Origin of the sequence: Novosphingobium sp. ST904, from assembly GCF_001298105.1 — a bacterium.
GTDB lineage: Bacteria > Pseudomonadota > Alphaproteobacteria > Sphingomonadales > Sphingomonadaceae > Novosphingobium.
Genome location: NZ_LGJH01000164.1, coordinates 56428 through 113940, shown reverse-complemented (window position 1 = coordinate 113940; position 57513 = coordinate 56428). Strand labels below are relative to the sequence as shown.

At 66.0% G+C, this 57513-nt stretch carries 48 protein-coding genes, 1 tRNA gene and 8 pseudogenes (2 of these 57 cut by a window edge); 43 read left to right on the top strand and 14 right to left on the bottom strand.

The annotated features are described in order from the left end of the window. On the bottom strand, window positions 1-828 hold the 5' portion of the coding sequence (locus tag ADT71_RS25895; RefSeq protein WP_054441552.1) for a cysteine desulfurase family protein. It extends 216 nt beyond the left edge of the window; the window shows 828 of its 1044 coding nt (coding positions 1-828); it begins with the start codon at window positions 826-828; the stop codon falls past the left edge of the window. A gap of 128 nt (window positions 829-956) precedes the next feature. Here ADT71_RS25895 and ADT71_RS25890 point away from each other — a divergent pair, with 128 nt between their 5' ends. After that, window positions 957-1613 (top strand): alpha/beta hydrolase, encoded by a 657-nt coding sequence (locus ADT71_RS25890; RefSeq protein WP_054441549.1) that lies wholly within the window; start codon window positions 957-959, stop codon window positions 1611-1613. 51 nt (window positions 1614-1664) lie between these two features. On the opposite strand, the gene ADT71_RS25885 is transcribed toward ADT71_RS25890, so the two are convergent. Further along, a complete protein-coding gene (locus tag ADT71_RS25885; protein ID WP_054441546.1) occupies window positions 1665-1877 on the bottom strand; it encodes a hypothetical protein in 213 nt (70 codons plus the stop codon). A gap of 77 nt (window positions 1878-1954) precedes the next feature. On the opposite strand from ADT71_RS25885, the gene ADT71_RS25880 reads away from it, so the two are divergent. Continuing rightward, window positions 1955-3820: a DUF885 family protein gene (locus ADT71_RS25880; RefSeq protein ID WP_054441544.1), complete on the top strand. Its 1866-nt coding sequence runs from the start codon at window positions 1955-1957 to the stop codon at window positions 3818-3820. A gap of 49 nt (window positions 3821-3869) precedes the next feature. On the opposite strand, the gene ADT71_RS25875 is transcribed toward ADT71_RS25880, so the two are convergent. Beyond that, window positions 3870-4223: a hypothetical protein gene (locus ADT71_RS25875; RefSeq protein WP_054441542.1), complete on the bottom strand. Its 354-nt coding sequence runs from the start codon at window positions 4221-4223 to the stop codon at window positions 3870-3872. 212 nt (window positions 4224-4435) lie between these two features. After that, window positions 4436-5956 (bottom strand): phosphoenolpyruvate carboxykinase, encoded by a 1521-nt coding sequence (locus ADT71_RS25870; protein WP_231636201.1) that lies wholly within the window; start codon window positions 5954-5956, stop codon window positions 4436-4438. A 257-nt stretch (window positions 5957-6213) separates the two neighbouring features. On the opposite strand from ADT71_RS25870, the gene ADT71_RS25865 reads away from it, so the two are divergent. The 8 genes and pseudogenes from ADT71_RS25865 to ADT71_RS25830 all read left to right on the top strand — a co-directional run bounded on the left by ADT71_RS25865 (window position 6214) and on the right by ADT71_RS25830 (window position 12063). Then, window positions 6214-7008, top strand: coding sequence for a response regulator transcription factor (locus ADT71_RS25865; protein ID WP_231636200.1), 795 nt, complete (start codon window positions 6214-6216; stop codon window positions 7006-7008). Beyond that, a pseudogene (locus tag ADT71_RS25860) lies at window positions 7001-8577 on the top strand (stimulus-sensing domain-containing protein). The gene ADT71_RS25865 and the pseudogene ADT71_RS25860 overlap by 8 nt, the downstream one beginning before the upstream one ends. A 62-nt stretch (window positions 8578-8639) precedes the next feature. Beyond that, entirely contained in the window at window positions 8640-9014 is a 375-nt protein-coding gene (locus tag ADT71_RS25855) for an HPr kinase/phosphorylase (protein ID WP_369818344.1), read from the top strand. 56 nt (window positions 9015-9070) lie between these two features. Then, complete coding sequence (gene rapZ, locus ADT71_RS25850) at window positions 9071-10018, top strand: RNase adapter RapZ (RefSeq protein ID WP_054441540.1); 948 nt, start codon at window positions 9071-9073, stop codon at window positions 10016-10018. 55 nt (window positions 10019-10073) lie between these two features. Next, window positions 10074-10480: pseudogene (locus ADT71_RS25845) on the top strand (PTS sugar transporter subunit IIA). Continuing rightward, window positions 10477-10755 (top strand): HPr family phosphocarrier protein, encoded by a 279-nt coding sequence (locus ADT71_RS25840; RefSeq protein WP_054441538.1) that lies wholly within the window; start codon window positions 10477-10479, stop codon window positions 10753-10755. Before ADT71_RS25845 ends, ADT71_RS25840 begins: the two are co-directional and overlap by 4 nt. Then, entirely contained in the window at window positions 10752-11582 is an 831-nt protein-coding gene (locus ADT71_RS25835) for an RNA methyltransferase (protein WP_197283123.1), read from the top strand. The genes ADT71_RS25840 and ADT71_RS25835 overlap by 4 nt, the downstream gene beginning before the upstream one ends. A gap of 49 nt (window positions 11583-11631) precedes the next feature. Next, window positions 11632-12063, top strand: coding sequence for an META domain-containing protein (locus tag ADT71_RS25830; protein WP_082370559.1), 432 nt, complete (start codon window positions 11632-11634; stop codon window positions 12061-12063). A 3-nt stretch (window positions 12064-12066) separates the two neighbouring features. Here ADT71_RS25830 and rmuC read toward each other — a convergent pair whose 3' ends face one another. From rmuC to recR, 3 genes are all read right to left on the bottom strand, one after another. Then, on the bottom strand, window positions 12067-13659 hold the full coding sequence (gene rmuC, locus ADT71_RS25825; RefSeq protein ID WP_054441536.1) for a DNA recombination protein RmuC: 1593 nt from the start codon (window positions 13657-13659) through the stop codon (window positions 12067-12069). Window positions 13660-13727: 68 nt separating this feature from the next. After that, a complete protein-coding gene (gene def / locus ADT71_RS25820) occupies window positions 13728-14297 on the bottom strand; it encodes a peptide deformylase (RefSeq protein ID WP_054441733.1) in 570 nt (189 codons plus the stop codon). 62 nt (window positions 14298-14359) lie between these two features. Further along, entirely contained in the window at window positions 14360-14956 is a 597-nt protein-coding gene (gene recR, locus ADT71_RS25815) for a recombination mediator RecR (RefSeq protein ID WP_054441534.1), read from the bottom strand. A 102-nt stretch (window positions 14957-15058) separates the two neighbouring features. Between recR and fmt the strand changes: the two genes are divergently transcribed. Continuing rightward, entirely contained in the window at window positions 15059-15967 is a 909-nt protein-coding gene (gene fmt / locus ADT71_RS25810; RefSeq protein ID WP_054441532.1) for a methionyl-tRNA formyltransferase, read from the top strand. 27 nt (window positions 15968-15994) lie between these two features. On the opposite strand, the gene ADT71_RS25805 is transcribed toward fmt, so the two are convergent. Next, a complete protein-coding gene (locus tag ADT71_RS25805) occupies window positions 15995-16507 on the bottom strand; it encodes a cupin domain-containing protein (RefSeq protein ID WP_054441530.1) in 513 nt (170 codons plus the stop codon). Between the two features lie 96 nt (window positions 16508-16603). Here ADT71_RS25805 and truA point away from each other — a divergent pair, with 96 nt between their 5' ends. Then, the gene (gene truA, locus ADT71_RS25800; RefSeq protein WP_054441732.1) at window positions 16604-17350 is read left to right on the top strand and encodes a tRNA pseudouridine(38-40) synthase TruA; all 747 of its coding nucleotides are present in this window, start codon (window positions 16604-16606) and stop codon (window positions 17348-17350) included. A gap of 108 nt (window positions 17351-17458) precedes the next feature. Here truA and cobS read toward each other — a convergent pair whose 3' ends face one another. Further along, the gene (cobS, locus tag ADT71_RS25795) at window positions 17459-18463 is read right to left on the bottom strand and encodes a cobaltochelatase subunit CobS (protein ID WP_054441731.1); all 1005 of its coding nucleotides are present in this window, start codon (window positions 18461-18463) and stop codon (window positions 17459-17461) included. Between the two features lie 110 nt (window positions 18464-18573). After that, a complete protein-coding gene (locus tag ADT71_RS25790) occupies window positions 18574-19302 on the bottom strand; it encodes a helix-turn-helix domain-containing protein (protein ID WP_054441528.1) in 729 nt (242 codons plus the stop codon). A 133-nt stretch (window positions 19303-19435) separates the two neighbouring features. Between ADT71_RS25790 and ADT71_RS25785 the strand changes: the two genes are divergently transcribed. The 7 genes from ADT71_RS25785 to ADT71_RS25755 all read left to right on the top strand — a co-directional run bounded on the left by ADT71_RS25785 (window position 19436) and on the right by ADT71_RS25755 (window position 23641). Next, complete coding sequence (locus ADT71_RS25785) at window positions 19436-20194, top strand: glutathione S-transferase family protein (protein WP_054441525.1); 759 nt, start codon at window positions 19436-19438, stop codon at window positions 20192-20194. Further along, entirely contained in the window at window positions 20112-20498 is a 387-nt protein-coding gene (locus ADT71_RS25780; RefSeq protein ID WP_054441523.1) for a DUF1428 domain-containing protein, read from the top strand. Before ADT71_RS25785 ends, ADT71_RS25780 begins: the two co-directional genes overlap by 83 nt. Before the next feature lie 2 nt (window positions 20499-20500). Continuing rightward, window positions 20501-21301: a VOC family protein gene (locus ADT71_RS25775; RefSeq protein ID WP_054441730.1), complete on the top strand. Its 801-nt coding sequence runs from the start codon at window positions 20501-20503 to the stop codon at window positions 21299-21301. Between the two features lie 85 nt (window positions 21302-21386). Beyond that, a complete protein-coding gene (locus tag ADT71_RS25770; protein ID WP_054441521.1) occupies window positions 21387-22013 on the top strand; it encodes a glutathione S-transferase family protein in 627 nt (208 codons plus the stop codon). Further along, window positions 22010-22510 (top strand): VOC family protein, encoded by a 501-nt coding sequence (locus ADT71_RS25765; protein ID WP_054441518.1) that lies wholly within the window; start codon window positions 22010-22012, stop codon window positions 22508-22510. The genes ADT71_RS25770 and ADT71_RS25765 overlap by 4 nt, the downstream gene beginning before the upstream one ends. Beyond that, entirely contained in the window at window positions 22507-23172 is a 666-nt protein-coding gene (locus tag ADT71_RS25760) for a glutathione S-transferase family protein (RefSeq protein WP_054441516.1), read from the top strand. The genes ADT71_RS25765 and ADT71_RS25760 overlap by 4 nt, the downstream gene beginning before the upstream one ends. Window positions 23173-23182: 10 nt before the next feature. Further along, a complete protein-coding gene (locus ADT71_RS25755) occupies window positions 23183-23641 on the top strand; it encodes an SRPBCC family protein (protein WP_054441513.1) in 459 nt (152 codons plus the stop codon). Window positions 23642-23685: 44 nt separating this feature from the next. Here the strand turns inward: ADT71_RS25755 and ADT71_RS25750 are convergent, their stop codons facing one another. Continuing rightward, complete coding sequence (locus ADT71_RS25750) at window positions 23686-24279, bottom strand: DnaJ domain-containing protein (protein WP_082370557.1); 594 nt, start codon at window positions 24277-24279, stop codon at window positions 23686-23688. Window positions 24280-24318: 39 nt separating this feature from the next. Between ADT71_RS25750 and ADT71_RS25745 the strand changes: the two genes are divergently transcribed. The 9 genes and pseudogenes from ADT71_RS25745 to ADT71_RS25710 all read left to right on the top strand — a co-directional run bounded on the left by ADT71_RS25745 (window position 24319) and on the right by ADT71_RS25710 (window position 32549). After that, a complete protein-coding gene (locus ADT71_RS25745) occupies window positions 24319-24591 on the top strand; it encodes a BolA family transcriptional regulator (RefSeq protein WP_185998801.1) in 273 nt (90 codons plus the stop codon). Between the two features lie 102 nt (window positions 24592-24693). Further along, complete coding sequence (gene hisG, locus ADT71_RS25740) at window positions 24694-25350, top strand: ATP phosphoribosyltransferase (protein ID WP_054441505.1); 657 nt, start codon at window positions 24694-24696, stop codon at window positions 25348-25350. After that, window positions 25350-26638: pseudogene (gene hisD / locus ADT71_RS25735) on the top strand (histidinol dehydrogenase). Before hisG ends, hisD begins: the two are co-directional and overlap by 1 nt. After that, window positions 26635-27093, top strand: coding sequence for a transcription antitermination factor NusB (gene nusB / locus ADT71_RS25730; RefSeq protein WP_054441504.1), 459 nt, complete (start codon window positions 26635-26637; stop codon window positions 27091-27093). Before hisD ends, nusB begins: the two are co-directional and overlap by 4 nt. Window positions 27094-27175: 82 nt before the next feature. Beyond that, window positions 27176-28134, top strand: a pseudogene (thiL, locus tag ADT71_RS25725) (thiamine-phosphate kinase). 161 nt (window positions 28135-28295) lie between these two features. Further along, window positions 28296-30388: pseudogene (locus tag ADT71_RS25720) on the top strand (sodium-translocating pyrophosphatase). Window positions 30389-30565: 177 nt separating this feature from the next. Next, window positions 30566-31321 carry a GNAT family N-acetyltransferase gene (locus tag ADT71_RS34515; protein WP_231636199.1) on the top strand — a complete coding sequence of 252 codons (756 nt, stop codon included), beginning with the start codon at window positions 30566-30568 and terminating at the stop codon, window positions 31319-31321. Beyond that, window positions 31207-31692, top strand: a complete 486-nt coding sequence (locus tag ADT71_RS34510) for a GNAT family N-acetyltransferase (protein ID WP_231636210.1) — start codon at window positions 31207-31209, stop codon at window positions 31690-31692. The genes ADT71_RS34515 and ADT71_RS34510 overlap by 115 nt, the downstream gene beginning before the upstream one ends. Continuing rightward, window positions 31689-32549, top strand: coding sequence for a JmjC domain-containing protein (locus tag ADT71_RS25710; RefSeq protein WP_054441502.1), 861 nt, complete (start codon window positions 31689-31691; stop codon window positions 32547-32549). The genes ADT71_RS34510 and ADT71_RS25710 overlap by 4 nt, the downstream gene beginning before the upstream one ends. Before the next feature lie 36 nt (window positions 32550-32585). Here ADT71_RS25710 and ADT71_RS25705 read toward each other — a convergent pair whose 3' ends face one another. The 3 genes from ADT71_RS25705 to ADT71_RS30785 all read right to left on the bottom strand — a co-directional run bounded on the left by ADT71_RS25705 (window position 32586) and on the right by ADT71_RS30785 (window position 39001). Next, window positions 32586-35387 carry a M1 family metallopeptidase gene (locus tag ADT71_RS25705; protein ID WP_231636198.1) on the bottom strand — a complete coding sequence of 934 codons (2802 nt, stop codon included), beginning with the start codon at window positions 35385-35387 and terminating at the stop codon, window positions 32586-32588. A 40-nt stretch (window positions 35388-35427) separates the two neighbouring features. Beyond that, complete coding sequence (gene uvrC, locus ADT71_RS25700; RefSeq protein WP_054441501.1) at window positions 35428-37371, bottom strand: excinuclease ABC subunit UvrC; 1944 nt, start codon at window positions 37369-37371, stop codon at window positions 35428-35430. A gap of 82 nt (window positions 37372-37453) precedes the next feature. Continuing rightward, a complete protein-coding gene (locus tag ADT71_RS30785) occupies window positions 37454-39001 on the bottom strand; it encodes a hypothetical protein (protein WP_156336825.1) in 1548 nt (515 codons plus the stop codon). 1245 nt (window positions 39002-40246) lie between these two features. Between ADT71_RS30785 and infA the strand changes: the two genes are divergently transcribed. The 15 genes and pseudogenes from infA to ADT71_RS25630 form a co-directional block, all read left to right on the top strand. Continuing rightward, complete coding sequence (gene infA / locus ADT71_RS25685) at window positions 40247-40492, top strand: translation initiation factor IF-1 (RefSeq protein ID WP_054441495.1); 246 nt, start codon at window positions 40247-40249, stop codon at window positions 40490-40492. A gap of 4 nt (window positions 40493-40496) precedes the next feature. Next, a complete protein-coding gene (locus ADT71_RS25680; RefSeq protein ID WP_231636197.1) occupies window positions 40497-41120 on the top strand; it encodes a nucleoside triphosphate pyrophosphatase in 624 nt (207 codons plus the stop codon). 20 nt (window positions 41121-41140) lie between these two features. Next, a complete protein-coding gene (locus ADT71_RS25675) occupies window positions 41141-41830 on the top strand; it encodes a hypothetical protein (protein WP_369818340.1) in 690 nt (229 codons plus the stop codon). Further along, a complete protein-coding gene (locus tag ADT71_RS36030; protein ID WP_369818339.1) occupies window positions 41773-42114 on the top strand; it encodes a hypothetical protein in 342 nt (113 codons plus the stop codon). The genes ADT71_RS25675 and ADT71_RS36030 overlap by 58 nt, the downstream gene beginning before the upstream one ends. Then, window positions 42111-42278 (top strand): DNA gyrase inhibitor YacG, encoded by a 168-nt coding sequence (locus tag ADT71_RS30780; protein ID WP_082370555.1) that lies wholly within the window; start codon window positions 42111-42113, stop codon window positions 42276-42278. Before ADT71_RS36030 ends, ADT71_RS30780 begins: the two co-directional genes overlap by 4 nt. Before the next feature lie 100 nt (window positions 42279-42378). After that, window positions 42379-42454 (top strand) — tRNA-Phe (locus ADT71_RS25670). A 257-nt stretch (window positions 42455-42711) separates the two neighbouring features. Continuing rightward, entirely contained in the window at window positions 42712-43056 is a 345-nt protein-coding gene (locus ADT71_RS25665) for a hypothetical protein (protein ID WP_054441491.1), read from the top strand. Continuing rightward, window positions 43056-43790: a cellulose synthase operon protein YhjQ/BcsQ gene (locus ADT71_RS25660; RefSeq protein ID WP_054441489.1), complete on the top strand. Its 735-nt coding sequence runs from the start codon at window positions 43056-43058 to the stop codon at window positions 43788-43790. The genes ADT71_RS25665 and ADT71_RS25660 overlap by 1 nt, the downstream gene beginning before the upstream one ends. Beyond that, window positions 43787-48242: pseudogene (bcsA, locus tag ADT71_RS25655) on the top strand (UDP-forming cellulose synthase catalytic subunit). The gene ADT71_RS25660 and the pseudogene bcsA overlap by 4 nt, the downstream one beginning before the upstream one ends. Continuing rightward, window positions 48239-51340 (top strand): annotated as a pseudogene (locus ADT71_RS25650) (cellulose synthase subunit BcsC-related outer membrane protein); the annotation flags it as partial. The pseudogenes bcsA and ADT71_RS25650, both read left to right, overlap by 4 nt. Before the next feature lie 65 nt (window positions 51341-51405). Then, window positions 51406-51708 (top strand): cellulose synthase subunit BcsC-related outer membrane protein, encoded by a 303-nt coding sequence (locus ADT71_RS35205; RefSeq protein ID WP_255351698.1) that lies wholly within the window; start codon window positions 51406-51408, stop codon window positions 51706-51708. Continuing rightward, window positions 51705-52172 carry a hypothetical protein gene (locus ADT71_RS25645; protein WP_231636196.1) on the top strand — a complete coding sequence of 156 codons (468 nt, stop codon included), beginning with the start codon at window positions 51705-51707 and terminating at the stop codon, window positions 52170-52172. The genes ADT71_RS35205 and ADT71_RS25645 overlap by 4 nt, the downstream gene beginning before the upstream one ends. Window positions 52173-52185: 13 nt before the next feature. After that, on the top strand, window positions 52186-53208 hold the full coding sequence (locus ADT71_RS25640; protein ID WP_054441487.1) for a glycosyl hydrolase family 8: 1023 nt from the start codon (window positions 52186-52188) through the stop codon (window positions 53206-53208). 168 nt (window positions 53209-53376) lie between these two features. Next, on the top strand, window positions 53377-54591 hold the full coding sequence (locus ADT71_RS25635) for an efflux RND transporter periplasmic adaptor subunit (RefSeq protein WP_243692603.1): 1215 nt from the start codon (window positions 53377-53379) through the stop codon (window positions 54589-54591). Between the two features lie 7 nt (window positions 54592-54598). Further along, window positions 54599-57513, top strand: a pseudogene (locus ADT71_RS25630) (multidrug efflux RND transporter permease subunit); it runs 283 nt beyond the window's last position.

Here is a 57513-nt window from a genome sequence, read left to right as displayed (position 1 = left end):
CGCGGCGGAAGACAGCCCCGGCATCCGGTAACCGCCGATTGTCGGGCTTCGTTCGGCTTCGCCGCCGACCACTTCACCCCCGGCCGCCAGGATTTCCGTCTCGAGCAGGGCGCGAAGCCTGCGGGCCTCGACCATCCATTCGCTGCCGGCCTCCAGCGCGGCGACCATTGCCAGCGCGCCGGGGAGGTTCTCGGTTCCCGCACGGTAGCCGCGCTCCTGACCACCGCTCGGTTCGAGCAAGGCCCAGTCGCGCACCAGCAGCGCGCCCGTGCCGATGGGGCCGCCGAACTTGTGCGCCGCCAGGGCGATGAGGTCGGCGGGTGGCAATGAGAGCTTCCCCGCGCCTTGCGCACAGTCGGCAAGCAACACGCCGCCGGCGGCTTTCACCGCCTCGGCGACTTCGGCCAGCGGCTGGATCACGCCCGTTTCGGAATTGACCTGCTGCACCGCGACCAGCCCCTCCAGCGCCGCACCCGCCGGATCGACCCGGCCCGAGGAGTCCACCGCAAGCCTTGCTGCCGCCGCGCCATGACGCAGCACCGCCTCGTGCTCGATGGGAGAAACCGCAGAAAGCGCACGTTTCGATCCGCGAATGGCAATGGCGAGAGCCTCGCTCGCACCCGAAGTGAAAATCAGTTCACCCTGCCACCCGAGCAGCCCTTTCATCCGGACACGCGCGTCTTCGAGCGCGGCACGCGCCGAGCGCCCCTGCCGGTGAGGGCTCGAAGGATTGGCCCAGAAAGCCGCACCTTCCAGCCATGCATCGCGCGCCTGGGGCAGGAGCGGCGTGGTCGCCGCGTGGTCGAGATAGATCTGTTGAGCTGACATCGCTTGAAAAGTTGTTTTCGGAGCCAAGGTTTCTATATAGCGAACTTCCCTTTTTCCACTCCCGCGATGGCTGGCGAGAATTTCGCCGCCGTTTCGCGGGAGTTTCAACAGGTCAGGTTCGCAGACACATGCCCGCAGTCATCTTCCCCGGACCCGAAGGTCGCCTTGAAGGCCGTTTCCAGCCGGCACCGCGTCCGCGCGCGCCCGTGGCGATGATCCTCCACCCGCACCCCCAGGCCGGCGGGACGATGAACGACCGCATCACCCAGCACCTCTACAAGACGTTCGTGGCGCGCGGCTTCGCCACCCTGCGCTTCAATTTCCGCGGCGTCGGCCGCAGCCAGGGCAGCTTCGACAATGGCGTGGGCGAACTGTCCGACGCCGCCGCCGCGCTTGACTGGGTGCAGTCGATCCATCCCGAAGCCTCGACCACCTGGATCGCGGGCTACTCGTTCGGTGCGCTGATCGGCATGCAGCTGCTGATGCGCCGCCCGGAAATCCGCGGCTTCATCTCGGTAGCCCCGCCGGCGAACATGTACGACTTCTCGTTCCTGGCGCCCTGCCCCGCATCGGGCATCATCGTGCAGGGCGCGGCAGACACGGTGGTTACGCCAGGCGCCGTGCAGAAGCTGGTCGACAAGCTGCGCACGCAGAAGCACATCACCATCCATCACGACGAAATCCCGCGCGCCAACCACTTCTTCGAAAATGAAGTGCCGGATCTCATGCGCTCGGTAGACAACTACCTCGACATGCGCCTCGCGCCGGATTGCCCGATCAAGTAACGCCCTGAACCTGACCCAAGGCGTTTCGAACGGATGAGCGGCGCCGGAGATTTAATCCGGCGCCGTTTTCGCATCTCCCGCGCGCGCCAGCGTATCGCCGTTGGAATTGGGCAAGGTCCAGATCGCCACGTTGACGGTGAGCACGCCCGCCAGCACCAGCATCAATCCGGCCTGCTTGCGATTGCCGCCGCGTCGGTAGAGCGCCAGCGCGCCCAGCAGGAGCGCGATGATGGCCAGGATCATGAGTGAGAGTGCAATATCCATGGCTTTTTCCTAGCGCAGACGTTTGCCGCAATCGAGCGGGTTTGACTCGAAGACATCGCCTCGCCAGTTTCGCCGCCATGCAAGACACCCAGACCAAGGCCGCATCCCTCTCGCGGCGCACCACCCTCCAGTTCCTTGCCGCCGGCACCGCCAGCATCGCCCTGCCCGGCGTAGCACAGGCCGCGGCAGGCGCTGCTTCCGGAAACCCTGCCCAGCAGAAAGCCGCCGCGCTGCTCGATTCGGCCGCGTGGAGACTGCTCGACCACAACCCCGAAGGGGCGACCGGACTGGGCATCGACGTGGGCGCCCATGCCGCCCTGCGTGCCAAGGCCGAAGACCGCTCGTTCGCGGGCAAGGCCGCGCTCGCCAGGATCCTGCGGGAAGATCTCGCCCGCGTGGAAGCGGTGCCGACCGCGGGCCTGGACCATGCCACGCAGACCAGCCTCGCAGTGGTGCGCAGCGCCTACCGCACCTCGCTGGACGGGTTTGCGCAGCCCTACGGCGATGTCGCGGTGGGCGGCTGGCGCAATACGCCCTACGTCGTGATCCAGAACGTCGGCGCCTATCTCGACACGCCCAAGTTCCTCGACGCCGACCATCCGGTGAAGAACGGCGCCGATGCTGAGGCTTATCTCGCCCGTCTCGCCAAGTTCGACGACCAGCTCGACGGCGAACTGGAACGCATCCGCAAGGCCACCGACCAGGGCCTCGTCCCGCCCGATTTCCTGCTCGACCGCGCGATCGCGCAGATGACCAGCACGATCGAGGACGCCCGCAACAACGGCGGCGGCCTCGTCGCTTCGCTCGTGGGCCGCACCGCCTCGATCCCCGGAGACTGGGACCGCCGCGCCAAGGCCATCGTGTCCGCCGAAGTCGTGCCCGCGCTCGAACGCCAGCTTGCCGAACTCAAGCGCCAGCGCGGTCTGGCCAAGAGCGATCCCGGAATGCGCGAACGCCCGCACGGCGCCGAGTTCTACGCCTGGGCCCTGCGCGCCAGCACGACCACGCCTGTCCCCGCCGAGGAAATCCACCGACGCGGGATCGAGGAACTGGCCGCGCTCCATGGCCGCATGGACCCCATCCTCCAGAAGCTCGGCTATACCACCGGCACCGTTGGCGAACGGATGACCGCGCTCGGCACCGACAAGCGCTTCATGTTCGCCGAAGGCGACCCCGGCCGCACCGAGATCATGGCCTTCATCCGCCATCGGATCGACTGGATCCGCGCCCAGATGCCGCGCGCCTTCCGCGATCCGGTGAAGGGGAACGTCGAGGTTCGCCGCCTGCCGCTGGCCGAGGAGCCCGGCGCGCCGACCGCATATGGCGGCGCCGGATCGATCGACGGTTCGGTTCCGGGCAAGATGTGGATCAACTTGCGCACCACCGACCTGCACCGCAAGTACGACCTGCCGACCCTGGTCCACCATGAAGCGATCCCCGGTCACGTCTGGCAGGGCGAATATGCCAACCGCCTGCCGCTGATCCGCTCGATCCTGGCCTTCAACGCCTATTCCGAAGGCTGGGCGCTTTACGGCGAGCAGCTTGCGGACGAACTCGGCGCCTATGCCGACGATCCCGTCGGCCAGCTCGGCTACCTGCAGTCGATCGCTTTCCGGGCCTGCCGCATGGTCGTGGACACCGGCCTCCACGCCAAGGGCTGGAGCCGCGAACAGGCGGTGCGCTTCTTCATGGAGAAGAACGGCAACAAGCGCGAGGAAGTGGTCAACGAAGTGGACCGCTACTGCTCATGGCCGGGCCAGGCCTGCGGCTACAAGATGGGTCATTCCGAGATCAACCGCCAGCGCAGCCGCGCACAGGCGGCGCTTGGCGCACGCTACGACCTGAGAGACTTCGACCAGGCCGTGGTCGATGGCGGCAACGTCCCGCTCGACGTGCTGGCGAAGAACATCGACAGCTACATCGCCACCGGCAAGGCGGGCTGACCGACACTGAAATGTCGTCCCGGGACAGTCCCGGAGACGATAGACCGGCTTACTTCTTGCCGAAGAAGCCCTTCGCAAGGTCGGTCAGGTCATCCATGACGCTGCCGTCTCCGTCCTTGTCGAGAAAAGCGGTGAACTTCGCGGGATCGCCGCCCACCAGACTGGCGAACTGGCTGAGCGAGCCTTCGCCGCCGATCGCCGCGATCACCTGCTGGATCGTGCCGACACCAAGCCCGGTCTTTTCCGCCGCGAGTTGTGCGGTGTCGCCCTCCTGCTTATGCGCGAGGCCCAGCGCGGCGATCGCCTGCTCCGCCTGCGCGGGCTCAAGGCCGAGCTTGGAGGCGAGGTTAGCCACATCCGGATGGTCGCTGACTTGTCCAAGGATACCGTCGAAAAGTCCCATGGTCGTATCTCCTAGAGAGGGGGATGGCGAGGATGCACGGTCCTGATGACAAAACAAGGGCCCCGGAACCGAAGTTCCGAGGCCCTGTACTTAATTCGAGCCGAACAGCGCCTGTAAAGGCGCCATCGCCGCTCAGGCCGCGACCGGAGCCGCCTTGCGGACGCCTTCGTCGACATGCGCTTCGAACTGCGCGAAATTGTCGATGAATTGCTTCACCAGAGTCTGTGCGGTCTTGTCATACTCACTGCCGTCAACCCAGGCGCCGCGCGGGTCGAGCAGCTTGGTGTCGACGCCGGGAACCGCAACCGGAACCTCGAAGCCGAAGTTCGGATCTTCCTTGAACTCGGCATCGTTGAGGCTGCGTCGAGCGCGGCGTTGAGCAGCGCGCGGGTCGCCTTGATCGGCATGCGCTTGATGCCTTCCATCGTGGCCTTGCCGCCCGACCAGCCGGTGTTAACCAGCCAGCATTTCACGCCGCCCTTGGCGATACGCTCCTTGAGGAGGTTGCCGTAGACCGAGGGATGACGCGGCATGAACGGCGCGCCAAAGCAGGTCGAGAAGGTCGCTTCGGGTTCGGTCACGCCGATCTCGGTGCCCGCGACGCGCGCGGTGTAGCCCGAGAGGAAGTGATACATCGCCTGATCGGGCGTGAGACGCGCGATCGGAGGAAGCACGCCGTAAGCGTCGGCCGTGAGGAAGATGATGTTCTTCGGAACCGGGCCGAGGTTCTTTTCCGAGCAGTTCGGAATGAAGTCGATCGGGTAGGAACCGCGGCTGTTCTCGGCAAGCGAGTTGTCGTCGAGGTCGATCTGGCGGGTGTCGGGATCGATCACCACGTTTTCGAGCACGGTGCCGAAACGCTTCGTGGTCGCGAAGATTTCCGGTTCGGCCTCGGCCGAAAGGCGGATCATCTTGGCATAACAGCCGCCCTCGAAGTTGAACACGGCGGTGTCCGACCAGCCATGCTCGTCGTCACCGATGAGCGTGCGCGAGGCATCTGCCGAAAGCGTGGTCTTGCCGGTGCCGGAAAGACCGAAGAACACGGCGGTGTCACCCTCGGGGCCGATGTTGGCCGAGCAGTGCATCGGCATCACGCCCTTGACCGGCAGCAGGTAGTTGAGGATGCCGAAGACCGACTTCTTCATTTCGCCGGCATAGGCGGTGCCGCCGATCAGGATCAGCTTCTCGGTGAAGTTCACCGCGATCACCGTTTCCGAGCGCGAACCGTGCCGTTCGGGATCGGCGCGGAAGCTCGGCAGGTCGATGATGGTATATTCGGGCTCGAAGCTTTCCAGCTCGGTTTCGGTCGGACGGACCAGAAGCGTGCGGATGAACAGGTTGTGCCAGGCGAACTCGTTGATGACGCGCACGTTGACGCGGTGTTCCGGCTGCGAACCGCCAAACAGGTCGGCAACGTAGAGCTGGTCCTTGTCGGCCACGGCAGCGAGGAAATCTTCTTTCAGCGCGGCGAAGTGTTCAGGCGTCATCGGCACGTTGGTCTTGCCCCACCAGACCGTATTTTCGGTCTCGGCGTCCTTGACGATGAACTTGTCCTTGGCCGAACGTCCGGTGTGCTTGCCGGTCGCGACGACGAACGGCCCGTCGGCGGCGAGCACGCCCTCGCCGTTCTTGACCGCCTGCTCGACCAGTGGCGCGGTGCCCAGGTTCGCGAGCACATTGGCGCGTGTTTCTATGCCTTGACTGGCGAGCGAATACTTAAGGGTAGCGGTCAATGTCATCTCCTCCAATAAAGGCGCGACCGACCGAAACCGGACACGCCCCGACATTTGCGCAAGAATCGGGCTGCGAATAATCGCCACCCCCTTTTCCGTCAAATTTCCGCAAAGATAAACCAACCGAGGGGGGTAGAACGGCAACACTTCGACCATTCCGGGGCAATTTCGAGACGAGTCGCAAAGCCGTGGACGGAACGTGCCCCAATCGCTAGTCACGGCGTTCGATTGCAATGGAAGGAACACAGGGCAATCCCATGGGCGAACCGTCGGCACCCCCTCACCATTCCCCCTACCAATCCGCCGGCGCTCCTGACGAGACGCCGCCTCCCGCGCTCGTCCGCCAGCAGTCGATCGCCCTCGTGGACGACGATCGCAACATCCTCACCACCGTGTCGATCGGGCTCCAGGCCGAAGGCTTCGCCACCCGACTCTACACCGACGGCGAAACCGCGCTGAAGGCTCTGCTCGACAATCCGCCGGACCTTGCGATCTTCGATATCAAGATGCCCCGGATGGACGGGCTTCATCTGCTCCAGGCGCTGCGCGAACAGTCGCGCCTGCCGGTCATCTTCCTGACCTCCAAGGACGAGGAACCGGACGAGGCACTGGGCCTTGCGATGGGGGCGGACGACTATATCACCAAGCCCTTCAGCCAGCGCCTGCTGGTGGCGCGCATCCGGGCGATCCTGCGGCGCAGCGAACTGGTTCGCGGCACGAGCGAGGAGACGGTGGCGGAGAACCTGCCCGAACCCGTCATCCGCGGCCGCCTGCGCCTCGATCCGGCGCGCCATCAGGTGACATGGGACGCAGAGCCCGTCTCCCTCACCGTTACAGAGTTCCTCATCCTCGAAGCGCTTGCCCTGCGGCCCGGCGTGGTCAAGAGCCGCAACCAGCTCATGGACGCCGCCTACAGCGAGGATGTCTACGTCGACGACCGCACGATCGACAGCCACATCAAGCGCCTGCGCCGCAAGTTCCGCGCGGTGGACCCGGAATTCTCGGCGATCGACACCCTCTATGGCGCGGGCTATTCCTTCGCCGATGGCTGAACGTACACCGGGACGGCGCAAGGGATCTCTGGCGGTCCGGCTCGGGATGCCGTGGCGCGTCTCGCTGACCGCGCGCATCCTTGCCGTGAATGTGATCGCGCTGGCCCTGCTCGCGGGGAGCCTGTTCTACATCGACAGCTATCGGCGCGAACTGCTGGACGAGCGCTTCCGCCTCGCCCGTTCGGAAGCGGAAGTCGTGGCCATCGCCCTTGCCGGTGAAAACGCCGGCCGCCGGCGCGACCTGATCGCGCGGATCGGCTCGGGGCAGGCATTGCGGCTGAGGCTGTTCAGCAACGACGGCGCCCTCGAAGCCGACAGCTTCACCCTTGCCCGCCCCTCCTACACCCTGATCGATCCCGCCACCGAACCGTGGTTCCAGGATGCCGCCCGCGCGCTCGACCGGGGCATGGACTGGGTGCTCGGCTCGCCGCCCGTCGCCGACTATCACGACGCCCCGCGCGCCGGCGCCTCGGCCTGGCCGGAAGTGGCCGCCGCGCTCGCCAGCGGCGAAACCGAGGTCTCGCACAAGGCCGCGCCGGACCGCACCCCCGTCATCATCGCCGCAACCCCTGTGGGCAATCGCGGCGAGGCGCTGCTCGTCACCCGCAACGCGCGCGACATTACCGAGAACGTGCGCATGGCGCGCCAGACGCTTGCCATCATCGTCGGCGGCGCGCTTACCGTCTCGATCCTGCTCTCGCTGTTCCTTGCCCGCACCATCGTCGAGCCGCTGCGCAAGCTGGTCCGCGCTGCCGTGCGCGTTCGCCTCGGCCGCGATCGCAGCGTGGTCGTTCCCCGCCTGCCGGACCGGCGCGACGAGATCGGCCTGCTCGCCCGCGCCATCTCCGACATGAGCGGCGCCTTGCGCCAGCGCATCGACGCGGTGGAAAGCTTCGCCGCCGATGTCGCGCACGAACTCAAGAACCCGTTGACGAGCCTGCGCAGCGCCCTCGAAAGCCTCGACCGGGTCGACGAACCGGCCCTTCGTCGCCAGCTCATCGGCATCGCCAAGGACGACGTGCGCCGGATCGACTTCCTGGTCACCGAGATCGCCGATGCGAGCCGGATCGACGCGCAGCTCAGCCGCACGACCTTCGAACCCGTGGACATGCTGCGGCTGGTCCGCGCCCTCGTGGCCGAACGCGAGCAGCGCGGGGTCAACGGATCGAGCATCATCAAGGTCGTGCGCGAAGCTGACGGCGACCTGCTGGTGGCGGGCGATGCCTCGCGGCTGGAGCGAGTATTGCAGAACCTGCTCGACAATGCCGTCTCGTTCTCACCCGAGGGAACGCCGATCGAGATCGCGTCGGCCGCACCGAAGGCCGCCTCACGATCGCCGTCACCGATCACGGCCCCGGCATCCCCGAGGCGGCGCGGGAACGGATATTCGAGCGGTTCCACTCGCTGCGCCCCTCCGGCGAGGAGTTCGGAAAGCACTCGGGGCTCGGACTGGCCATCGCCCGCACCATCGTCGAGGCCCACTACGGCAAACTGCGCGCGACCGACCGCACCGATGGCGCACAGGGCGCCCGGTTGCTCATCTCGCTTCCCGCCTGGCAGGGCGCCTGACCTTGGCCGACGCCGTCCGCATTGCCAAGCAGTCCACCTGCGTCGCCATCGGCGGGCGCGCGGTGCTGATCGAGGGGCCTTCCGGAACCGGAAAATCGAGCCTCGCCCTACGCCTGATAGACCGCGGCGGCGAACTGATCGGCGATGACAGCGTGCTGCTCGAAGCGCGGAACGGCCGGCTCTTCGCACAGCCCCATCCGAACACGCGCGGCCTGATGGAAGTGCGCAATCTCGGCGTGCTTCCCTTCGCTTGCCGCGATGAAGCGCCCGTCGCGCTCTTCCTCTCGCTCGACCGCGAGGCACCGCGATTCGTCGATTCGCCCGGCCGGATCACACTCCTCGGCGTCGATCTGCCGTACTTGCGGCTCTGGCCGGATGGCGATTCGCTCCCCCTCAAGACCGAACTCGCGCTGTTGCATTATGGTCTCACAGAGTGACCGACCGGCACGTCTCCCCCTTCCCTTTCCCCGGTTCCGAGCGCAAACAGCCCCCGATGCAAGACGACTCCCCCCAGGCTCCCCCCGCGCGTCCCCACAAGCAGAAAGTCCTGCTCGTCACCGGCATGCTCGGTGCCGGCAAGACGACCGTGCTCCGCGTACTCGAAGACCTCGGGTGGGAAATCATCGACAATTTCCCGGTCCGCCTTCTCGAGCGCATGATCGAGGGCAAGCCTTCGGACGATCCCTCCCCGCTGGCCATCGGCTTTGACTGCCGCACCCGCGGCTTCAATCCTGACCGCGTGATCGCCCAGGTCAAGGCGCTGGGCGAGCGTCACGACCTCGAGGTCACCACCCTGTTCCTCGACTGTTCGAGCAAGGAACTGGAGCGCCGCTTCAACGAGACCCGCCGACGCCACGCGCTGGCGGCCGATGCCCCGGTGGACAGCGGCATTCGCGCCGAGCGCGAACTGCTCTCCCCGCTGCGACGCTGGGCCGACATCCTGGTGGAAACCACCGAGTTCACGTCTAACGACCTGCAACGCACGATTCGCGAACGCTTCGCCGCCGATGAGCCCGAGGATCTCACGATCACCGTGTCCAGTTTCGGGTTCTCGCGCGGGATGCCGCCGCTTGCCGATTTCGTCTTCGATATGCGTTTCGTCGAAAATCCCCATTGGGATTCCGAGCTACGCCCGATGACCGGGCAGGATGCGCCGGTCGGAGACTATATACGCAAGGACCCGGCCTTCGATGAGGCATTTGCGCGGATTCGCGACCTGTTGCTGCTGCTGCTTCCCCGCTACCGCGCGCAGGGAAAGGCCTATGTTCACATAGCCTTTGGATGTACCGGAGGGCGACACCGCTCCGTTTTTACCGCCGAACAAATGGCTGCGGCCTTGCACGATGCGGGATTTTCGCCCACATTGTTGCATCGCAACCTGGGCTCGCGGGCTGCTGATCTTCTCGAGGGGGGTAATTCTCGAAGGGGGGCAGTGGCGTGAAAGAACATTATATAATCCGGTCGCATTCGCAGGAAATTCGGAGCCTAATCCCAGCATGATCGGTATGATCCTGGTCACTCACGCAATCTCGCCGAGGAATTCGTACACGCGATGGAACACGTCGTCGGGGACCAGTCGGCGGTGGCAACCGTCTGCATCGGTCCGAACGACGACATGGAGCGTCGCCGCAGCGAGATTGCCGAGGCAATTACTGCAGTGGACAGCGGCGAAGGTGTCATCATCCTCACCGACCTGTTCGGCGGCACTCCGTCGAACCTCGCGATTTCGCTGATGCAGGCCGGCAAGGTCGAAGTGATCGCCGGGATCAACCTTCCCATGCTGATCCGCCTCGCCAAGGCCCGCGCCTGCATGTCCGTGCGCGATGCCGCCGCGGCCGCGCGCGACGCCGGACGCAACTACATCACCATCGCCAGCGAATATCTGGGACAAGACGCCGCATGATCGCCTGCCGTGAAACGGTGCTGATCGTGAACAAGCGCGGTCTCCACGCCCGCGCCAGCGCCAAGTTCGTCAACCACGTCGCCGAGCTTCCGGAAACCGTGCTGGTCAAGGTCGGCAAGGACGGAACCGAGGCTGCGGGGAACTCCATCCTCGGCCTGATGATGCTGGGCGCCGCCAAGGGCGATTCGATCGAGATCGCCTGCTCCGGCGATGGCGCGCCCGAAGCGCTCGCGGTTCTCGCCACACTCGTTCGCGACGGTTTCGGCGAAGAATGACGCCGTCCGACCGCGTGGCCTTTCGCCGCACAATTACCGGCTTCTCGAATCCGCTGGTCAAGTTCCTGCGCTCCCTGCGCGAGAAGAAGCACCGCAAGCGGGAAGAGCGTTTCCTCGCCGAAGGTCTGCGCCTGCTGACCGACGCGCGCGAATGCGGCATAGTGCCGGAAATGCTGGTCATGGCCATCGGCCGCGATCCCCATCCCCTGCTTGACGCGCTGGAAGACGCCGTGGCCGCCGCCGGGGGTGAAATCGTCGAAATGGACGTCGAAATCCTCGCCAAGGTCACGGGCAAGGACAATCCCCAGGCCGTCGCCGGGGTCTTCGCCGAATTCGACACGCGCATCGCCAATCTCGACCGCGCCTCGGCGCCGATCTGGCTGGTTGCGCAGGCGCTGCGCGATCCCGGCAATCTCGGCACGATGCTCCGCACCGGAGACGCCGTTGGCGCCGGCGGGCTGATCCTGCTTGACGACTGCGCGGACCCTTTCTCCGTGGAAGCGGTGCGGGCCAGCATGGGCGCCATCTTCACGCAGAAGATTGCCATTGCACGCTGGGACGAATTCCAGAACTGGCTTCGCTCAGGCGACGGTCAGCTCGTGGCCGCCTCGCTGCGCGATCCGACCGACTATCGCCAGGCCCCTTATTCGGCGCCCTGCTTCCTGATGGTCGGCAACGAATCGCAAGGCCTGCCGCAGGCCTACGAGGAAGCTTGCGACTTGCGCGTCACCATCCCGATGCGCGGCAGGGCAGACAGCCTGAACGCTGCCGTGGCTGGTGCCGTGCTGGCTTACGAGGCGCTGGCCCATCTTGAGGGCGGCAACTGATAGCGGCGTTCATCCGGGCATCATCCCGGATGTGTAGAGTGGCGCCATCATGCGTGCCGTTCTTCTTGCTTTCTGCCTTTTATCGCCGCTCACAGCTTGCTCGATCCAGGGCGAGGATTCCCCGCTCGCCCGCACGAGCTGGCGCTTCGCACTGATCGACGGGCAACGGCCCGAATCCAACGATGCGCGGCTGACCTTCGAAGGCAGCAAGGTGGGTGTGCTGGTAGGCTGCAACCGCATGGACGGGCCCTGGCGCATCGACGAGGAACGCCTGATCGCAGGCCCCCTCACCCTGACCGAGACGACCTGCACCATTCCGGCATGGGATCAGGAAAAGGCGGTCAACGCCCTCCTTGTCGCCACCCCTCGCTTCGCCATCGACGGCAATCACATGATCCTGCAATCGAGCGGCCACACCGCCGAACTCGTCCGAGAAGGCGGACCAGTCGAGCGCCCCGCCCGCAGTGCGAACGGACGCTGACGCCTACTGGGCCGCTTCCGGCAGGGACTTGGCCTCGGCGATCGCCTCGATCTCCTCCGCCACCGTTTCGGCACCGTAGCGCGGGGTCGATTCGATCTGCTGGACCTCATCGATCTCACGCTTGCCGATCTCGATATGCTTGTCGCGCAGGCGGCGGCCGGAACTGAGCACGTTACGCTCGAAGCTGCCGACGAACTTGTTGTAATTGTTGACTGCCGATTCCAGGCCGGCACCCACGCGCTTCATGTGATCCGCGGCCACGGCCAGGCGATCGTAAAGCTCCCCGCCCATCCGACCGATCTCGCGCGCCTCGCGCGCGAGGCCATCCTGACGCCAGACTTGCGCCACGGTGCGGGCGATCGCGACAAGATTCGTCGGCGTCGCCAGCAGCACCTTGTTGCGGAAAGCGAAGTCCCACAGTTCCGGGTCCTGTTCCAGCGCGGCGGCAACGAAATGCTCGCCCGGCACGAACATCACCACATAGTCCGGCGCATCCTCGAACTGGCTCTGGTAGCTCTTGGCGCCCAGCGTCTGGACATGGTTGCGCATCGAGGCGACATGCTGACGTAGAGCGGCGTCGCGAGCCACCTCGTCCTGGGCCTCGAAGGCTTCCTGATAGGCGTTGAGCGAAACCTTCGCGTCGATCACCAGCCGCTTCTGGCCGGGAATGTTGACGATCGCGTCCGGCCGCAGGCGGCCTTCGTCGGTATCGATGGAATGCTCGGTGACGAAATCGGTGTGTTCGGAAAGCCCGCACTGTTCCAGCACGTTGCGAAGCTGCTGTTCGCCCCAGCGCCCACGCGCCTTCGGTGCATTGCGCAACGAATTGCCGAGCCGCTGCGCTTCCTCGCGCACCTTTTCCTGCCCTTCGCGCATCGACTGGATCAGTCCGGTGAGCTGCCCGAACGAATCGACCCGCTTGGCCTCCAGTGCGGCGACCTGCTCCTCATAGCTCTTGAGCCGCTCGCCCACCGGGGCCAGCATGGTGCGGATGCGCTCGGCATTGGCCTTTTCGCTTTCCTCGAACCGCGCGCCCGCTCGGCGCAGGAAAGCGTCCTGGGCACCGGCCAGCACTTTGGCGCCGGCGTTTTCGAATTCCTTGCGAAGCGCTTCCTGCGCTTCGAGCAGAAGGCGCTTCTGTTCGTCGAAATTCGCGGATTTTTCACGCAGTGTCGCCAGTTCCGAGGCAAGCTCACGCTGTTCGCGGCGCAAGGAATCCACCAGCCCGGCATGTTCGCCGCGCGTCCGTTCGAGAACCTGGGTGAGTTCGCCGCGCGTGCGATCAAGAACCTGCACATGCTCGAACCGGAGCCGCTCGACCATTTCGCCATGGTCCTTGCGCAGGACCTCCAGCGCCGCGCCATGTTCGGTGCGGGTCCGTTCAAGCGCGGCGGCCAGATCGTCGGCACGGCTGGCGCGTTCGGTGGCGCCAGCCAGATCGCGAATGGCGGCCCGGAAACGTTCATCGAGATCGCGCGCCTCGCGGTCGCGCGTCTCGTGCCGCATGCGCCATTCGGCGGCGGGCCGGGAGCCGAAGAACCAGCCGGCCCCGAGACCGACGACGAGTGCGAGAATGGCGGCGACAGCAATTTCCATTCCGGAAGCCTATCCGGAACGTTTAGAGAACGCCAGCCCTTCTCGCAGCTTTTCCACCGAAGCGGGGATCAGGCGGCCTTGCGCAGCTTGTCCAGCTTCTTGAGCGCCATCTGGCGCTTCAGGCGCGAAAGATGTTCGATGAAGAGAATGCCTTCGAGATGGTCCATCTCATGCTGGAGGCAAGTGGCCATCAGGCCGTCCATGTCTTCTTCGTGCACCGTGCCGTCGAGGTCCTGCCAACGCGCGCGGATGCGCGAGGGGCGCTCCACGTCGGCATAGATCTCGGGGACCGAGAGGCAGCCTTCCTGATAGACCGTGTGCTCTTCCGAAGGATCGAGGATTTCCGGATTGATGAAGATCCGGGGCTCGTTCTTCGTCGGCTGGTGCGTGTGGTGATGATCGCCGTGAGCGGTGCACACTTCGGGCTCCGCATCCTCGTCGTCCGGCTGAAGGTCGATCACGAGAACGCGCAGCGGCACGCCGACCTGGATGGCGGCAAGACCGATGCCCGGCGCATCATACATGGTCTCGAACATGTCCTCGACGAGCGTCTTGAGCTCGTCGTCGAACTTTTCGACGGGGACCGAAACCTGCTTGAGACGCGGATCGGGAACTTCGAGGATTTCACGGATAGCCATGGGCCGCAGATAATCGCGGACGGCCATTTTCGCAAGATGGGCCCTGCGATGACAGTGATCGGCTAACTTACCGGCCGCCGGGCACGGATCGCCTGTGCAAGCGTTCCCTCGTCCAGATAGTCAAGCTCGCCGCCTACCGGGAGGCCATGTGCAAGCTGGGTGATGCGGACCGGAAATCCCTCCAGACGCTCGGCAATGTAGTGCGCGGTGGTCTGGCCTTCGAGTGTGGCGTTCATGGCCAGGACGACCTCGTCGACCCCGCCTGCCTCCACGCGCTGCAGCAGGCGATCGATACTCAGGTCTTCGGGGCGAACGCCGTCCAGCGCCGAAAGACGACCGCCCAGGACATGATAGCGCCCGTTGAACAGCCGCGCACGATCGAGCGCCCAGAGATCCGCCACTTCCTCGACCACGCAGAGCGAAGCCGCATCGCGGCGCGAATCGGCGCAGATACCGCAGGGATTCGTCGTGTCGATATTGCCGCAAATCCCGCACTCGACGAGCGCTTCCCTTACGGCAGCCAGAGCATCGACGAGTTGCAGAAGCGAGGTCTCGCGCCGCTTGATGAGCCACAGCACCGCCCGGCGTGCGGAACGCGGACCAAGGCCGGGAAGGCGCGACAGCGCGGCGGTAAGCGTCTCGATCTCTTGCGATGCCATGGCCAATTCCCTAACCGCTCGGGAACTGCTTGTCGAAGCCCCATGCGCCACTTGCGCACGAAATGCCCTTCGACGGGCCCAGAGTGAGCGGAGTAACCGGTTTTGCGCATCGTCTTCATGGGAACGCCCGAATTTGCGGTGCCCGCGCTCGTCGCGCTGGTCGAGGCGGGGCACGAGGTCGTGGCCGCCTATAGCCAGCCGCCACGCCCCGGCGGGCGCCGAGGGAAGGAACTGACCCCCTCCCCTGTCCACAAGGAATCCGAAGCACGCGGGATCGAGGTGCGGGCGCCCGTTTCGCTCAGGAGCGCGGAGGAGCAGGAGAAATTCGCCGCGCTCGGCGCAGATATCGCCATCGTCGCCGCCTATGGCCTGCTGCTGCCACAGGCTGTGCTTGATGCGCCGCGGCTGGGCTGCCTCAACATCCACGCCTCGATCCTGCCCCGCTGGCGCGGCGCGGCGCCGATCCAGCGGGCGATCCTCGCAGGCGATCCCACCACCGGCGTCACCATCATGCAAATGGAGGCCGGCCTCGACACCGGACCGATGCTGGCAACGCTGCGCACCACGATCGACCGCAAGACCGCCGGAGACCTGACCGCCGAACTGGCCGAAAAGGGTGCTCAGCTCATGGTCGGCACCTTGCGCGATCTTGCCGTTCACCGCGCCGTCACCCAGCCCGAGGACGGAGTGACTTACGCCCGCAAGATCGACAAGGCCGAAGCCCGGATCGACTTCACCCAGTCCGCCGTGCAAGCCGAACGGCAGGTGCGCGCCTTCATGCCCGCGCCCGGCGCGTTCTTCGAACTGGACGGGGAACGGTACAAGGTGCTGGCGGCCGATCTGGCCGAAGGTTCGGGCGAGCCCGGCACCGCGCTTGACGACGCCCTCACTGTCGCCTGCGCAGAGGGCGCGATCCGCGTGACTCGGATTCAGCGAGCGGGCAAGCCGCCGATGGCGACGGCAGACCTGCTGCGCGGGCGGCCGATCCCCGCGGGCACGCATCTGGGCTGATTGCCGAACCCGCCCGCTCCCCGCAGGTCACGGCATGCGGCGGACGGGCGGCGGCTCGCTCGCCCAGCGGTCTTGCGCCTCGCGGACACGCTGCGCGGCCCTGGACCAGCCTTCCGGAGATTTGTCGCGCACGCGGATGTCGAAGGTGTCGGCAGCGCGAAATTCGAGGACCTCGGCGCCTTCCGGTCCGGCGACATAGGCATAGGGCACCTCGCTCCCCACGAAGAAGCCATCGCCCGACACCAGCGTTTCCGTGCCGAGTTCCACGCTTCCGGCCACCAGGTAGTACAGGCAGTCGCAATCGTGGCTATGGAGCGGAAGCGCGAAGCCGCTCTTCAACCGGAGCCGCGCCAGGCTCATGCCTGGGCGGCGGTAAGGCACGTCGACATGTTCGCCGGTTTCCGGACCGGCCTCGGCGAACAGCGGCAACGCGGCGATCATGTTCGGCGTCTCGCCCGCAAGCGTCATGCAGCCGCACTCATCCAGCGAGGGCGCTTCCCGGCCCCGGAATATCTCGAAACGTGAAGCCTGTTCGGCCATTTGCGCTCTCCTGAACTGCAAAGGTCGAGGATGCGCCGCGCGCCGCCTCGCGCCAAGCCGTTTGCAGAGCGCCCGCAGTCCTGTATCGGCGGCGCGATGACCCGCTTTGCCCTCACTCTCGAATTCGACGGCGCCCCCTACATGGGCCTTCAACGCCAGGCGCATGGCCCCTCGGTGCAACAGAGCGTCGAGGAAGCGGCTTTCGCCCTCACCGGGGAAACCACGAGCATGCACGCCGCCGGCCGCACCGATGCGGGCGTCCACGCGCTGGGCATGAGAGCGCATATCGACATCGACAAGCCGTTCACGCCCTTCCAGTTCATGGAGGGGATGAACGCGCGGCTTCGCCCTCATCCCATCGCGGTCGTCGCCTGCGAGATTGTGCCGGACGACTGGCACGCCCGGTTCGCCTGCATCGGCCGCGCCTACGTGTACCGCATCGCCAACCGCCGCGCGCCGCTCACGCTGGAGCGCGGCAAGGCATGGCAGGTGGCCAAGCCCCTTGATGAAGCGGCCATGCACCGCGCCGCGCAAATGCTGGTCGGACTGCACGACTTCACGACATTCCGCTCCGCCCATTGCCAATCGCAAAGCCCGCTCAAGACCCTTGACCGGCTGGACGTGCGGCGCGAGGGCGAATTGGTGCTGATCGAGGCGGAGGCGCGCAGCTTCCTGCATCACCAGGTGCGCTCGATGGTCGGTTGCCTCGCCCTGGTGGGAATGGGCCGCTGGAAGGAGCACCAGATCGCCGAGGCGCTGGAAGCGCGCGACCGGCAGGCGCTGGGCCTCAATTCGCCGCCGGACGGGCTCTACTTCGTGAAGGCGATCTACCCCGAGGGCTGATCGCCTTCGCCTGTCACCCACGCTTCGCCGGCTGCGATCACGGCCCTGCGGTGGACAAAAAAAGGGAGGCCGCAGCCTCCCTTTTCCTGTTCGTGATGACGGTAAGTCTCAGGCCTTGCCGACCACGCTCTCGGGCAGGTCGTTGCCGAACACGCGCTGGTAGTATTCGGCCACCATCACGCGCTCGGTCTCGTCGCACTTGTTGAGGAACGAGAGGCGGAAGGCGAAGCCCACGTCGTTGAAGATTGCCGAGTTCTGGGCCCAGGTGATGACCGTGCGCGGGCTCATCACCGTGGAAATGTCGCCGTTCATGAAGCCCTGGCGCGTGAAGTCCGCAACCTTGACCATGTTCGCGACCACCTTGGCATCGACCTGCGGCACCTTCTTGGTGACGATGTCGGTCTCGACCGGTTCCGGCAGATAATTCAGCCCGACCACCAGGTTCCAGCGGTCCATCTGGCCCTGGTTGATCTGCTGGGTGCCGTGATAGAGGCCGGAGGTATCCCCCAGACCGACGGTGTTGGCGGTGGCGAAGAGGCGGAAATTCCTGTCCGGGCGGATCACGCGGTTCTGGTCAAGCAGGGTCAGCTTGCCTTCGGTTTCCAGGATGCGCTGGATCACGAACATCACGTCCGGGCGGCCGGCGTCGTATTCGTCGAACACCAGCGCCACCGGGTGCTGGAGCGCCCAGGGCAGCAGGCCTTCGCGGAATTCGGTGACCTGGAGACCGTCGCGCAGCACGATGGCATCGCGGCCGATCAGGTCGATACGGCTGATATGCGCATCGAGGTTGATGCGGATGCATGGCCACTTGAGACGCGCGGCCACCTGTTCGATGTGAGTCGACTTGCCGGTACCATGGTAGCCCTGCACCATGACGCGGCGGTTGTAGGCAAAGCCGGCCAGGATTGCGAGCGTAGTGTCCGGGTCGAAGACGTAAGTCTCGTCAAGGTCGGGAACGCGCTCGTCGGCGACGGAGAAGGCAGGCACCTTCCAGTCGATATCGACTCCGAAGGTCTCGCGCACGTCGAGTTCGATGTCGGGAGCAGCCAGCACGGTGGCGTCTCGTGACTCGGGGCGGTTCTCGGCTTTCATGGTCTCGGTCTCAGTCATCGTTGCACTCGCGTAGACAAGCGAGCGCTGCACCGCAACAGGCTTTGAGCCATATCGGGAAATGCGGTCCGCCGGGCGGGCGGCCATGCCGACGGGCCCGGCTGCGAAAGTCAGCCCCCCGCCACGTTCCCGGGCGCAAGCTTCGCGGGCAGGGAGAAAAGATCGATGAACCTGCGGGCAAGGCCTGCGTCCCCCTGAACCGAGAGCCGCCCGCCCGCCTCCTCCACCGTGCGCTTGCCATAGAACACCGGCAGGAAGTCCGTGGCGGTTTCCGCACAGAAGCGCAGATCCGTCGCGCCGATTTCCTCACCGGTGGGCGCGATGTGCAGTTGCCCCCGCTCCAGCCGGCCAAGGAAGCATTGCCCCCCGACGTCGAAAGCCACGGCGATTTCGAGGTCGCCGATCCGCTCGGGCACGATCATCGTGCGCAAGGAGAGCATGAAGGCCACCGGCGTCAGCGGCAGGAACGGATCGTGCGATGGCGAGCGCACCGCCCAGCGCCCAAGTTCCTGCATGACCGCCTCCAGCCCCAATCCCCATTGGGTCAGGGCGTAGACCTGCACGGAGGCAGGCGGCGGAAGCACCGCACGGCGCACGATGCCCGAGGCTTCGAGGCTGCCCAGCCGTTCGGTCAACACCTTGGCGCTCAGGCCGGGCAGCGCGGCGCGCAGCCCGTTGAAGCGGCGCGGACCAAGCATCATTTCGCGCACGATCGGCAGGGTCCAGCGCTCTCCCACAAGCTCCATCGCGAAGGCCGCCCCGCAGGCGTCGCGGTACCAGCGCCCGTGAGATCCGGCATGAGCGCCCTGCCCTTCCGAACCATCGTCCGGGGCTTTCATCCTGCCTCCCGAACGCTTCGCCCGCCCCTTGGTTTCGTTTTTTAACTCCATGGTTGCTTTTTGTAACCTGAAAGATCAGGCTCCGGCAATAACGAATCGCGCCGAGCAGGCGCATCGACATCGGAGAGTGACGATGCCCTGGAACGAGTCCGCCTCGACCGTCATTACCGCCTATGCCGACGTTCCCCAGCCCGTCCGCGGTCAGGTCCGCGACTTGCGCATTCGCTGGGCGCTGGAGGAGATCGGGCGGGAATACCGGATCGACCTGCTCGACGTGTTCAGCCCGCGCCCGGACAGCTACCGCGAATGGCAGCCCTTCGGCCAGGTTCCCGCCTTCGACGACGGCAAACAGCGCCTTTTCGAAAGCGGCGCGATCCTGCTCTACCTCGGCGAACAGGACGAGCGGTTGCTTCCGGCAGACCCGGCCACGCGCTGGCAGGCGATCGCCTGGCTGTTCGCGGGGCTCAACAGCATTGAACCGTTCGTCGCCCAGATCGGCATGCTCGACATATTCCAGTCAGGAAAGGCATGGGCTTCAGAAGCCCGTCCAAGCGCGCTGAAGCTCGTGAAATCGCGCCTCTCCAGCACCGAGAAAGCGCTGGGAGAGCGGGAATGGCTGGCCGGCGCCTTCTCGCTCGCGGACATCGTCCTCGTCACGGTGCTGCGCATTCTCGACCACACGGACATCCTCGAAAGCTTCCCCGTGCTCGCCGCCTACAAGGCGCGCGGAGAAAGCCGTCCGGCGTCCGCCGGGCCCTTTCGGAACAACTCGAAAGCTGCGCCTCTCCCGCCACTTCCGGAGAATAGCCATGCCTTACATAGATGGTTTCGTGATTGCCGTCCCCCTTGCCAACAAGGACCGGTTCATCGCCCATGCACGGGAATTCGATGATTATTTCATCGAATACGGGGCAACGCGGGTGGTCGAATGCTGGGGTGACGATCTCCAGCACGGCAAGCAGACCGACTTCTTCCGCGCGGTGGATGCCAGGGACGACGAAACGGTCTGCTTCAGCTGGATCGAGTGGCCCGACAAGGCCACGCGGGACCGGCAGATGGGCCTGCTGATGGAACTCATGAAAAACGATCCGCGCTTCGATCCCGCCACCAACCCGCCGCCTTTCGACGGCGCGCGAATGATATATGGCGGGTTCGATTCCGTCGTCGAACTGCCTCAGGCCGAAACGGGAGAATGACGATGGCCAATCCAGTCGGAAGCTTCATCTGGTACGAACTGCTCACCAGAGACCTCGACGGGGCTGCGGCCTTCTACCGCGCGGTCGTGGGCTGGACCATCGCCGATCACGCCAGCCCGGAAGCGGGCGGCCTGGACTATCGTATGATCGTGCGGGACGATGGCGGCATGGCCGGCGGCGCCATGCAGATCACCGAGGATATGGCCGAAGGCGGAGCACGACCGATCTGGCTGCCCTACTTCCATGTCGAGGATGTCGACGCGGCGGTGGAGACGATCGCCTCGGAAGGCGGCAAGGTCCAGATGCCCGCCACCGACCTGCCCGTGGGCCGCATCGCCATGGTTGCCGACCCGCAGGGCGTGCCAATCTACCTTATGAACCCTGTCCCGCCCGCCGATCAGCCCGATGCAGCGAGCGACGTGTTCTCCGTCACCGAAAACCAGCGGGTTCGGTGGAACGAACTGGCCAGCCCCGACCAGGCCGCCTCCATGGCGTTCTACGGCAGGCACTTCGGATTCACCTTCGACGAGAAGATGTCGATGGGCGAGATGGGAGACTACTGCTTCATCGGCCACCACGGGCAAACGCTCGGCGCGATCATGCGGCGTCAGGAGGAAAGCCAGCCCTCGGTCTGGCTGTTCTACTTCGGCGTCCCTTCGATCGAGGCGGCGAAAGCGGCGATCGAGGCGAACGGCGGCACCGTGCTGATGGGCCCGCACGAGGTGCCCGGCGGCGAGTGGATCGTCGTCGCGATCGATCCGCAAGGCGCAGGCTTCGGCCTCGTCGGCCCTAAAGGTGACTAAGGCACGACCGGAACTGCAAGGCCATTGACGACAGCCCTGTGTTCCGCAATTGTTCCAACCTCGCACCACGCGACGGAGAAGGACCATGGCCGATTATACCTTCTATACCAACCCGATGTCGCGTGGGCAGATCGCCCGCTGGGCACTTCATGAGGCGGGCGCCGATTACCGGCAGGTCCTGATCGACTGGAAAGACAAGCCGGCCAGTTTCCTCGCGGTCAATCCGATGGGCAAGGTGCCCACGATCGTCCACCACGCCGATGGCGGCGACCGTGTCGTGACCGAAGCCGCCGCGATCTGCCTCTACCTCGCCGAGATGCATCCCGAAGCCGGACTGCTGCCCAATGACGGGGAAATGGCGGACTACTATCGCTGGACGTTCTTCGCGTCCGGCCCGGTCGAACAGGCGATCACCTCGCGCCACCTCAAGTGCGAGCCGACGCCCGAACAGGAGCCGATGGCCGGCTGGGGCAACTTCGAGCGGACGATGAATGCTCTCGAAAGCCATTTCGACCAGGCAGACTATGTGTGCGGCTCCCGCTTCACCATGGCCGACGTCTACGTCGGCAGCGCGGTGGACTGGGGGCTGACTTTCGGCACGATGCCGCCGCGCCGCGCCTTCGTCGCCTATGCCGAGCGTTTCCAGGCGCGCGAAGCCTACAAGGCAGCCAAAGCGGTGGACAACACGCTGATCGGGGAGATGAAGAAATGACCGCCACGGATCGCGCGAAGAACCGCGCCTGCCTCTGGTACGAAGGCGATGCCGAAGAGGCCGCGAACTTCTATGCCTCGATCTTTCCCGACACCCGGGTCACCGACGTGACTCGCTCCCCGGCGGACTATCCCGACGGCAAGGCGGGAGACGTCATCACGGTCGAATTCTCGGTCATGGGCATAGAATGCATCGGCCTCAACGGCGGCCCGGCGTTCAAGCATAGCGAAGCTTTCTCGTTCCAGGTGGAAACCGGGGACCAGGAAGAGACCGACCGCTACTGGAACGCCATCGTGGGTAATGGCGGCGCGGAAAGCATGTGCGGCTGGTGCAAGGACAAATGGGGACTTTCCTGGCAGATCACGCCCCGTGTGCTGGGACGGGCGCTGGGCAATCCCGACCGGGCGGCCGCCAAGCGGGCGATGGAAGCGATGATGACGATGCGCAAGATCGATGTCGCCGCGATCGAGGCCGCCCTTGCAGGAACCACCGCATGACGCCTGAGCCTGTTCTCGAACTCTTCGGCCATCCCTTTTCGTCCTACACGTGGAAGGCGCTGATCGCGCTTTACGCCCATGACGTGCCCTTCGTTCTGCAAGTGGTCGATGCCGAGCACCCGGAACATGCCGAAGTCGTGCAGATGGCAGGACCGCTGGGCAAGTTCCCGGTGCTGCGCGATGGCGAGAACCTGCTGTTCGAAGCCACCACAATCATCGAATACATAGATCGGCACCACGTCGCCCCGGGCACGCTCCTGCCCGAAGATCCGGACGCGGCAACGGCAATCCGCATGCTGGACCGGGTCTTCGACAACTACGTGATGAACGTCATGCAGATCGTGGTAAACGAGTACATCCGCGATCCGGAAAATCCCGACCTTCCCCGCTGTACCGAAGCGCGCGCGCAACTGGACCGGGTCTACGCCTGGCTGGAAGGCTGGCTTCAGTTCTATCCGCCGATGGAGCATGTCACCCTGATCGAATGCGCCGCGGCGCCCGCCCTGTTCTATGCGGATTGGGTCCACCCGATTCCCGAGGACAGGCCGCGCCTTCGTGCCTGGCGCGCGCATCTGCTCTCGCTGCCCGCCGTCGCCCGCTGCGTCGACGAGGCACGGCCGTTCCGCGCCTATTTCCCGCTCGGCGCACCTGATAGAGACTGAGGAGAACCCCGTGAGCGAGACTGGTAACGAACTGTCGATCACCCGCTACATCGATGCTCCCATCACGCAGGTATGGGACGTCATGGCCAACCGGCAGGAGGAATGGTGGTGCCCCCGTCCCTGGCGGGTCGAAGTCGAGGAGCAGGACCGCCGCCCCGGCGGAATCTGCCGGATGACGATGTACGGGCCTGACGGGGAAACCGCACCGCAGGACGGGATATACCTCGCATACGAGGAAGGCCGCCGCTTCGTTACCACCGATGCCGTCACGGGAGACTTCCAGCCATCCGGGCCGTTCATGATCGGTATCTGGGAACTGGAACCGGAAGGCAGCGGCACGCGCTATACCGCCCGCGCACGGCACTGGCGCGAGGAAGACCGCAAGATGCACGAGGACATGGGCTTCACGGACGGCTGGTCCGCCTGCGCCGAACAACTAGCCGAAATCTGCGAAAGGGAAAAGGCCTGAACCGAAGCGGGCGCCCGAACCGTCACCCCGCTCCGCCAGTAGGCCTACCCCCCCAGCGCCGCCGATTTACGCAGGAGCTGATAAGCCTCCACCACCCCCTGCAAACGCGCGGCGCGGCTATGGTCTCCGCCGTTGTGATCGGGGTGATACTGGCGCAGCAGCCGCGTGTAGCGCAGCCGCAGCGTCTTGCTGTCGATATCGCCATCGAGCCCCAGCACGCCGAGCGCGCGGCGCTCTTCCGGGTTGAAGCGGGCGTTCTCGGGCTTCATCTCGGACTGGCGCTGCCGCATGTGCGCCTTGGCCCGGCCGCTGATCGCTTCCAGCGGATCGGCAAAGTCGGCCCAGCGCGGCGTACCGTCCACGCCGGCATCCGGCCGGAACGCACGGCTCTGCGCTTCCCAGCCATGCAGCGGCGACTGCGCGCGGAAAATTTCCTCCGCGCTCATGCCGTCGAAATAGTCGTACCCCGAATTGAATTCGCGAACGTGATCGAGACAGAACCAGCGATAGTCGCCCGGCCCGTCAAAACCGGGCAAGCGCATGCCCGGCGCACGGAATTCGCCCGCCTCTTCACACCCCGGCCAGTTGCACGCGCGTCCACCGGATTCGACTCTGCCATGAAATCTAGAATGTCTCACCGGCTTCCAGATGGGATAACGAGCGCGTAAATGGAAGACATGACCGGACCGATCGCACAGGAAATGCGGCAGCTTCTCGAAGCCGCCTTCACCCCCACCCGCCTTGATGTCGTCAACGATTCCGCCAGCCACGCCGGTCACACCGGCGATGACGGCACCGGCGAATCGCACTTCACCATAGAAATCGAAAGTCCCGCTTTCGCAGGCGTTTCGCGCCTTCAGCGCCAGCGCCTCGTCAATGCGGCACTCGGCGACATTCCGGGAAACCGGGTCCACGCCGTCGCCATCAAGGCCAGCGCTCCCGGAGAATAGAGCGCGCCGTTGCAGCCTTGCGCCGGGGGCGATCCGAAGGCCGAACATAGCGCCGTCATCCCCGGTTGCCCTTTGCGCAATGGCAGCCTAAATGCGCGCACCATGCCGACAAGCCTGACATTCGCCGTGCCCAAGGGCCGAATCCTCGACGAAGCGCTGCCTCTGATGGCGCGTGCCGGCGTGGTGCCCGAGGCGGAATTCCACGACAAGAAGTCCCGCGCGCTCTCTTTTGCGTGCGAGAACAGCGAGATGCGCCTGATCCGCGTGCGCGCATTCGATGTGGCGACGTTCGTGGCGCATGGCGCGGCGCAAGTCGGCATCGTCGGCTCCGACGTGGTGGAAGAGTTCGCCTACCCGGACCTCTATGCTCCGGTGGACCTCGATATCGGGCACTGCCGGCTCTCGGTGGCCGAACGTGAAGGCGAAGTCGGCGGGGCGCTGCCGTCGCACTTGCGCGTCGCCAGCAAGTATCCGAACCTGACCCGCCGCCATTATGAGAAGCTGGGCGTACAGGCTGAAGTCGTGAAGCTGAACGGCGCGATGGAACTCGCCCCTTCGCTCGGCCTCTCCAGCCGCATCGTCGACCTGGTGTCCACCGGCCGCACGCTGAAGGAAAACGGTCTTGTCGAGACCAGCCGTATTCTCGACATTTCCGCGCGCCTGATCGTCAACCGTGCCGCGCTCAAGACCGACGACCGCGTGGCCGCGCTCGTCGAAGCCTTCCGTGCGCTGGTAGCCGAACAGAAGGCCGCCGCCTGATGCTGCGCCTTTCCAGCAAGGACGGGGACTTCGCGGAAGCCTTCCGGCGCGTCGTTTCCGACCGCCGGGAGAGCGCCGTCGATGTCGCCCGCGACGTGGCCGAAATCCTGGCGCAAGTGCGCGAACGCGGTGACGCGGCGCTGGCCGACTATACCGCGCGCTTCGACGGACACGACCTCGACCGGAGCGGCTGGCGCATCGATGCGGAAACCTGCCGCGCCGCATTCGAAGCTCTGGCCCCGGAACTGCGCGCGCGCTCGAACTCGCCGCAACCCGCATCCGCGCCTATCACGCCGCCCAGCTGCCGGAAAACCGCGACTATACCGACGAAGCCGGCGTCCGCCTCGGCGCGGTCTGGCGCGCGGTCGATGCCGCCGGGCTTTACGTGCCGGGCGGCCGCGCGGCCTACCCCTCCTCGATGCTGATGAACGCGATCCCCGCCAAGGTCGCAGGCGTGGAGCGTCTCGTCGTCGTCACGCCTACGCCCAAGGGCGAAGTCAACGCGCTCGTCCTTGCCGCCGCGCACCTTGCCGGCGTGGACGAAGTGTGGCGCGTGGGCGGTGCCCATGCCGTCGGCGCGCTGGCCTACGGCACAGAGCGGATCGCCGCGGTCGACGTTGTCACCGGCCCCGGCAATGCCTGGGTGGCCGAGGCCAAGCGCCAGCTCTACGGCGTCGTCGGCATCGACATGGTCGCCGGACCGAGCGAAATCCTCGTCATCGCCGACGCGAAGAACGAACCCCGCCGGATTGCCGCCGACCTGCTGAGCCAGGCCGAGCACGACCCGACCTCGCAGTCGATCCTCATCACCGACGATGCGGCTTATGCCGACGCTGTTGCCGAAGCGGTGGAACTGGAGCTGTCCACCCTCGCCACCGAAGCAACCGCTCGCCAGTCGTGGAACGACTACGGCGTGATCGTCATTGTCGAGAGCCTCGACGAGGCCCCGGCCCTTGCCGATGCGCTCGCTGCCGAGCACGTCGAGATCGCCACTGACGATCCGGAGAGCCTGTTCCGCAAGATCCGCCATGCCGGATCGGTGTTCCTTGGCCGCATGACCCCCGAAGCGGTGGGCGACTATGTCGCCGGCCCCAACCACGTGCTGCCCACCGGGCGTCGCGCGCGGTTCGCCTCGGGCCTGTCGGTCCTCGATTTCATGAAGCGCACCAGCTTCATCCAGCTCGACCAGGCGGCGCTGGAGGCCATCGGCCCCGCCGCCGTTGCCCTTGCCGACGCCGAAGGGCTTCCCGCGCACGCGCGCTCCATTTCCGTGAGACTTTCCCAATGAGCAATTCCAAGCAAGCCGGCTCGAAGCAAGCCAGGGCCGCAGCCCGCCTCGCCGCCGTCCAGGCGCTGTACCAGTTCGACATGGAGGGCACCCTGCTGCCCACCCTGCTTGACGAATTCCACCGCCACCGTCTCGGCATGACGATCGACGAAGAGGAATACGCCAAGGCCGAAGTCGCCTTCTTCGACGACGTGGTGAAGGGTGTGATCTCTCGCCGTGACGAGATCGATGAACTGCTCTCGGGCAAGCTCGCCGAAGGCTGGGCGCTGCCCCGCCTCGACAAGACCATGCTGCAGATTCTGCGCGCGGGAACCTACGAGCTTCTCGCCCGCGCCGACGTGCCGACCGGCGCTGCCATCAGCGAGTATCTCGACGTGGCTCACGCCTTCTTCGATGCGCGCGAAGCCAAGTTCGTGAACGGCGTGCTCGACGCCGTCGCCAAGGTCGTCCGCTGATCCTGGATGCCGCGTTTCCGCGCAGCATGAGCGTTCACTCGTGATCTCGACAATGGGCCCGCCACGGCCCATTGTCTCCGGCGTGACCCGTGAATTCGCCTTTATAGACGCCCTGCGCGCGATTGCCGTGGACCCGGCTGCGCGCGGCCTTGCCGACGATGCCGCCGTTCTGGAAATCGGCGACGAGCGGCTGGTGCTGACCATGGATACCCTGGTCGAATCCGTCCACTTCCTGCCCGGCGACCCGCCCGAGGACGTGGCCTGGAAACTCGTCGCGTGAACGCTTCGGACCTTGCCGCAAAAGGCGCGGCCCCGCTCGGCTGCCTCAAGTCGCACGCGCTTGGCGAAGACGACTGGGACCGTGCCTTCCTTGCGGGACTGGAGCGTGCCTGCCGCCATTTCGCGATGCCGCTCCTGGGGGGCGATACCGTGCGAATGCCGGCTGGTTCCGCACGCAGCTTCTCGCTGACCGCGCTCGGCCTGGGGCCGACCGAATGCCTCGTGCCCTCCCGCAGCGGCGCGCAGGCGGGCGATCTCGTGTGGGTGAGCGGCACGCTCGGCGATTCCGGGCTGGGTCTCGACCTGCTGTCCTCGGGCCGCGATGTGCAGGGCACCGATGCCGCATGGCTTGCCGATCGCTACCGCCGCCCCATGCCGGAGCCGGCGCTGGGAGTGGCGCTTGCCCCCCTGGTGACGGCGATGATGGACGTCTCGGACGGACTGCTTGTCGATGCGCGCCGGATGGCAGTGGCCAGCGCGGTCGCCATCACCCTCTCCGCGGACGAGGTTCCGCTTTCCCCCGCGCTCGTCTCCACGGCCGGTGACGGGCTCGACCAGCGCATCGCCGCGATGACGGCGGGGGACGACTATGTCCTGCTGTTCACCGCCCCTGCCGTGAACAGCGCCTACATACGCGCCGCCGCCGCCTCGGCAGGCTCGCACGTACATCTGATCGGGACGGTGGACGAAGGGGAAGGCGTTGCGCTGGAATGGAACGGCGCGCCCACGCCATTGCCGGAGCGACTGGGCTACCAGCATTGAAGCGGGCCGAACCTGTTGCAGGCCGAACCTGATCCAGGATGGCGCAATTCCGTAAATTCCGCCGCCATCAACGCGCTTGCCACTAATCCCGCTTCCCTATAGCCATAGTCGGATCGAGCGGGAAAACCCGTCGTTACATCGTTGGGAAAAGGGGGCGTTTTGTGAATCCAGTCACGATCGCAATTGTCCTGGGGCTTCTGGCCATTCTCTATGGCTTCGTCACCAGCCGCCAAGTGCTCGGCTCGCCAGCCGGCAACGAAAAGATGCAGGAAATCGCAGCCGCCATTCAGGAAGGCGCCCAAGCCTACCTGAAGCGCCAGTATTCGACGATCGCGGTAGTCGGCCTCGTCGTCGCCATCATTATCACCGTTACGCTCGGTACGGTTTCCGCCATCGGCTTCGTCGTCGGCGCGATCCTGTCCGGCGTCGCCGGCTTCATCGGCATGAACATATCGGTCCGCTCGAACGTGCGCACCGCCGCCGCCGCGCAGACCGGCCTGCAACAAGGGCTCACGCTGGCCTTCCGCGCGGGCGCATCACCGGCATGCTGGTGGCTGGCCTCGCCTTGCTGGCGATCGCGGTGTTCTACTGGTACCTGACCGGGCCCGGCGGACATACGGTTGGCGGCGAAGACCGCACCGTGGTCCAGGGCCTCACCGCCCTCGCCTTCGGCGCTTCGCTGATCTCGATCTTCGCGCGTCTCGGCGGCGGCATCTTCACCAAGGCGGCCGACGTCGGCGCCGACCTCGTCGGCAAGGTCGAGGCCGGCATTCCCGAGGATGACCCCCGCAACCCCGCCGTCATCGCCGACAATGTGGGAGACAACGTAGGCGACTGTGCCGGCATGGCCGCAGACCTGTTCGAGACTTACGTCGTCACCGTCGGCGCCACCATGGTGCTGACCGCCCTGCTCATGAAGGGTATAGACAACTTCTCCGGCCTCATGGCGCTGCCGCTGCTGATCGGCGGCGTCTGCATCGTCACCTCGATCATCGGCACCTATTTCGTCCGGCTCGGTTCCTCGCAGAACATCATGGGCGCTATGTACAAGGGCTTCCTGGTCACGGCGGTACTCTCGGTCCCGGCCATCTGGTGGGCGATCGGATATGCTCTGGGAGACATCAACGCCCTCATCGGCGAAACCGATTTCTCCGGCCGCACGTTGTTCTACTGTTCGCTGGTGGGGCTGGTCATCACCGGGCTCATCATCTGGATCACGGAATACTACACCGGCACCGGTTACCGCCCGGTGCGCTCCATCGCCAAGGCCTCGGAAACCGGCCACGGCACCAACGTGATCCAGGGCCTCGCCATCAGTCTTGAGGCGACTGCGCTGCCGACGCTGGTGATCGTCACCGGCATCATCGTCGCCTACCAGCTCGCTGGCCTCATCGGCATCGCCTATGCCGCTACCGCCATGCTGGCGCTTGCGGGAATGGTCGTCGCACTGGATGCATATGGCCCGGTCACCGACAATGCCGGCGGCATTGCCGAAATGGCGGGCCTCGACGACGCCGTGCGCGAGAAGACCGACGCACTCGACGCGGTGGGCAACACCACCAAGGCCGTCACCAAGGGCTATGCCATCGGCTCGGCCGGCCTTGCCGCGCTGGTGCTTTTTGCCGCCTATACCAATGATCTGCGGGAGTTCTTCCCGGACCTCAACGTCGATTTCAGCCTGGAAAATCCCTACGTCATCGTAGGGCTGCTGCTCGGCGCGCTCCTGCCCTACCTGTTCGGGGCCATGGGCATGACCGCGGTGGGCCGCGCGGCGGGCGACGTGGTGGTGGACGTGCGCGAACAGTTCAAGGCCAACCCCGGCATCATGACCTACGAATCCAAGCCCGACTATGCACGGACCGTGGACCTCGTGACAAAGGCGGCCATCAAGGAAATGATCGTGCCTTCACTGCTGCCGGTACTGGCGCCGATCGTGGTCTACTTCGTGATCTCCGCGGTCGCGGGCACGGAAAACGGCTTCGCGGCACTGGGCGCCCTGCTTCTGGGCGTCATCGTCGGCGGGCTGTTCGTCGCGCTCTCGATGACCTCGGGCGGCGGCGCCTGGGACAATGCCAAGAAGTACATCGAGGACGGCCACCACGGCGGCAAGGGTTCCGAAGCCCACAAGGCCGCGGTGACGGGCGATACGGTCGGCGATCCCTACAAGGATACGGCCGGTCCTGCGGTCAATCCGATGATCAAGATCACGAATATCGTCGCCCTGCTGCTGCTGGCCGCACTGGCGGGAGGCTGAACCGGAACGCTGAACGATGGCCCCGCGCGGAGCGATCCGCCGGGATCGTTTTCCCCGGGGCATCGTTAGCAATTCCTTGATGCCGCCACGCTAGGACGGATCAGCAGCGATCCATTCAGGCTGATGCATTCGACCATGTTTCACCGGCAGGCCACTTCGGTTCGGAAGGACACCGCTTTGGCGGCTCCTGCCCCCATGCCGCCGGAAAGCACGCTGTCCTGCCTGCCCTGGCGCGCGCTGGAAGACCAGATCGCGGCGTGGGACCGGCTGGCACTGCGCGCCAGCGAACCTAACCCCTTCTTCGAGAGCTGGTACCTCCTGCCCTCGCTTCGTCACCTTCCCGACACAGGTAAGGTCATGGTCCTGCTGTTCGAGCAGGCAGGCGAACTTGCCGGCCTCCTGCCCGTGGTAAGCGCGCCGCGCTATTACCGGTGGCCCGTGCCCAATCTCGCAAGCTGGCTTCATGAAAACTGCTTCTGCGGCGTCCCGCTCATCGCGCGCGGTGCCGAGCGGGACTTCTGGCGCGCGGTGCTGGACTGGGCGGACGACCGTGCGGGACAGGCACTGTTCCTGCATCTACGCGCCATGCCCGTGGATGGACCGATCCATGCCGCCCTTTCCGCGACAATCTCCGGGGAGGCGCGCCAGACCGAAATCGTCCTGCGCGAAGACCGTGCCCTGCTCGCTTCGGACCTTTCGGCCGATGCCTATCTGGAAGCCTCGCTCTCCTCCAAGAAGCGCAAGGAGCTGCGCCGCCAAGCGGCCCGTCTCGCCGAACAGGGCGCCGTGGCGGCCGAGCGCGCTCCGACGCGGACGGACTGCCCGAATGGTGCGAGAGGTTCCTCGCGCTCGAAGCCTCGGGCTGGAAAGGCAAAGCAGGTTCCGCCCTGGCCAATCATGCGGGTACGGCAGCCCTGTTTCGCGAAAGCCTGAAAGGCGCGGCGGCACGCGGCCGCCTCGAACGCCTCTCGCTCACCTTGGGCGGTCGCCCCATCGCCATGCTCGCCAGCTTCCTGACCCCGCCGGGCGCATACTCCTTCAAGACCGCTTTCGACGAGCGCTACTCCCGCTTTTCGCCCGGCGTCCTGCTCCAGCGCGAGAACCTCGACATCCTTGAACGCGGCGATATCGAGTGGAGCGACAGTTGCGCCGCTGCCGATCATCCGATGATCGACCACCTCTGGCGCGAACGGCGCACGATGGCGCGGCTTTCCATCGCCATCGGCGGACCGCTGCGCCGCCGCCTGTTTCGCAGCTTCGTCCGCGCCGAACTCGTACGCAATCCGGCGGGAGGGGGGCGATGAACGTGGTCTCGCGGATCCCTTCCTCGCCAGTTTTCTCCGAAAGCACCCGCGAACGTTTTGCGGCGAACTACCCGGAAACGGCGCACAAGCTGACTCATGCGCTCGGCGACCACCCTCTCATGGCGCTCGAAGCGCTGGCCTGCCTTGCGGAATCGCTTCCGCCTGCTTCGGTCGAGTACAATTTCGGCAATCAGCCGCTCGGCGTCGATGGCAAACCTGCCGCCACCGGCATTCCCATCGGCCGCACCATCCGCGAGATCGAGACCACCAACTCCTGGGCCGTCATCAAGAACATCGAGCAGGTGCCAGCCTACGCCCAGCTGCTCGAAGACCTGTTGGGCGAACTGCGCCCTGTGATCGAGTCGAGGACCGGCCGGATGATGAAGCTCCAGGCCTTCGCCTTCATCACTTCGGCGGGCGGCGTCACGCCCTACCACTTCGACCCCGAGCACAATATCTTGCTGCAGGTACGCGGCACCAAGGTCATGACCCAGTTCCCCGCAGGCGATCCCCGCTTTGCGCCGGACGAAGTGCACGAAACCTATCACACCGGCGGCGGCCGCGAACTCAAATGGCATGACGAACTGCTCTGCGGCGGCACGGAATTCGCGCTTTCACCGGGCGATGCGGTCTACGTGCCGGTCATGGCGCCGCATTTCGTGCGCAACGGCAGCGCTCCGTCCGTTTCGCTGTCGATTACCTGGCGCTCGGAATGGAGTTTCGCCGAGGCGGACGCGCGGGCTTTCAACGGATGGCTGCGCGGATTGGGGCTGTCACCGCACCGGACGAAGCGCTGGCCTGCGCGCAATCGGGTCAAGGCCTTCACCTGGCGCGTGCTTCGCAGGTTTAAGAAATAGGGGGAAGGCAGGGGAGCATAGCCCCCCTGCCCCTTTTTACCTGGCCTTCTTGACCCAGGCCGCGACCTCGGCCCGCTGGCGCGGCCGGTTGGCCAGCCGCTCCTTCAGCCCGGTCAGCGCCTGCACCACGGGCTTCGCCTCATCGGCCGGAAGCGTGGCGGCATAGGCCTCGATCTTGCCGACCATCTCCGGGTTCGTGGTGGACCCGACAATGCGCGCGAAGAAGCGGGCGCGGCCGGAATGTTCGATCAGCCCGTCAACCACCGCCTGATGTTCGCGGACGAAATCGAAGGTCATCTCGGGATGTGCGCGGCCGACCGTGGTGATGATCTGCGAGGCGCTTGTGGCATCCGGCGTGCCGGAAATGGCGAGCGCAAGGGCGTCCCTGGCGATGGCCTCATCCGGCGCCATGCCGAGGTCGGTGTAGTAGAGCTGGCGTTCGACGAAGCTTGTGGCCCGGGCCGCCTGCTGGCGCAGCAGGTCCCAGTCGGCGCGGGTCGCGTTGCTCGCGGCGACGCCGAGCCAGGTTCCCTTGAGCGGACCGTCCAGCGACTTGGGATCGGCGGCAAGGCCCTGAAGACGGCGGCGCGCCTCGGCCACGACGCGCTTGTCGCCGATCGAGCCGAGGCTGTCGATCAGTTGCGCACGCAGCTTGGTATCGGTCAGCGGCTCGTTCGCGACCGGATCGAAGCCCAGCTGGTCGAGACGCGGCGCCCAGGTCTTCGAGATGCGCGCGGCGAGCTTGTCCTTCACCCTGGCATCGTCAAGCAAGCCGTAGACACTCTCCCACTGGCCGACGACCTTGCCCGCCAGCGTCGCATCGGCGGTTCCAGGCACCGAGGCCAGCAGACGCAGGCCCGCCGACATGTCCTGATAACCGGCCAGCGACAGCGAGAGATTGTCGCGCAGCAACCCGTACTGATCGATTGGCGCAAGCGAGCCGAACGAGGAGACCAGCGCATCGAGCGCCTTGCCGTTGTAGAGTGTGCGGTAATAGCCGAGCTGGCCCGCGTTAACGAGCACGGCATCGCAGCTGTCAACGGTCAGGCTCTCGGTCCGGCCGCTCATCAGGTGGCGCATCGGCTCGCCGTTACCGGCGCGGATCAGTAGCGGCATCGGCCAGGTCGGCTTCTCGCCGCCGTTTGTCGAGGAGGCACGCGCCGAAGGATCGAGCGAGAAGGCATCCTGCGTCAGGTCGAGACGGGTCTTGCCGTTAGCGCAAGCCGAGACGTTCACGCGCAGCAGCGGCACGCCGGGCGTGTGGGTGAATGCCTCGGCGATGAGGTCAACGTCCTTGCCGCCTGCCGATTCCATGGCCCCCCAGAGGTCGCGGCTGCTGGTGTTCGAATAGGCGTGATTGCGCATGTAGGTCTGCATGCCCGCACGCCAGGTATCGGCGCCGACATAGTCTTCCAGCATCGAGATGACCGCCTGACCCTTCTGGTAGGTGATCGAATCGAAGGCCTGTTCCATCTCGGAAACGGTGCGGACCTTCTGCACAACCGGGTGCGTGGTCGGCAGCGCGTCGAGCGCCATGGCGCCTTCGCGGCCGTCGATGCCGTTCAGCTTCCAGTTCCACTCGGGATTGAAGTGGTCGGTGACCTTGTCGGCCATCCAGCTCGCGAAGCCTTCGTTCAGCCAGATGTCGTCCCACCACGCCATCGTCACGAGATCGCCGAACCACTGGTGCGCGGTTTCGTGCGCCTGCACGCTGTAGATGCTCTGCTTGCCGGCGGGGCTGGTCACGGCGGGGTCGAGCAGAAGGATGCGCTCGAAAGTCATGATCGCGCCCCAGTTCTCCATCGCGCCGAAGAACTGCGACGAGCCGGGCGCTGCAATGTTGTCGAGCTTGGGCAGCGGGAACTTCACGCCGAAGTAATCGTCGAACCACGGCAGGATCTGGGCGAGCCCGTCACGGGCATAGTCCGCCTTCGCGCCGCTGCCGGTGGGCGAGACGATGCCCACTTCCACGCCGTCCGCCGCCTTCATAGCGCTGCGCTCGAAGTCGCCCATGCCGAAGAACAGCAGGTAGGAGCTCATCTTCGGCGTCGTCGCGAACGTCACGCGCTTGAGTCCTCCGGAGAGTGCTTCCTGGCCCTTCACCGGCATGTTGCTGATCGCCATGCGATCTGCGGGGACGACCGCGGAAAGGTCGAACGTTGCCTTGTAGCTGGGTTCGTCGAAGCTGGGCACGAACCGTCGGGCTTCAGGCGCCTCGAACTGGGTGAAGATGCCGCGCACGTCCTTGCCGGTGCGCTTGTCGGGATAGTCGAGCGCGAAGAGGCCGGAAGGCTGGGTGCCGATCTTGCCCGCATATGTCACGTCGAGGCGGTAATTGCCCGGCGCGATGGCCTTGCCCGCAGCGAAGCGCAGGGTCTGAGCCTTGTCGTCGGCACTGGTCTGGAGCGCGATCTGCATGCCGTTCTCGGCGACCAGCTTCGCGGCGGAGACGGTGAGGCCGTTTCCGTGCAGGGTCAGCGCATCGCTGGCGGTGAAGACGGTGAGATCGATCGAGACCGTGCCGGTGAACGTCAGCTTCTCGGCATCGGGAGTGACCTCGATGCGGTAGTGGCTGGGCCGGGCGCTGCGCGGCAGGTCGCTTGGCACGGTGTCGGCCAGCGGCACTGGCGCGCCCGAAGCGGCGGGCGGTACGGCTGCGGCGAAAGCGTGCGTGGAAACGGCGAAAGCAATCACGGCGCCGGCCGTGACAAGGTTACGCAGGGAAGAACGCATGAGAGGCTGAAGCTCCGGGAAATCGGCTTTGATGCTGATGCGCAGGTCCACCCCGCGCGCAAGCGAATGCGCGCGTCCTAGCGCGAAGTGTCGCGTAGCGGCCATGTCGTTCGTCGATGGGAGTCGGCCGTTCGTATGGAAGCGGTCAGCCGTTCGGATGGTAGAAATCGTAGATCGTCTGCGCGACCGCCGCACTGACGCCGGGTGCGCGCTGGAGATCGGCAAGGCTGGCGGCACGCACTTTTCCGGCCGTGCCGAAGTGGAGCAGCAAGGCGCGCTTGCGGGCCGGGCCGATGCCGGGAATCTCGTCAAGCGGGCTGGCGGTGATCGCCCGGCTGCGCTTCGCCCGGTGCGCCCCGATGACGAAGCGGTGCACTTCGTCGCGCAGACGCTGGAGATGGAACAGCAGCGGCGAATTGACCGGCAGCATCTTCTCGCGCCCGTCGGGGAAATGGAACACCTCGCGCCCCTCACGCCCGTGGTTCGGCCCCTTGGCGATGGCGATGAGGTTCACGTCCTCGATGCCGAGTTCTTCCAGCGCGTCCTTCACCGCGCTCATCTGGCCTTTGCCGCCGTCGATCAGCACGAGGTCCGGCCAGGTGCCGCTCTCACGCTCGGGGTCTTCTTCCTGCACGCGGCCGAAGCGACGGGTCATGACCTCGCGCATCATCGCGAAATCGTCGTTCGACTGCGCCTCGCGGATATTGAACTTGCGGTACTGGCTGGTGAGGAAGCCCTCCGGCCCCGCCACCACCATCGCGCCGACAGCCTTGCTGCCCTGAATGTGCGAGTTGTCGTAGACTTCCACGCGCTGCGGCAGGTCCGGCAGTTCGAGGAATTCCGCCATCTCGCGCCAGATCTTCGCCTGGGAACCGCGCTCGGCCATCCGGCGGTCAAGCGCTTCCACGGCATTGCGCATCGCCTGTTCGATCAGGCGCCGCCGATTTCCGCGCTGGGGCACCGAAATCTCGACCTTGCCGCCCGCCAGTTCTCGGAACGCCTCGGCCATGAGTTCGGCCTCGGGCAATTCCCGGTCGACCAGGATCGTGCGCGAAGGCGGCACTTCCTCGTAGAACTGGGCAAGGAAGCTCTGGAACACCTCCTCTTCCGACAGCCCTTCGGTATGGGTCGGGAAGAAGGCGCGGTGGCCCCAGTTCTGGCCGCCGCGAATGAAGAAGGCCTGCACGCCGACTTGCCCGTTCTTGCAGGCCATCGCGAAGATATCGGCGCTGTCCATGCCCTCGGCATTGATCGCCTGGCTGCCCTGGATGAAGGTCGCCGCGCGCAGACGGTCGCGCAGCATCGCCGCGCGTTCGAAGTCCAGCGATTCCGCAGCTTCGGCCATCTGGCTCTCGATCTTCTTCTGCACCGCACTCGATTTGCCGCCAAGGAAGTCCTTGGCCTCCTTCACGAGTTCGCCGTAGCCCGCCTCGTCGATACGCCCCACGCAGGGGGCCGAGCAGCGCTTGATCTGGTAGAGCAGGCAGGGCCGGTCGCGCCGCGAGAAGAAGCTGTCGGTGCAGGAGCGCAGCAGGAACAGCTTCTGAAGCGCGTTGATCGTGGTGTTGACCGAACCGGCGCTGGCGAAGGGGCCGTAGTAATTGCCCTTCATCTTGCGCGCGCCCCGGTGCTTCATGATGCGCGGAAAGTCGTGATCGGCGCGCAGCAGGATGAAGGGGAACGACTTGTCGTCCCGCAGCAGCACGTTGTAGGCCGGGCGAAAGCGCTTGATCAGTTGCGCTTCGAGCAGCAGCGCCTCCGCCTCGGAATTGGTGGTGACGATGGTCATCGAACGCGTCTGGCTGACCATGCGCTGGAGCCGTCCGGGAAGGCGCTCCCACTGGGTATAGTTGGCCACCCGGTTCCTCAGCACCCGCGCCTTGCCCACGTAGAGCACGTCGCCGCGGGCATCCTGCATGCGGTAGACGCCGGGCTTGGCCGGGAGGGTCCGCACCGTCTCGCGGATGACCTCCACGCCGGCTTGCAGATCGGGCTGGTCCGAACCGCGCAGCGTGTCGCGCGCCCGCTCCTCGTTGAAGCGTTCGGTGCCATTGGGGTGTTCGGGAGTACCGGCAGGTGTTCGCGCCATGAGCGCCAGATAGAGATTGAAGCGCTGAAGGGGAAGCGGTCTCCTCCCCTCTTCCCGGATCAGGTCCGGGAAGGGGGGACGATCAGAACATCTTGCGAAAATCTATGCCAAGCACCCGGCCCTGCGGCTCGCGGTAGGCAGCCTGATAGGCGATAGGCACCAGGCCGTTCTGATCGGTGACCTTCTGCCGCGAATCGAGCAGGTTGTCCGCCGTCAGCGAAAGCCGCGCGCCCTTGAGGAAGGGCATCTTCGCCACAAGGGCCTCGTTCCTGCCGAGATCGGCGAACAGGCGCAGGTTCACGTCGAAAGTGCTGCCGAACCGCAAGTCGGAACTGGTCGGCGCGCCGCTGCCGTTGACATGCGTGGGCGCTTCCCATTCGGCCTTGAGGCGCAGGCCGTAGCCGTTCCTGAACAGACCGCCCTCGGCCTCGATCGCATGGCGCGGAACGCCGCCGGCCGTCAGCGCCTCGCCATTGAGCTGGTCGAGCGTCTCCACCCCGTCCGCAATCGTCACGCGGTCCGTGAAGCGCCAGGTATGATAGACGGAGATGTTCCAGCGACCGCCCTTCCCGCCGGGGCCTCCGGGCCCCATCATCGGCGGCCCGCCACGACCGCCCGGCGCCCCGCCGGGACGCGTACCGCCGCCGGAAGGAGGTCCGCCCGGACCGCCCGGACCGCCCTGCCCGTTCTGGCTACCGAGATTGCCCGAGAGATTCAGCCCCCAGCGGATACGCGAACTGGTTTCCTCGTCGAACGTCACCGCGCGCCGGTCGACATAGGTCAGGTTGCCTGCCTCGTCGCGCTGGACACGGCCCGGGAACGCCACCTCCACGGCCGGCGTGAGCATCGGGAAAGCTTCGCTGACGTTCGAGGAGCGATTGTGGAAATACTCGACGAGCAGGTTCGAGCGCTCCATGAAGGGCAGCTCCCACGTCGCCGACATCTTGATGTCGCGCTGCTTTTCCTTGACGAGATCCTGGTTACCGCCGGTCAGCACCGTCACCAGCGCGGTGGTGTTCCGCGTGAAATCGTAGACCGAGACATTGTAGGTGAGCACGTTCGGGGCGCCGAGCAATGCCAGCGTCGGCGCGGCCTCGTCGACGAGGTAGCTCGCCTGGAAGGTCAGCTTGCCGGTCGGCGACCAGGTGAGACCGGCGCTCCAGTCAGTGAGAGTGCCGAAGTCGGAAAGATGGTCGAGCCCGGCGCTGACATTCAGCGCAAGATCGCCGATCCCGCCCAGAAAATCGCCCTGGCTGGTGAGCGGAATCGCCAGGTTGACGCCTGCCGAAACGTCCCCGCGCGTGAGCTTGCTGCCGGCGCCGTTGATCGCCGTCGTCTCGCTCCGGACCTGGCTGAAGTCATACCCGCCCTTGAAGGTGAGGTTCGCATCCCCCGCCGGCATGCTGAAGGGCGTGCCGGAAAGCGTCGCGAGAGAGGACAGCCCGGTCGTGCGACTGCGCGCGACATCCACACCGGCGCCCGGCACGAAGGGCAAGGCACCTGCCACGTCGAGACTGCCGGCCTCTGCCGCATCCTGCAATCCGGTCAGGTCCCGGCGCCGGTCGGTGCGGGTCTCGGCATCCGTATAGCTGCCGTCGCCGGTGATGTTGAACATCCACTGGCCGATCATGGCATTGTAGCCGAGCCCCGCCTCGAAAAATGTCCGTCACCACCCGCGACGTCAGCGGATCGGGCAAGGCCCTGATCTCGCTGCTGCCGGAAGGCGACGTCAGCGTGACGGTATCCAGACCCGACAGCGAGGTGGTGACCGAGTGCGTGAATGTGCCGTTGGCCGTGATCGACCCGGCAAGCCCCTGTTCGCCAAGGCTCTGGGTCATCGTGCCGTTCGCCACGAATTCGCTGTCTGCCGCCGCGAGGCTGCGGTAACGCGCCGGATCGGGATCGCCCGCCACGGTGGGCCGCGACGAATCCTCCTGCCGCACGTTCCGCTCGCTCTCGGTGAGCATCGAGGTATCGGTGTACTTGGCGTTGAAGTTGTACCGGCGCGGGCCGGCGATCTTCACGATGCCGCTTTCCAGTTCGTAATTGTCATAGCCGCCGCGCGTCGGGCGATTGTATTCGCCGGCAACGGTCGTGGCGGAGAACTGGTCCTTGAGGATCATGTTCACGACGCGCTGGTTGGCCGGATAGCCGAAGCGCAGCGCCACTTCCTCGGGCAGGACTTCCATCTTGCGAATGGCTTCGGGCGGGATGTTGCGCATCTCGCGGAAACTGGTGATGCGCTGGCCGTTGACGAGGATCACCGGCGTACCCGAACCGCGTCCACGCCCGCTGCCGGTCTGCGGCGAGATCGCGGCGATCAGGTCGCCGATCGAATCCGCCCCGTAAGCGGCGATGTCGTTCTCGTCGAAAGTGGCGATGGGCTGGTTGGGAACGTCGAGTTGCCCACGGATGCGCGGCGCGACGACGACGATGTCCCCGGTGCTGACCTCCAGCGGGTCTTCGTCCTTGTCTTCATCCTGAACCGCAGGCGCATCCTGTGCCGCCACGGGCACCGCCGCGCCGCTGCCAGCCAGCCCGGCTTCCAGTCCGGCGGCCGCACTCACGGTCACCGGATTGGAAATCGTCTGCCCCATGGCAAGGGCCGGCAGGCATACGCCCGCAGCCAAAGGGATGAGATGCACGCACCGCAAGTCTACTCTCCGCCAAGAAATGAATTCCCCCGTCCCCACGGCGCTGATGCCGCGAGTGCGAAATGGCTTCAAGGCGCTGCGGGGTAACATTTTGTCGCAAGAACACCGGCATTCGTCGCAATGGGAGTTTGCAGGCGTGCCGCAGGCGAGGCTTCCATTTTTGGCGCGTCGTGGGTATGCCGCGCGCGATGTTGCAGCAAGCTTACGGGTAATGATCGCCAATGGCGAAAGAAGAACTCCTCGAAATGCGCGGCCGGGTCGTAGAACTCCTGCCTAATGCGATGTTCCGCGTGGAGCTGGAAAACGGCCACGAAGTCCTTGGCCACACCGCCGGAAAAATGCGCAAGAACCGCATCCGCGTGCTGGTCGGTGACGAAGTTCTCGTCGAGCTCACCCCTTACGACCTTACCAAGGGTCGCATCACCTACCGTTTCATGCCAGGTCGCGGTGGCCCCGGTCAGTACTGAAACCGTGTCCCCGCCGGGTGACCCCATCGCTTCGCAGGACGCTTGCCCCGCCCCGCGAGACCTTCGACTCATTCTTGCCTCGGCCAGCCCGCGCCGCCGCGAATTGATCGGCCGGCTCGGCATCGTGCCTCACGCCGTCATGGCCGCCGATATCGACGAGACCGCCCACGCGCGGGAGATTCCCCGCGAGTATGCCCGCCGCATGGCGCGTGAAAAGGCCCTCGCGGTGAACGCCGGAGACGCCCACGTCCTTGCCGGAGACACCGTGGTTGCCTGCGGCCGCCGCATCCTGCCCAAGGCCGAGGACGAAACAACCGCGCGCGCCTGTCTGGCGCTGCTGTCCGGCCGCCGCCACCGCGTGCTCTCCGCAATCGCGCTGAAGTCTCCCGAAGGCTTGCTGCGCGAACGGCTGTCCGAAACGATCGTGCACTTCAAGTCGCTCACCGCCGAAGAGATAGACAGCTACATCGCCGGCGGTGAATGGGACGGCAAGGCGGGCGGCTATGCCATCCAGGGCAGTGCAGAGGGTCTCATCACCTCGATCTCCGGCAGCCATTCCGGCGTGGTCGGCCTCCCCCTCTACGAGACCCGCGCCCTCCTCAGGGCGGCGGGCTTCGCCCTTGCCTGAGATTTCCGCAGAAATGCCCGATGCCTGAGTGGCTGGTCGAGGACGGGATCGGCGAAAGCCGCGCGATCCTCGTTGATGGCGGCGAAGTGCTCTCGGCCCGCTTGCAGTGGTACGGAAGCCTCGTCGCCGGGGAAGTGGCGGACGCCGTGCTCATCGCCCGCGCGAAAGGGGCGACGCGCGGAACCCTGCGCTTCCCGTCGGGCGAGGAAGCGCTGGTAGATGGACTGCCCGCCCAGGCCAGCGAAGGTGCCCCGGTGCGCGCGATCGTCACCCGTGCCACCATGGCCGAATCCGGCCGCCTCAAACGGGCCCAGGCGAAAATCACCGATCTCGCGCCCCGCCCTGCCCCCACGCTCGCCGATTCGCTTCGCGGAACCGGCTTTCCCGTGCGCAAGCTCAGGCAGTTCCCGGATGACCCCTGGCCCGAACTGGCGGGCGAGGCGCTCGACGGCGAACTGACTTTCGATGGCGGGGCGATTCTCGTGATCCCGACCCCGGCGATGACGCTGATCGACATCGACGGCGCCCTTGCCCCCCGCGCGCTCGCGCTGGCGGCAGTCCCCGCAATCGCCCGCGCCGTGAGCCAGTTCGACCTGGGCGGATCGATCGGCATCGATTTCCCGTCGCTGGAGCGCAAGGACGACCGCCGCGCGTGGACGCGGCGCTGGCGCAGGCGCTGGACCATTGGCCGCACCAGTCCACGGCGATGAACGGCTTCGGTTTCGTCCAGCTTGTCGCACGGCTGGAACGCCCCTCGATTCTCCACCGGCTGCGCCACGATCGCGCAGGCGCCTGCGCAAGGCTCCTGCTGCGGCAGGCGGAGCGCGTGCAGGAACCGGGCACGCTGCTGCTCACCGCCCACCCCCGCGTGCGTGCGCAAGTCCCAGCGAAATGGGAAGCCGAGCTTGCCCGACGCACCGGGCGCACCCTGCGCTGGCATGAGGATACCGGCCTTGCGCTGACGGGCGGATTCGCGCAGGCGGTCTCGTCATGACCCTGAGCAATCGCAAATGCCCGATCTGCGGCAAGCCGCGCGTGGCTGAACACACCCCCTTCTGTTCGAAGCGCTGCCGCGACCGCGACCTTCTCCAGTGGCTGGAGGACGGTTACGCCCTGCCCGGACCGGCCGCCCCGCAAAACTATCCACAGGACGATTGAAATCATCTCGTCATTTTAGGGTTGCCAAGCAGATCGCGCTTCGCCATAGGCCCGCCACCGACAACGAGACGGTCGCTTCGGCGGCCACTCTAGCAGAGATGCCCGGGTAGCTCAGTTGGTAGAGCACATGACTGAAAATCATGGTGTCGGCGGTTCGATCCCGTCCCCGGGCACCACTCTTCGAAAGAAGGGTGGTGCCTTTTTCTTTGCCCCGCTCCCTTGCGAATCCCTCCGGAAAGACGTGCCTGGATAAGTGGGAGGATAACGCCTTGCTGCGTTACCTTGTGAACACGCCGGGCAGTATCTCTGCGAAAAAACCGCCCGAAGCCGCGAAAAATCCGCAAAAACGGGGTTTTTCAGCAGGGTCCTGTACGTATAAACACGATATTAACCATTAGTTGTCAGTTCTCTCCGGGCAACAACGGGGATTGCCATGCGCATTGATGCCAGGAACCTGCTGGACCGACTGGGCCGCAACGAGTTCGCCTACAAGGAATTCGAGGATCGTTTCACCGACCTTGAGCTCTGGCCCATTCTCGAAGCGCTGCTGCGTGATCCGCGCCTCCAGACGCTCGACCAGACGGTGCCCGAAACCCCCGCGGTCGAAACCGCCGAGGCCGGGATCGAGCTGGCCGCCGAGCCGCTCAAGAATCTTTTCAGCCGCTACGAACAGACCGCTTCACCATCGATTGCAAAAGCAGTTGTTGAAGAACCCGTTCGCGATGTACGAGCAATGCTGCGCCATCTGTCGGACCTTGGCGCCCGGGGGGAAATCTGATGCCGATGATCGTCTGCCACGGTCCCAAGGGGGGCGCCGGGAATACTTTCGTGGCCGCGCACCTGGCGATGGGCCTTTCCGCCCAGGGTGCTGAAGTCACGGTGCTGACGCTGGCCCCGCGCGATTCGATGCCGCTGCACTTCGGCCTCTCGCCCGCAACCTCTCTGCCCGCCCTCACCGCGCCGGCTGACGAAGCCGTTCTCGTCGGCGGGATCAACCTGCGCAGCTGGCGCCGGGCTTCCGAAGACCTGGACTTCGTGCCGATGCTGGGCGATCTCGGATATCTCCAGCCCGGCAAGGACCGCGTACTGGTGGTGGACGTGCCCTCGGGCGATACCCGCGTGGCGCGCCGGCTGATCGAACATGCCTGCGCCCATGTCTGCACGATCAATGCCCAGCCCGATACGCTGGCGATGCTGCCGCAGGTCTTCGGGGAAGCCGGCGTCGAAGGTCTTGCCCGCACCGCCTTCGTCATCAACGCCCTCGACGAGACGCGCCGCCTCGGCCGCCACGGCGCGGCGTTCATCCGCGAACTGGCCGGACCGCGGCTGATCGGCCGCATCCGCCTCGACGAAGCGGTGCCGGAAGCCATGGCCATGCTGCAGCCGCTGAGCCGTTATGCCCCCGCCAGCGTCGCGCTCACCGATGCCCAGCAGATCGCCGAAGCCGTGACGCCCTCGCTCGAATCGACTTCGCGCGCATGGATCGCCCCTGCCGAGAGCCGCGCCGCATGATCCAGAAGCTCGTTTCGCACCGCGCCATACCTTACCTTGCGATCCTGCCGATCGCGCTGATCGCCGCCATGGTGATCGGCGTACCGCTCGACAACAACGCGCAATGGGTGTTCGCGGGCGTCACGATCTTCGGGACCCTGATCCTCAAGCGCTGGCCCGGCCGCAAGGGCTCGCTGGCGCTCGGCCTGCTCGCGGTGCTGATGTCCACGCGTTACATGTTCTGGCGCACGACGCAGACGCTGGCCTTCGGCACCTTGCCCGAATTCCTGTTCGGCACCGGCCTCTACCTCGCCGAACTCTACGCCTGGGTGATCCTGATCCTCGGCTTCATCCAGACGAGCTGGCCGCTTGACCGGCCAGTCATCGAACCGAAGGGCGAACCCGAGACCTGGCCCACGGTCGACATCTACATTCCGACCTACAACGAAAGCCTCGACATCGTGCGCAACACGGTGTTCGCGGCGATGGATCTCGACTATCCGGTCGACCGGTACCGCATCTTCATCCTCGACGATGGAAAGCGCGCGGAATTCCGCGCTTTCGCCAAGGAAGCGGGATGCGGCTACCTCACCCGCGACAACAACCTGCACGCCAAGGCGGGCAACCTCAACGCGGCCATGAAGAAGACCGACGGCGAACTGATCGCCATCTTCGACTGCGACCACGTTCCCACTCGCGCCTTCCTCCAGCTCACCGTCGGCTGGTTCCAGACCGACCCCCGCCTCGCCCTGCTGCAGACGCCGCACCACATGTATTCGCCCGATCCGGTGCAGCGTAACCTCGCCTCCACCATGGGCGACATGCCCGGCGAGGGCGACCTGTTCTACGGCCCGGTGCAGGGCGGCAACGACTTGTGGAACGCCACCTTCTTCTGCGGTTCCTGCGCGATCATCCGCCGCGAGGCGCTGGAGGAAACCAACGGTTTCGCGGGCGAAACGGTTACCGAAGACGCCCATACCGCGCTCAAGCTCCAGCGCACCGGATGGAACACCGCCTATATCAGCGCGCGCCTGTCCGCCGGGCTTGCCACCGAGCGCCTCGTCCTTCACGTCGGCCAGCGCATCCGCTGGGCGCGCGGCATGACGCAGATCCTGCGCATCGACTGCCCCCTGCTCGGCCGCGGCCTGACCTGGCAGCAGCGCCTCTGCTACCTGAACGCGATGCTGCACTTCCAGTACCCGCTGCCGCGCATCGCCTTCCTGACCAGCCCGCTCGCCTATCTGATCTTCGGCCAGAACATCATCCAGGCCTCGGCCTCGCTCATCTTCGCCTATGCGATGCCGCACCTGTTCTGCTCCTCCGTGGCGAACGAGCGCACGCAAGGCGGCGATCGCCGGCCGTTCTGGGGCGAAGTCTACGAAACCATTCTCGCCTTCCATCTCGTCAAGCCGACGCTGATGACCTGGATCCAGCCGCGCAAGGGCAAGTTCAACGTGACCGACAAGGGCTCCCTGCTGGACAAGACCTATTTCGACTGGGCGATCGTGCGGCCGCACCTGATCTGCATCGGCCTGCTCGTGGGCGGCATCCTGCTGGCCGTCGTGAAATGGGCGTTCTTCCCTTACATGTTCAACATCCAGACCGATACGCTGGTCCTGAACTGCGCCTGGGCGACCTTCAGCCTCATCATCCTGCTGGCCGCCGTCTCGGTGGCGCGCGAAACCCGGCAGGCCCGCCAGGACATCCGCATCCCGGTTCCCCTGCCGGTGACCGCCTATCTCGATTCCGGTCACGTCCTTTCGGCCACCACGATCGACATCTCGATGGGCGGCGCTGCCCTTGCGCTGCCGGCAGAGCTGCCGTTCGCGACGTGAATGTCAGCCATATCACTCTGGCGATGGGCGACGAAGTGCTGTCGATCCCAGTGGAGACCGTGCGTTCCAATGGCAGCAATGCCTACGTTCGCTTCGAAAAGCTGGACATGCTGGCCGGACGCCACCTCGTGCGCGCGGTCATGGGCCGCGCAGACGCCTGGCAGCCCACCGGCCCTCATGCCCAGGTCAGCGGCCTGCGATCTCTGGCTGACATCATCCTTGTCGACATGGTAACGATCAAGCGCATGTTGCGTCTCAATTTTTCCGAACGTCGGGCCATGGCCGCGATCGCCGCCCGCACCCCTCCCGCGCCAGCCGAAAAGCCAGCGAAGAAGGAAGCGAAGAACCGTTCGCTCGTCCCGCTCGCCAAGGCGGCGGCAGTGGCAGGCGCGCTGGCGCTCGGCGTGGCGACGATCGTGCTGGGCAGCAGGGAAGTCCACGCGGCTCCCGTCGCCAATGCCGCAGTCACAGCCGCTCCCGTGTCCGGCGCGGATGCCGTCGACGCGCCCCGGGGCGGCATCGGCGAACGCCTTACGCTCAAGGACATGCGAATCACCCGTCCGATTCGCCTGCTCGGCACGCAGGGTGAAATCGGCATCCCCTTCGGCATGCGTCAGGACCGCATCGTCACCTCGGCGGTCCTGACCCTGCAGATGGCCTGGTCGCCGATGATGCTCGACGACATGACTCACCTCGTGGTGATCGTGAACGGGGAAGTCGTGCAGACCCTGCCGCTCACCCGCGCCGATTCCGGTGGTCAGGTACTGCGCATTCCGGTCAACGCGGCGCTTCTGCTGCCAGGCGACAACCAGCTGAACCTGCGCCTCGTCGGCCATTATGCCCGGGACTGCGAAGATCCGTTCAACTCGGTGCTCTGGGCCAATATCAGCAACACCCGCTCGTGGCTCGATCTCGAGTACCAGCCGCTGACGTTCCAGCCGGACCTGTCGCGCCTGCCTCTGCCCTTCTTCGACAAGGGCCAGAACGTGCCGCTGCGCATGCCCTTCGTATTCGCCGGGCAGCCGCACAAGGGTGAACTGGAAGCGGCGGCGGCAACCGCCTCTTGGCTCGGTTCGCTGGCCTCCTATCGCGGGTTCTCGTTCAAGCCGGTCTTCGGCGCGCTGCCCAGGGGCAATGCCGTGGTCTTCCTCAAGGCCGGCCAGTCTATCCCCGGCCTCGACATCGCCGCCCCCACCGGCCCCACCGCGATGGCCTTGCGCAACCCCGCCGATCCCAACGGAACCCTGCTCGTCCTGACAGGCCGCAACGACGCCGACCTGCGCGTGGCGGCAGGCGCCGTGGCGCTCGGACGCGGCGTGTTCGGCGGCCAGCGCATGTCCTTCGACGGCGTGCGTATCCCCGCCTGGCCGCGCTACGGCGCCCTGCGCTGGATTTCGACGGACAAGCCGGTGCAACTCGGCAAGATCATGCCCGCCTATGCGCTTCAGGGCATGGGCTTCCGCCCCGGCGCGCTGAGTGCCAGCTTCCGCGTCGCGCCCGACCTGTTCTTCTGGCCCCGCGAAGGCGGCCGCCTGAACCTGGGCTATCGCTATCCGGTGGCCCAGTGGCTGGACCAGCGGGCCTCGCGCCTCGATGTTTCGCTGAACGGCCAGTACCTCAAGACGCTGCCGCTCAGCTCCACCTGGTGGGGCAACCTGTTCGGTTCTTCCGGTGCGAAGAACAGGATTCCACCGCCACGGTCGTGCTGCCGCGCTATAACCTGTTCGGCCAGAACGAGCTGACGCTCGACTACAACCTGATCATCGCCGACAAGAAGAAGTGCACCGGCACCCTTCCCGAGAACGTGCGCACCTCGATCGACCCCACCAGCACGATCGACCTGACCTCGGCCTACCACGCCATCATGATGCCCGACCTTGCGACGTTCGCAGGCGCCGGCTTCCCCTTCACGGCGGCGCCGGACCTTGCCGAGACGACCGTCCTGATGGCGGCGAACCCGTCGTCCGCCTCGGTCGAGGCCTTCCTGAACCTGATGGGCCGCTTCGGCGATTCCACCGGCGTTCCGGTCACCGGCATCACCGTGACATCCTCGGTCGATCCGGGCGATCTGCAGGACCAGGACGTGCTCGTGGTCGGCGGCGTCGAACTCGCCTCTGCCGGCTCGCTCTTCGAGAAGTCGCCGGTGCGCTACGTGAACGGCCACCTCGAAGTCACCGAACGTTCGCCGCTCCAGTATGCCACCTCGTTCTTCGGCGGCACCGAGCACGACGATCCGATGGCCGCCGCGCCGCTGGTCTACAACGCACGCGGGTTCTCCGGCATCGTCAGCTTCCGTTCGCCGTTCTCCTCGGACCGCACCGTCGTTGCCCTGATGGCCGACAATGCCGCTGCCCTGCCCGCGCTCGTGGACGGCATGTCGGACGTGAAGATCAACGCCGCCATCCAGGGCGACCTCGCGGTCACCAAGGGCGACGGGATGACAAGCTTCGCCATCGGCGACCGCTACTGGGTCGGCTCGCTGCCGGTCTGGATGAAGCTCGCTTACTGGTTCAGCCAGCGTCCGATGCTGATGGGCCTGTTCTCGCTCCTGCTCGCGGCGATCCTCGCCGGTCCGACCTACCTGTACTTCCGTCGCCAGGCGCAGCGCCGCCTCGGCAACCAGGACGAAACCGCATGACTTCCGCGATGACGACCCGCCTACGCCTCATCGGGCTCGCCCTGCTCTTGTCCACGGCGACGACGGGTATCTCCCACGCACAGGCGGCGGGCGTCGATGCGCTGCTGCAGCAGGCGAAGTACTGGCGCTCGAAGGGCCGCGAAGACCTTGCCCAGCAGGCCCTGCGCCGCGCCAAGGCGCTTGATCCCGGCAGTGCGGCGGTGTCTCAGGCGATGAACGCCGCCCCTGCCCCGGCGCCCAGGCCGGCTCCCAAGCCTGCGGCCAGAACCGCCACGGCAACAAAGCCCGCGCCCGTGCGCTCCCAGGCTCCCGCACAGAGCCAGCCCGCGCGGGTCGCGGCCGCACCGGCGCGCAGTGCTCCGGCGCCCACCACTTCCGCAAATCGCGCCGGTCAGGCCCGCGTCGCCGGTTTCGACGCGCTGGAAGACGGCAACCTTGCATCCGCCGCCAACCAGTTCCAGCGCGCCCTGTCCGTCAATTCGCGCGATCCCGACGCGCTGGGCGGCCTCGGCCTCGTTCGCCTGCGCGAAAGCCAGTTCGCCGAGGCCGCAAACCTGCTCGAACAGGCATCGCGCTACGGCAAGGCAAGCCAGTGGGCCGAAGGGCTTTCCTCCGCCCGCTTCTTCGCCGGCATGGCCGATGCCCGCAACTTCGTGGCCCAGGGCCGTCTTGCCGATGCGCAATCCGTCGCCGAGGGACTGATCCGCTCGGGCTACAAGGAACCGGCACCCGCTCTCGAACTGCTGGCGGACGTTTACGAGAAGCAGGGCCGCTACGCCGATGCCGCCGACCTCTACCGGCAGGCCAGCCAGGGCGGCGGCTCGGACGACAGGCGTCTCCAGATGCGTGCCGCCCGCGGCCGCGCACTTGCCGCTGCCGCGAACGGCGATGACATGGGCGCCACCCGCGAATTCCAGAACGGCCTCGTGCTCGACCCGGAAGATCCGTGGATCCGCTACGAATTCGCCGAATTCCAGATCAAGCGCGGCCGCATTCCCGAAGCGGAATCGCTGCTCCGCTCGCTGGTCAACAAGGGTCAGCCGGACGCGCTTTACGCCGCGGCCCTCATCAATGCCGACCTCGGCCGCTCGACCGAGGCCGCCCGCCTGATCGACATGATCCCCGAAACGCAGCGCACCGCGCCGATGCGCAGCTTCGCGATCGGCGTGAAAACAGACAGCGCGATCGCCCGCGCCAAGGCGATGGCCGCGCAGGGCCAGCAGGCACAGGCCCTCGCCTCGCTGCGCCAGCTTGGCGCGATGAACGCTGTCCCGGTCGGCAAGCAGGCAGCGATCGCCAATGCGCTCTACGATCTGGGCGATGCGCAAGGCGCAGCCTCGGTCGCGGAAAACGCGATGCAGGGGCAGGTCTCCGGCATCGACGATTACGAGGGGCTCATCGGCGTACTCGCCCGCGTCGGCCGTGACGATCTGGCGCAGCAGGCCCTGCAACGCGCGAGCACGCTGGCCGGCAGCTCGGCCGAAGGGCAGCAGGCCTATGGCCGGATGAACGCCGCGCTGCTGGTCAGCCAGGCCGACCGTTCCCGTCAGGCCGGCCGCTTCGCCGAAGCATTCGATGTCCTGCAAAGCGCCTACAGCGCAGCGCCGGACAACATGGAAGTCCTCGCCGGGCTCGCCCGCCTTTACCAGAGCGGCCAAATGCCCGCCCGCGCCGCGCAGACCTGGCAGCTCGTCCTGGCCCGTAAGCCGGGCGACAAGGAAGCGCTGCTGGGCCTCGCCGACACGGCGCAGGCGGCCGGTGACGGCGATCTTTCGCGGCGCGCCCAGAACGACGTGCTCCGCGCCTTCCCGCAGGACTACCAGGTTCGCCTCTCGCTCGCCAATGTCGAGCGTGCCCGCGGGAACGACCGCGCCGCCATGAGCATGCTCAAGGACGCGCGCAATCTCTATGCCCGCAGTCAGGGCGGAACCTCGATCGACGGCCTGGCCGGCGGCAATCCGTTCGCGGCGATGACCCCGGCCGGCGGTTCCAATCCCTTCCGGGACAGGGCGCCGATCGCACCCCAGCAGGTCAATCCCTTCGCTCTCGGCGGCGGCACCCGCCTTCCCGCGGCCCAGACCGGCTACGGCGCTGCCGGAGCGCTTGCCGCTTACGGCGCACCTGCTGCCTACGGCGCTTCAACCGGTTACGCCGCCGCTCCAAGCTATGGCAGCGCGCCAGGCTACGGCAGCACGGCGAACTACGGCAGCGCTGCCATGGCCGCGCCCTCGGCGCCCTACCCCGTCACCGGCGGTTACGGCGATGCCGGGATGGACGCGCCCACCACGACCTATTCCGCCGATCCGGTCATGGCGCAGATCCAGTCCCAGATCGCCTCGCTGGCGCAGGATTCCGGCCCCCGCGTCGATGTGGAGACCGGTTATCGCCAGCGTTCGGGTGAAAAGGGCCTGAGCCAGCTCGATGAGATCAAGGGTTCGGCCCGTTTCTCCACCGACGCACCCGGCGGCCGCTTCTACGCCAAGGCGGAAGCCTCCGTCATCGATGCCGGAACCCCCAACCGCTCGGGACAGGCCCGTTTCGGCCGGAACGCCACGATCGAGGCCCAGGCCATTGTCGACGAAGTGCCCTCGGTCTTCCCGACGACCGAAACGCAGAATGCCTCCGGCGTGGCCTTTTCGGCCGGTTACGAGAGCGACAGCGTCCAGGTCGAGGGCGGCACCACGCCGGTTGGCATGGGCAAGACCAAGCCGACCTTCCGCGCGGCGGTCTCCCCGAAAGTCGGCGAGGCGCTTCGCCTGACCGCCTTTGCAGAGCACAAGCCGGTGACGGACAGCATCGTCTCCTACGCCGGCACCCGCGATCCGGTCACGGGAGAGCGCTGGGGTCAGGTCATGCGCACGGCAGGCGGCGCGGGCATGTCCTACGACCATGAGGGCAGCGGTGTTTACGCAGAGGGCCGCTATTACCGCTTCCGCGGCACCAATGTCGCCCGCAACGACGGTTTCGAGGCGAATGTCGGCGGCTATCTGCGCGCCTATCGCGGCCAGCACTCGGCGCTCACCGTCGGCCTCAACGTGAATTACCAGGGCTACGACAAGAGCCAGAACTACTTCACGTTCGGACACGGCGGCTATTTCAGCCCGCAGACCTTCATCAGCGTCGGCTTCCCGGTGAACTACACCATGGAAGACGACCGGATCGACTGCGCGCCTCGTTCACGCCCGGTTTCCAGAGCTACAGCCAGGATCAGACGGCGCTCTACCCGCTCGATCCCACGCTTCAGGCCCAGCTTGACGCGCTCAAGGCCGAAAACAACGACGTGCGTTCGTATTATGACAGCATCAGCAAGACCGGCTTCGCGCTGTCGAGCGATGTTTCGCTGTACTACAAGATCAGTCCGACGACCCGCATCGGCGGCGAGGCGAGTTACAATACCTTCGGATCTTATGACGAGTTCCGGAGCTTATTGGGCGTGAGACAGAATTTCGGGAGCACCGGCCGATGAAATTGCAGGCATTTCCCTCGCCCAAGCAGGAGGGCGAACAGATCGGCGCCGGCGGCCTCGCGCTGTTCGCCGCGATGGCTGCGGCCGAAGTGTGCGAAGGCGCGCCCACCGCTCAGGCACGCGGGTTCTTCGCCGCGATCGGCAGGCGCATGGCCGTGCTCGAACCGCTCGAAGGCGTCAGCGACGCAGCCGTGCTCTGCGCCCGCATCAACGGCTTCTGGCAGGATCTCGGCTGGGGCGAGGTCGAACTCGCCGTGGGGGACGATGCGATCGTGGTCCATCATCGCAACCTGCCCAAATCGATCACCCCCGATCCGCAAGGCCATTGGGGCACGATGATGCTCGGACTGCTCGAAGCGCCTACGACGGATGGTTCCGGGTCCTGGGCAGCGGCCCCGCCCTGCACACGACGGCCCGCTGGCAGGGTGACGTCGTCGAACTCCGGCACGGCCGCTGAACGGTAGGGAACCGCACGTCATGAGCATTCTCGGCTCCGGCCACGCGATCGACCGCCGCAACTTCACTCTGGGGCTCATGCTGGCGATGACGGCTGCCTGCAACACCGATGCGCAAAGCCGCTCTCCAGCCCACGATGCGAACTGGCGCAGCTATCGCGACATGTACATGAGGCCGGAAGGCCGGATCGTGGATACCGGCAACAACGGCGTCAGCCACAGCGAAGGCCAGAGCTACGGCCTCCTGCTCGCCTACAAGGCCGGCGACGCCGAAGCCTTCGAGAAGATCGCGAGCTGGACCCAGTCCTACCTCTCGCGCACCGACGTGGCGCTCCATGCCTGGCGCTACGATCCCAATTCGCCCAACCCCGTGGCGGACCAGAACAACGCCACCGATGGCGACCTCGTGATCGCCTGGGCGCTCGGCATGGCCGGACAGCGCTGGAACCGCGGCGACTACAGCGCGCGCGCCGCGCAGATTCGCGCCGCCATCCGCAGCCGCTGCGTGATCGAGCGCCACAACCGCCGCCTGCTCCTGCCGGGCCTGCAAGGTTTCGTGAACGGCACCGAAGTGACGCTTAACCCGTCCTACTTCGTCTGGCCCGCGCTCGACGCTTTCGCCAAGCTCGATGGACAGTCCGTCTGGGGGCCGGTGATTACCGACAGTGAGGCCATCACCCGCCTCTCCCGTTTCGGAACCCACCGCCTGCCGTCCGACTGGATCGTGGTCAGCGCGCCCGATCAGGTCGCCCCCGCCCGGGACAAGCCGCCGCGCTTCGGTTACGACGCGATCCGCGTGCCGCTCTATGCCGCGCTGGGCGGCAGGCAGGCGCTGGTGCCCGATATCGCGGCATACTGGCGCGCGTGCCTGGCGGCGAACAAGCCGATCCCGGCGTGGGTGGACGTGGTCACCGGGGAAGAGGCGAACTACGCGCTCTCGGCCGGCGGAGCAGCGGTAGCCGGGCGCCTGCTCGGCACGGCGCAGCCTTCGCAACTCGTGAACGACTACTTCGCCGCCTCGCTGCAAATGCTGGCACGCTACTGACAGATGTCGGGCGTTCTCCGGTGGAGGGCGTTTGACGTATAGGACAGGCAGATTTCGTCCCAAATCTTCGTTTTTAGTCGCAAATTGTCGCACTTGCGAAAACCCGGCTTGCGGGCGGCAACAATTGGCTGAATAGCAGCGCCGATGCGATTTCAGACGGTGCGCGACTTGAAAATCACGAGTTCTTCCCTTGCGGCAGGCCCCCTGCTGCGTCAGACCGGTCTGGTTCTGGCATCCGTTGTCTTTCTCGCTGCCTGTTCGGGCGGAGAGAAGAAGGATGACAAGCGCCCAGCCGCGCAAGTCGGCTATATCGTGGCCCAGCCTTCCGCCGTGCCGCTCGCCGTCACGCTCAGCGGTCGCACCGTCGCTTTCGAAACCAGCGAAGTCCGCCCACAGGTCACCGGGGTCATCGTAAAGCGCCTCTTTACCGAGGGGAGCATGGTGCGCGCGGGACAGCCGCTCTACCAGATCGACCCGAGCCTCTACCGCGCCGCCGTGAACCAGGCTCAGGCGGACCTTTCCAGCGCCCGCGCCACCGCCGAAGCCGCTTCGGCCAAGGCCAACCGGTACAAGCCGCTTGCCGACATGGAAGCGGTTGCCCGGCAGGACTACATCGACGCGCTCGCCACCGCACGCTCGGCCAGGGCCTCGATCGCGCAGAACGCCGCCACGCTCGATACGGCGAGGATCAACTTGCGCTTCACCACCGTGCCCGCGCCGATCAGCGGCCGCATCGGCCGCTCGCTCTCGACCGTGGGCGCGCTTGCCAGCGCCAGCCAGACCGATCCGCTGGCGGTGATCCAGCGCATGGACCCGATCTACGTGGACATGCAGCAATCCGCCGCGGACATCACGGCCCTGCGCCGCAAGCTCGCCGCGGGCGGGGTCAATCCCGGCAGCACCCAGGTTCACCTGAAGTTCGACGACGGCACGCAATATGCCTCGGCGGGCACCGTCCAGTTCTCCGAAGTCACCGTGGACCAGGACACCGGCACCGTAACCCTGCGCGCCAGCTTCCCCAACCCGGACGGTCTGCTGCTGCCGGGCATGTTCGTTTCGGCCGTGTTCGACCAGGCGACCGATCCGAGCGCCTACCTGGTGCCGCAGAACGCTGTCCAGCGGGACTTCGACGGTTCGGCCTATGTCATGGTCGTAGGCGCGGACAACAAGGCCGCACGCCGCAAGGTCAGCGCCGATCGCACGCAAGGCACGAACACCGTCGTGACGTCCGGCCTCCAGAAGGGCGACAAGGTCATCGTCCAGGGCCTGAACGGACTGAAGCAGGGTGCCGATATCCAGCCGGTAGCGGCGTCGAGCCCGCAGAAGGTCGTCCCCTCGTCAGGCAAGGCCGGCGAAGGCCAGTCTTCCGGCAAGGGTCGCTGAGCCTCCCATGTCACGCATCTTCATCGACCGGCCGATCTTCGCCTGGGTTCTCGCCATCATCGTCATGCTGGCGGGTCTTGGCGCGCTGGCCTTCCTGCCGAACGAGCAGTACCCGGACATCGCGCCCACGCAGGTCAATATCCGCGCCACCTACAACGGCGCCTCGGCCGAGACGATCGAGAACAGCGTCACCCAGATCATCGAGCAGCAACTGACCGGAATCGACGGCCTGCTCTACTTCAGTTCGCAATCCTCCAACCGCGGCCAGGCGACGATCAGCGCCGTCTTCGCCAAGGGCACCGACCCGGACATTGCGCAGGTCCAGGTACAGAACAAGGTGCAGTCCGCGCTGTCCCGCCTCCCGCAGGCGGTGCAGAGCCAGGGCGTCACGGTCACCAAGTCCAACCCCGACCAGCTCCTGCTCGTTGCCGTCTATGACGAGACCGACGGCCGTTCGAACCAGGACGTTTCGGACTACCTCACCTCGAACATCCAGGACCCGCTCTCGCGCATCGAAGGCGTGGGCGACGTCAACGTGTTCGGCGCGCCGCACGCCATGCGCATCTGGCTCGATCCCACCAAGCTCGCCGCCGTCGGGCTCATGCCCAGCGACGTGACTTCGGCGATCACCGCGCAGAACACCGAAGTCGCCGCCGGCGAGATCGGCGGCCTGCCCGCGCCGCAGGACCAGGCAATCGACGCCATCGTCACCGCCGGTTCGCGCCTGCAGACGGCCGAGCAGTTCCGCAACATCGTGCTCAAGACCAATAGCGACGGTTCGGCGGTAACCATCGGCGATGTCGCCCGCGTGGAAATCGGCGCCGAGAACTACAGCTCGATCAGCCGGATCAACGGCCACCCCGGCGCCGGCATCTCGATCTCGCTTTCGCCCGGCGCCGACGCGCTGGCGACCGCCGAACTGGTGAAGGCGGCCATGAGCGAGCTGGCGCAGGGCATGCCGGACGGCCTCGGCTATACTTACGGCAACGATTCCACCTCGTTCATCAAGCTCTCGGTCGCCGAAGTCGAGAAGGCGCTGTTCGAAGCGATCGTGCTCGTCGTCATCGTGATGTTCGTGTTCCTGCAAAGCTGGCGCGCCACGCTGATCCCCGCGATCGCGGTTCCGGTCGTCCTCCTCGGCACCTTCGCGGTGTTCTATGTCGCGGGATTCTCGATCAACACGCTGACCCTGTTCGGGCTCGTGCTCGCGATCGGGCTTCTGGTCGATGACGCGATTGTCGTCGTCGAGAACGTCGAGCGGCTGCTCGAGGAAAATCCGGGGATGTCGCCGCGCGAGGCGACCATCAAGTCGATGGAGGAAATCCAGGTCGCACTGGTCGCCATCGCCCTCGTGCTGTCGGCGGTTTTCCTGCCCATGGCGTTCTTCGGCGGATCGACCGGCGTGATCTACCGCTAGTTCTCGCTGACGATCGTGGTTGCCATGGTGCTTTCCGTGCTCGTTGCGCTGATCCTGAGCCCGGCCCTGACCGCCACGCTGCTCAAGGCGAAGTCGCACGAGGAAGCCGGCCCCAACTGGATCGAGCGTAACCTGCCCTGGCTGGCAAGGCTGTGGGAACGCTTCCACACCGGCTTCAACCGGGGCTTCGAGCGCATGACCAATGCCTATGCGCACCGGGTGGAGCGCGTCGTCGAGCACAAGTGGCGCTGGCTTGCCCTGTTCCTGATCGCCTGCGTCGCCACTTTCATGCTGTTCCAGCGCCTGCCCACCGGCTTCCTGCCTAACGAGGACCAGGGCACGATCATGGTGCAGTGGCGCCTTCCCGCCGGCTCGCCGCGCACGCGCACGGAAGAAGTCCAGCGACAGGTCGAGAACTATTTCAAGACTTATGAGAAGGCCAATGTCGCCAGCATGTTCACGCTCTCGGGCGGCGGACAGGGCGCGGCGGGGCAGAACACCGGCCAGGCCTTCGTCACGCTGGTCGACTGGGAGGAGCGGCCCGGTTCCAAGAACACGGCCGATGCCATCGTCCAGCGGGCCAACGGCGCATTCCGCAACTTGCGCGACGCGCAGGTCTTCACGCTGGTTCCGGGCGCGATCCGCGGGCTGGGGTCGTCCTCCGGCTTCACCATGGAATTCCAGAACCGCAGCGGCATGAGCCGCACCGAATTCCAGAAGGCGCGTGACGAGCTTCTCGCCAAGGCCACCGCCGACGATCGCCTGACGAACGTGCGCCTGAGCGATCTTCCCGACGTTGCAACGCTGAAGATCAACTCCAACACCCGCGCGCTCACGACTTACGGCCTCACCGCCGCCAATGCCAACTCCACGCTGCAGACGGCGTGGGGCGGCACTTACGTCAACGACTTCATCGACAAGGGCCGCGTGAAGCGCGTCTACGTTCAGGGCGACGCCCAGTTCCGCTCGCGCCCGGAGGATCTTTCCAACTGGTTCGTGCGCGGCACGAGCGGCCAGATGGTGCCCTTCTCGGCTTTCTCGACGATCAGCTGGTCCACCGCGCCCAGCACGTCCTCGCGCTTCAACGGTCTCCAGGCCTATGAATTCTCGGGCAGCCCCTCGGCAGGCGTGAGTTCCGGCACCGCGATGGACGTGATGGAGGAACTCGCCAGCCAGGTGCCCGGCACCGCCGTGGCCTGGGCCGGTTCCTCCTATCAGGAGCGGCTGTCCTCGGGCCAGGCACCGCTGCTCTACGCGCTTTCGCTGCTGGTGGTGTTCCTGTGCCTTGCCGCGCTTTACGAAAGCTGGTCGATCCCGATCGCGGTCATCCTCGTCATTCCGCTCGGCCTGCTGGGCGCGATCCTCGCGGTGACGCTGCGCGGGCTTGAGAATGACGTCTATCTCCAGATCGGCCTGCTGACGACGATGGGCCTCGCCGCGAAGAACGCCATCCTGATGATCGAATTCGCCGAACAGGCCGAACGTCAGGGCAAGCGCGTGATCGA

Bases quoted from the DNA above. Each gene is read 5' to 3' on its own strand.
- def (WP_054441733.1), bottom strand. From the start codon at position 14,297: ATGGCTATCCGTGAAATCCTCGAAGTTCCCGATCCGCGTCTCAAGCAG.
- ADT71_RS25660 (WP_054441489.1), top strand. From the start codon at position 43,056: ATGCCGATGATCGTCTGCCACGGTCCCAAGGGGGGCGCCGGGAATACT.
- ADT71_RS25675 (WP_369818340.1), top strand. From the start codon at position 41,141: ATGCCTGAGTGGCTGGTCGAGGACGGGATCGGCGAAAGCCGCGCGATC.
- ADT71_RS25805 (WP_054441530.1), bottom strand. From the start codon at position 16,507: ATGGCCGAACAGGCTTCACGTTTCGAGATATTCCGGGGCCGGGAAGCG.
- ADT71_RS25880 (WP_054441544.1), top strand. From the start codon at position 1,955: ATGCAAGACACCCAGACCAAGGCCGCATCCCTCTCGCGGCGCACCACC.
- ADT71_RS25770 (WP_054441521.1), top strand. From the start codon at position 21,387: ATGGCCGATTATACCTTCTATACCAACCCGATGTCGCGTGGGCAGATC.
- ADT71_RS25790 (WP_054441528.1), bottom strand. From the start codon at position 19,302: ATGAAAGCCCCGGACGATGGTTCGGAAGGGCAGGGCGCTCATGCCGGA.
- hisG (WP_054441505.1), top strand. From the start codon at position 24,694: ATGCCGACAAGCCTGACATTCGCCGTGCCCAAGGGCCGAATCCTCGAC.
- ADT71_RS25640 (WP_054441487.1), top strand. From the start codon at position 52,186: ATGAGCATTCTCGGCTCCGGCCACGCGATCGACCGCCGCAACTTCACT.
- rapZ (WP_054441540.1), top strand. From the start codon at position 9,071: ATGCAAGACGACTCCCCCCAGGCTCCCCCCGCGCGTCCCCACAAGCAG.
- ADT71_RS30785 (WP_156336825.1), bottom strand. From the start codon at position 39,001: ATGATCGGCCAGTGGATGTTCAACATCACCGGCGACGGCAGCTATACG.
- nusB (WP_054441504.1), top strand. From the start codon at position 26,635: ATGAGCAATTCCAAGCAAGCCGGCTCGAAGCAAGCCAGGGCCGCAGCC.
- ADT71_RS25665 (WP_054441491.1), top strand. From the start codon at position 42,712: ATGCGCATTGATGCCAGGAACCTGCTGGACCGACTGGGCCGCAACGAG.
- uvrC (WP_054441501.1), bottom strand. From the start codon at position 37,371: ATGGCGCGAACACCTGCCGGTACTCCCGAACACCCCAATGGCACCGAA.
- ADT71_RS25785 (WP_054441525.1), top strand. From the start codon at position 19,436: ATGCCCTGGAACGAGTCCGCCTCGACCGTCATTACCGCCTATGCCGAC.
- ADT71_RS25645 (WP_231636196.1), top strand. From the start codon at position 51,705: ATGAAATTGCAGGCATTTCCCTCGCCCAAGCAGGAGGGCGAACAGATC.
- ADT71_RS25830 (WP_082370559.1), top strand. From the start codon at position 11,632: ATGCGTGCCGTTCTTCTTGCTTTCTGCCTTTTATCGCCGCTCACAGCT.
- cobS (WP_054441731.1), bottom strand. From the start codon at position 18,463: ATGACTGAGACCGAGACCATGAAAGCCGAGAACCGCCCCGAGTCACGA.
- truA (WP_054441732.1), top strand. From the start codon at position 16,604: ATGACCCGCTTTGCCCTCACTCTCGAATTCGACGGCGCCCCCTACATG.
- ADT71_RS25890 (WP_054441549.1), top strand. From the start codon at position 957: ATGCCCGCAGTCATCTTCCCCGGACCCGAAGGTCGCCTTGAAGGCCGT.
- infA (WP_054441495.1), top strand. From the start codon at position 40,247: ATGGCGAAAGAAGAACTCCTCGAAATGCGCGGCCGGGTCGTAGAACTC.
- ADT71_RS25835 (WP_197283123.1), top strand. From the start codon at position 10,752: ATGACGCCGTCCGACCGCGTGGCCTTTCGCCGCACAATTACCGGCTTC.
- rmuC (WP_054441536.1), bottom strand. From the start codon at position 13,659: ATGGAAATTGCTGTCGCCGCCATTCTCGCACTCGTCGTCGGTCTCGGG.
- ADT71_RS25840 (WP_054441538.1), top strand. From the start codon at position 10,477: ATGATCGCCTGCCGTGAAACGGTGCTGATCGTGAACAAGCGCGGTCTC.
- ADT71_RS30780 (WP_082370555.1), top strand. From the start codon at position 42,111: ATGACCCTGAGCAATCGCAAATGCCCGATCTGCGGCAAGCCGCGCGTG.
- ADT71_RS25710 (WP_054441502.1), top strand. From the start codon at position 31,689: ATGAACGTGGTCTCGCGGATCCCTTCCTCGCCAGTTTTCTCCGAAAGC.
- ADT71_RS25780 (WP_054441523.1), top strand. From the start codon at position 20,112: ATGCCTTACATAGATGGTTTCGTGATTGCCGTCCCCCTTGCCAACAAG.
- ADT71_RS25745 (WP_185998801.1), top strand. From the start codon at position 24,319: ATGACCGGACCGATCGCACAGGAAATGCGGCAGCTTCTCGAAGCCGCC.
- ADT71_RS25865 (WP_231636200.1), top strand. From the start codon at position 6,214: ATGGGCGAACCGTCGGCACCCCCTCACCATTCCCCCTACCAATCCGCC.
- ADT71_RS25885 (WP_054441546.1), bottom strand. From the start codon at position 1,877: ATGGATATTGCACTCTCACTCATGATCCTGGCCATCATCGCGCTCCTG.
- ADT71_RS25875 (WP_054441542.1), bottom strand. From the start codon at position 4,223: ATGGGACTTTTCGACGGTATCCTTGGACAAGTCAGCGACCATCCGGAT.
- ADT71_RS25705 (WP_231636198.1), bottom strand. From the start codon at position 35,387: ATGGCCGCTACGCGACACTTCGCGCTAGGACGCGCGCATTCGCTTGCG.
- recR (WP_054441534.1), bottom strand. From the start codon at position 14,956: ATGGCATCGCAAGAGATCGAGACGCTTACCGCCGCGCTGTCGCGCCTT.
- ADT71_RS25765 (WP_054441518.1), top strand. From the start codon at position 22,010: ATGACCGCCACGGATCGCGCGAAGAACCGCGCCTGCCTCTGGTACGAA.
- ADT71_RS25775 (WP_054441730.1), top strand. From the start codon at position 20,501: ATGGCCAATCCAGTCGGAAGCTTCATCTGGTACGAACTGCTCACCAGA.
- ADT71_RS25760 (WP_054441516.1), top strand. From the start codon at position 22,507: ATGACGCCTGAGCCTGTTCTCGAACTCTTCGGCCATCCCTTTTCGTCC.